Here is a 55,708-nt window from a genome sequence, read left to right as displayed (position 1 = left end):
GGCCACAGCACCGTGCGCAGCCCGTCGTTGGCGCAGATCTCCACCAGGCAGGCGAAGGGCTCCTGGCCGCGCTCCTCGGCGATGTCGCCGACCACCCGACCGGTCAGACCGGCGTTCGCCTCGCTGTAGGTGTCGCCGATGACGTACCGCCCGAAGTTCGCGAGCCGCCGGAAGACGCCCGCCTCCTTGGACCGGGCGCGGCGCAGCATCCCGTCCCGTACGTCCGGGTCGCGCAGCTTCTCGATCCGCTCGGGCACGGGGAGCCCGAGTATCGGCCCCCACCCTGGGATGAGGTTCAGCGCGCAGAAAGTCCCCAGCGACATGTTCATGGGCGTGAGGATCGGCATGGTGAGGGCCACGACCCGGCCGCCCGCCTTCCGCGCCTGCTCGCTCGCCAGGAGCTGCCGGGGCACCCGCTCGGGCACCGCCGCGTCGATGGTCAGGACGTTCCAGTTCAGCGGCCGCCCCGCCGCCGCGCTCATCTCCACGAACAGGTCGATCTCCGCGTCGCTGAACTGATCGAGACAGCCGGCGACTATCGCCTCGATCTGCGTGCCCTCGTGTTCCCCGATGGCCCGCGACAGCGCCAGCAGCTCGGCCGGCCCGGCGTGCCGGGAGGCGACCGGTTTCCCGTCGCCGTCGGAGTGGCTGGTCGACTGAGTGGTGGAGAAGCCCCAGGCCCCGGCGTCCATGGCCTCCCGCAACAGCCCGACCATGGCCGCCAGTTGCTCCCCGGTCGGCTGCCCGCCGACGGCCTCCGGCCCCATCACGTACCGTCGCAGCGCACAGTGCCCCACCATGAACCCGGCGTTGACGGCGATCCGCCCCTCCAGGGCGTCGAGATACTCCCCGAACCCGTGCCAGCTCCAGGGCGCCCCCTTCTCCAACGCCACCAGCGGCATGCCCTCGACCTTCGACATCATCCGCCGTGTGTAGTCGGCGTCCTCGGGACGGTCCGGGTTCAGCGGCGCGAGGGTGAACCCGCAGTTCCCCCCGGCGACGGTGGTGACCCCGTGGTTGAGGGAGGGCGTGGCGTAGGGATCCCAGAAGAGCTGGGCGTCGTAGTGGGTGTGGGGGTCGACGAAGCCGGGGGTGAGGACGAGCCCGTGCGCGTCCTCGCTCGTGCGCGCTTCCTGATCGACCTCACCTATGACGGCGATCCGCCCATCGCGGATACCGACGTCGGCGGTATAGGCGGGCGCACCGGTCCCGTCCACGACGGTCGCGCCCTGGATCACGTGATCGAGCATGGGGCTCACCTCCTGATGTGCGGTGGGACGGTCTCCTCAGGGGCGCGGGGAACTGCGCGACCAGCCACAGACCACCCGCACCCGCCAACGGCGATCAGACACCCCTCCGGAACCGCGAGGTCCGATGCACAGGATCCGTATCGATCTTGGGAATCACGTGCTCCCCGACCAGCCGAATCGTCTGCAGGGTCTCGTCCTTCGGCACCCCCACCGGCAGCCCGAAACTCAACTGGTCCGCCCCCGCCTGCTCCCACCGCTTGCACTGCGTGAGCACTTCGTCCGGATCCCCGCAGATCAGCAGCTCCTCCTCGATGAGGACCTCCACGAACTCCTCGGTGTACTCCGGCAGCGTCTCCGGCCACACCGGAAACCCCTCGGGCCGGGGAAACGTGTCGTGGTACCGGAAGACCAGCGACGGCAGATAGTGCAACTGCCCGTTCGCCGCGATCCGCACCGCCTCCTCGTGCGTCGGCGCGCAGATCGCCGTGGTCGTCACCATCACGTTGTCGTTGACGAAGTCCCCGACCGGCTCGGCGTCGACGATCGCCGTCTTGTACTGCTCCAGCACCCACTCCATGTCGGAGACCTTCTGCACGCTGAAGCCGAGCACGCCGAGCCCCTTCTTGGCGGCCATGGCGTACGACGGCGGCGACCCGGCCGCGTACCACATCGCCGGGTGCGAGCCGCCGTACGGCTTCGGCAGGACCTTCCTCGGCGGCAGCGACCAGTGTTTGCCCTGGAAGCCGGCGTACTCGTCCTGGAGCCACATCTTGGGGAACTCGGCGATGGTCTCTTCCCAGATCTCCTTGGTGTGGTTCATGTCGGTCACACCCGGCATGAAGCCCAGGATCTCGTGCGAGCCGGCGCCCCGCCCGCTGCCGAACTCGAACCGCCCCTCGCTGAGATGGTCGAGCATGGCGACCTTCTCGGCGACCTTCACGGGATGATTGACCGGGGCGAGCGGGTTGAAGATGCCCGAGCCCAGGTGGATCCGCTCCGTGGCGTGCGCCAGGTACCCGAGGAAGACGTCGTTGGCGGACAGGTGCGAGTACTCATCCAGGAAGTGGTGCTCGGAGGCCCAGGCGTACTTGAAGCCCGACCTGTCCGCCTGGATGACGTACTCGGTCTCCTCCATCAGCGCCTTGTGCTCGGCGAGCGGGTCGGTCTCGGCCCGTTTGCCCACGTATCCCTGTACGAAGACCCCGAATTCCAAGGAGATTCACCGCCCCACGGTCATTTCTGACGCTTCGTCAGATAAGTGGTTCCGACTGTTCCACCACCCCCGGGGAGCGTCAATAGCTGACGGGCCGTCAGTCAGATGACGCCGACCCCCGCCAGCCACCCGCCGTCGATCACGAACGGCTGCCCGGTGATGTAGGAGGAGTCGTCGCACGACAGGAACAGGGCGAGCCGCGCCACCTCCTCCGGCTGCCCGGCCCGCCCCAGCGGCACGAGCTTGCGGTACAGCCGGTCGAGCCCCCTGGCCGCCTCCTCCGGGTCGGCGTCCGGGTCCAGCCGGGCCGGGTTGGACATCGCGGTGTCGATGGCGCCCGGGCAGACGGCGTTGACGCGTATCCCCCGCCCGGCCAGCTCCAGCGCTGCGACCCGGGTCAGTCCGACCACGGCGTGCTTGCTGGCCGCGTACGCGCCCACCGCCGCCATCCCGGTCAGGCCGGTGTACGAGGCGGTGTTGACGATCGTGCCCCCGTCGGCCATCTCGGGGGCGACGGCCCTGATGCCGAGGAAGCAGCCCACCTGGTTGACCTGGACGACCTGCATGAACTCGTCGAGGGGTGTGTCGAGGAGGGAGTTGAAGCGGAGGATGCCCGCGTTGTTGACGAGCCCGTCGACGTGGCCGTACGCGTCCCTGGCGGCGGTGACGGCCGCCTGCCAGTCGTCCTCCCGGCCGACGTCGAGATGGACGTACCGGGCGCCGATCTCCTTCGCGAGGGCCTCGCCCTGGTCGTCGAGGACGTCCGCCACGACCACCCGGGCACCCTCGGCCGCGAACAGCCTGGCCTCCCGCTCGCCCTGGCCGCGCGCGGCACCGGTGATGATGACGACCCGTCCGTCGAGCTTGCCCATGGCAGCCCCCTTCGCGCGGTGGACTCGGTGAACTCGGTGGACTCGGCATCGTACCGACATACCTGACGGAGCGTCAGATACAAGACCGGGACGTTGCTGAGGCGAATCTCACGTAACCCACAAGTAGGGATGTTTGACCCTGTCGGAGCCGGTCGGGAACTTCCAGGATCTGTCCCATGGCAAAGAGACGGCTGAAGAACAGAAAGATCAGGATCGTCGCGATCGGATCGGCCCTCGTGGCCGGCGGTGCCGTGGCCACGGTGCTGCTGCCGTCGGCGAACGCCGCCGACGAGAAGACGCCCGAGCAGATCATGACGATGTGCCAGCGGGCCGAGGTGCTCAACGGAAAGCAGCAGTCCATCTCCGATTTCGGCGGCCACCCCATCGCCGGACCGAGTTTCGCGTCCGACAACTGCGATTTCGTCGAGACGAAGTTCGAGACCTTCGACGGACCGGCCGAAAAGGCCTCCATCGACTTCCCGAACTGCGAACCGAACGCCACCGAACCGGCGAAGGTGTCGGTCTCCTGGCAGGCGACTACCGCACAGGGCCAGGGCAAGTACACCGTCACCCAACAGGGCGGCGGAGGAGGGCTCTTCGGGGCGCTGAGCGGATCCTGGCTCAAGCACAAGGGGACCCTCGACATGACCGTCAAGTCGGCGACCGCCGGGGACACGGAGCAGCGGGAAGTCCCGGTCGGCAAGGTGCTCCACATGGAGTTCACGCCGAAGATGCAGCGCATGACGGGCGAATGGCGGGTGCGAATCGACGCCCGTGAGGCGACGACCGTCACCAACGCCACTCCGGAGCAGAACTTCGTGGCCTCGGAGGTCGTCGAGGGCCCGGTCGTGCTGCCGGGCGCGGCCGGCGCCCCGGGTGTCGTGGACGGCACCTCCAAGGCCGTGCTGACCGACTGCTGACCGGCCGCCCCGCTCCCCTTCCCCCACAGGAGAACCCCATGACACGCACCGGCCGCACGAGAAGCCACCGGAGCAAGAAGAAGCGCATCACCCTCGCCCTGGCCCCGGTGGCGGCCGTCGCGGTGGCTGTACCGCTGATGAACCCCGCGGGTGCCGCCACCCCCTCGGAGGTGACCGCCGACTGTTCGGCGGACTCCGACAGGCTGGAGAACTGCGAGTTCGTCGACGTCCAGTTCAAGCGGAACAACCTCGGGCCCAACCAGCGCGTCTCCGCGGTGACCGACAACTGCGGATCGACGGGCACCGCCTCGAAGACGTTCAACGTGAGCACGTCCGTCACCAGGACCATTCAGCTGGAGGACGGATTCACCGCGGCCGCCGACACGAAACTCGGCAATTCCTTCTTCGAGATCGGCGTGAAGTTCAGCACGTCCGAGATCGACATCACGCGTGACGACAAGACGACCACCTTGCAGTTCAGCAGGACGGACACCGTGCAGCCCGACAGCGTCGGGTTCTTCATGTGGTCCGCGAAGCGCACCGACGTGAGCGGCTACCTCAAGGCCACGTACAAGGAGGCGCAGGACGGCGGCAAGGTCTTCTTCTCCCCGAGCGAGGGCGCCACGAGCGTGCACGTCTTCTATCCGCAGATCCTGAAGAACGGCACCCCCGACGGGCGTCTGTGGCTGCGCAACGTGAAGTGCGGAACGCCGGAGGCGTCGGGCCTGAAGAATTCCACGCGCGCCCTGAGGTCCGAGCCGGGATTCGGTGAGGGCGGCGAGAACGTCACCGACGTCGAGATTCCGCTGACGGAGATTCCGGCGCGGTAGACAAAGAGCTTCCGAGGTTCTCAGATGCGAAGCACGGGCGCGGCTCCCAGCCACCTCAGGACCGCGTCCGTGCTGCCGCGCGCGTCCAGCTTGGCGTAGATGTTGCTGAGGTTGTTGCGGACGGTCTTCTCGCTCAGCCGTAGGCGCAGCCCGATCTCCTGCGCGCCCAGCCCCGTCGACAACAGCTCCATGATCTGCCGCTCGCGCGGTGAGAGCTGCCCGCGCAGCCGCTCCAGCGCCGTGTCCTGCGTGGACGCCCGCCGGGCCCCCTCGCGCAGGGCCGCGCAGGCCGCCGGGGAGAGGTAGGTGTGCCCGATGGTGGCTCCGACGACGGCCGAGGAGAGCATGCAGGTGCAGTAGTCGCCCTCGACCAGGTACCCGGCGCCGCCCCGGAACACCTGCACGATGGTCTCGGCGTCCCGGTACGGACCGACCACGATCACCGGCACGCCGTCGGCCCGCAACTCCCGCAGGCCGTCCACCGGTTCGGCGCAGCGCAGGACGACGACGTCCACCCCGGCCGGGACGCGGAAGGGCGGGGGCGGGCGCAGGGTCACCACCCGCTCGACGTACGGGTCGTCCGGGGCCGGCCAGTCGGGGTGCGGCCAGGTGCCCTCGGGGCAGGCGAGGGCGACGGAGAGTTTCCGGGAAGTGCGCACGTCATTGTGTCCTTCCGCCGAAGCCGTACGTGTCCGTACGTCCGTACATACGGAGACCGGCGGGGACATGTTCAAGCTTTCAAGGAACGCGCTCACGGCAGCAGCGGCGCGACCTCCTCCCCGAACTGCTCGATCTGCCCGACGAGTTCGTCCCGGCTCCGGCTGCGGAACCGCACCTGGACCTGGTCCACCCCCATAGCGCGATAGGCCCGCAACGACTCGGCGATCGCGTCGGCGGGCCCGCTGAGCGTCCGCCGCCCGACGTCCCAGCCCGCCGTCCCGACGTACAGGGGCTCGGCGATGGCGCCGACGGTGAACGACCCCTCGATCCCGGCCTCTTCCCTGAGCCGCCGTATCCGCGCGATGCGGTCCGGCAGCAGGTCCCTCGGGTCTCCCTGCGGCAGCCAGCCGTCGCCCTTGAGCGCGGCCCGTCGTACAGCGGCGGGCGAGGATCCGCCGACCCACAGGGGGACACGGTCCTGCGCCGGGCGGGGCCGCTGCCCGAGCCCCTCGAAGTCGTACAGCTTGCCGTGGTGTTCGGGGAACTCGTCCGCCCCGAGAGCGGCGCGCAGGGCGTCGATCGACTCGTCCAGCACGGCCCCGCGCCGCTCGAAGTCGGCGCCCAGCGCCTCGAACTCCTCCCGGACATGCCCGGCCCCGACCCCGAGGGTCAGCCGGCCGCCCGACAGATGGTCGAGGGTCGCGTACTGCTTGGCGCCGAGCAGCGGATGCCGCAGTCCCACCACGGCGACGTGACTGAGCAGCCGGGCCCGCTCGGTGGCCGCCGCGAGGAAGGCGAGGGTGGCGACCGGGTCGTACCAGACCGTACTCATCGCGGACGCGAGCCGGCGGGGGATGGCGACGTGGTCGCAGCTCGCCAGGTAGGCGAAGCCGGCGCGGTCGGCGGCGCGGGCCACGGCGAGCAGATCCTCGGGCCCGGCGGCGGCTTCCCAGGGTTCGGCGTAGAGGGTGCTCTGGGACTGGACCGGGAGCTGGATCCCGTACGCCAGGCTCACCGCGTCCCGCCCCAGAGGCCGTCGTCGGTCAGCCCCAGCAGCTCGATCGCGTTCCGCCGCACGATCCGCTCCACCACCTCCGGATCCAGGTGCCCCATCTGCGCCTCGCCGACCTCGCGGGACTTGGGCCAGGTGCTGTCGGAGTGGGGGTAGTCGGTCTCGTAGAGGACGTTGTTCAAGCCGATCGCGTCCAGGTTGCGCAGCCCGAAGGCGTCGTCGAAGAAGCAGCCGTAGACGTGCTCGGCGAACAGCTCGGACGGCGGCCGGTGCACCTTGTCGGCGACCCCGCCCCAGCCGCGGTTCTCCTCCCACACCACGTCGGCGCGCTCCAGGATGTAGGGGATCCAGCCGATCTGCCCCTCGGCGTACATGACCTTGAGGTTCGGGAACTGCTCGAACTTGCCGCTCATCAGCCAGTCGACCATCGAGAAGCAGCAGTTGGCGAAGGTGATGGTGGAGCCGACGGCGGGCGGGGCGTCCGCGGAGGTGGAGGGCATCCGGCTGCTGCTGCCGATGTGCATGGCGACGACCGTGCCGGTCTCGTCGCACGCGGCGAGGAAGGGGTCCCAGTCGTCGGTGTGGATGGAGGGGAGCCCGAGGTACGGCGGTATCTCGGAGAAGGCGACGGCACGGACACCGCGTGCGGCGTTCCGCCGGACCTCCTCGGCGGCCAACTCGGGGTCCCAGAGGGGGATCAGGGTGAGCGGGATGAGCCGCCCGTGCGCCTCGGGACCGCACCACTCCTCCACCATCCAGTCGTTGTAGGCACGGACGCAGAGCAGCCCCAGCTCGTGGTCCTTCGCCTCGGTGAAGGTCTGGCCGCAGAAGCGCGGGAACGTCGGGAAGCAGAGGGCGGACTGGACGTGGTTGACGTCCATGTCGGCGAGCCGGGCCGGGACGTCGTAGGAACCGGGACGCATCTGCTCGTAGGTGATGACCTCCAGGCGTATCTCGTCCCTGTCGTACCCGACGGCGGTGTCGAGGCGGGTCAGGGGCCGGCGGAGGTCCTCGTAGACCCACCAGTCACCGACGGGACCGTCGTCGCCGGGCGCGCCCATGACGGGCTTGAAGCGCCCGCCGAGGAACGTCATCTCCTTCACGGGCGCACGGACGATCCGGGGTCCGGCGCCGCGGTACTTCTCCGGGAGCCGGTCCTGCCAGACGGTCGCGGGCTCCACCGTGTGGTCGTCCACGGAGATGATCAGCGGAAACGTGCTCTCGTGGGTGTCCATGGCGCTCACGGTAGCGCCGATCTGACGACCCGTCAGCTATGCGATCCGCATGGATCCCCCGGTCGCATGCTCCTGGGCCGTGAAGCGCGGCAGGCTGCGAACCTCGGGGTACTGAAGGACCTGGGTGAAGCGGGAGACATCCCACGTGCGGAAAGACCGCGGGACTGATCACGCTCGGCGACTGCAACACCGCGACGGCGCGCAAGCTGATCACCGCGTTGTGGGGAACCGGCCGGACGGAGGGGTCCATGCTGCTGGATCTCGACCTGGTCGCTGCGCCCGAGGTCGTACCCGAGCTGCGTCGCACGCTGCGCGCGTGCCTGGGTGCGCCCTGCGCCGACGTACAGCTGTGCGTCACGGAGCTGATCGGCAACGTCATCCGGCACGTCGGCGAGGGTGCCCCGGTGAGGGTGCGCGTATCACGCTCCGGCGGCCGGACCCGCGTCGAGGTCAGCGACCCGGACCCCCGCGCCCTGCCCGTCCTCCGGCACGCCACGGCCGATGACGAGACCGGTCGCGGCCTGCCCCTTCTCGACGCGGTGGCCTCGCGGTGGAGCGTCGAGCAGGGTGATGCGGGCAAGACGGTCTGGTGCGAACTGGCGTGGGACGAGCAGCACGGGCGTTCTGATGCGCGGGTTCTGGACATGCTTCGGCCGCGACGGCTCCCCCTCCGCGCCGCCGCGGCCGAACCCCGTGTGGAGATGGCTTACTTCGTCGGCTTGAAAGGCTCCGACGTGGCGTGCATGTCCTTCGTGGTCATGGGCTCACCGGTGGCGTGCATGTCCTGGGTGGTCACGTCACCGTCGGCGGTCTGCGCGTCGTTCACGGCGGCTTCCGTGTCCGTCGTGCCGGTGGCGTGCATGTCCTGCGGCTTGATGACCGGCTCGTCGCTCATGTCCTGGCTCCCGTTGATGTGTTTGTCAGTGGGTCGGCGAAGCCCGTCCGGTCACTCCCCCGCGGGTGGCCGGACGGGCCGTCCTGGGCCGCTCACCCTAGTTCGTCAGGCAAGGCCCTCATCAGTGACCCGTCTGCCCCCCGACGCGACGGATCGACTGGTACAAGAATGGCGTCCGGCGATAAACGAATGATGAACGCCCCGCAGGCAGTCACGCCGCCCGCACGGGGGTCAGCAGTTCCCGCACGGCCATTGCCTCGGGGGACCCCAGCTCCTCGTAGATGCGAAGAGCTTCCCGCCAGCACGCCTGCGCTCGATCCGTCTGTCCGATACCCGTGAGCGCGCGCCCCAGCACCGTGAGGACGTTGCCGCGCCGCCATTCACCACCGATGCCGCGCAGCACCGTCAAGGCGAGTTCGGCGTTGGTCGCCGCTTGGGCGTTGCGCCGTGCGGCGATGTCGACTTCGGCAAGGCGGAACAGGGTCATGCCCTCCCAGAGTCGCTGCCGGCTGTCACGGAAGACCTCCAACGCCTCATGGAGCCTGTCCGCCGCCGCCGTGAGCCCGCCGCTCTGGGTGAGTGCCATTCCCAGCGCGTAGCGGCCGTTGGCGCTCCGCATGGAGTTGCCCATGGCGTCGTAGATCTCGATGCCCTGCTGGGCCAGTGCCACCGCGCTCTGGGTCCGCCCCGCCGCGAGGTGGATTCGGGAGAGGTTGCACAGTGCGCTGGCCTCTCCCGGACGGTCGCCCAGTGTGCGGAAGTGCTGGATGGCATGGGAGAGGTGATCTTCCCCGTCCGCGTTGCGGTTCTGGTACAGCGCGATGATGCCGCGGGCGTTGCGCCCCCAGCACACGGGCAGGAGGTCGTTCGCCTGCCGGGCGAGGCGTATCACCCGCTCGGCTTCCTGGTCCGCCATGTCGAAGCGCCCGCCGTCGACGTGCGCATGAGCCAGGGTCATCAGTGCGCGGGCTTCCACTTGGGGAACGCCCACCTCCCGTGCCGCCTCCAGCAGTGCTTTTGCCGTCGCTTCGTACTCCCTCGGATGTGCGCCGGACTCGGAGAGGTCGAGTGCGGCCCACAGGAGGTCGATGGCCCGTGGGAGGCTCTGGGGACGGCTCGCCGACTGGCGGGCGAAGGCCAACAGGCAGTTCGCCTCGGTGTAGAGCCAGTCCCGCGCGGCTCTCCGGTCAGGAAACACCAGCCCCGGATACGCCGTGACCGCCAGATGGTCCACCAGCCGGTCCCCCGGCCGCTCGATCGCGTACACCCCGGCCGCGGACGCCAGATAGAAGTCCAGCAGCCGCGACAGCGCCGCCCCGCGCTCACTCGGCGGCAGCTCGTCCCGTTCGGCGCACGCACGCGCGTAGAGCCGCACCAGATCGTGGAAGCGATAGCGGCCGGGAGCCGCCGACTCCAGCAGGGAGGTGTCCACGAGGGACTCCAGCAGGTCCTCCGTGTCCTCCACGGGGAGATCCAGGATCGCCGCCGCGGCCGGGAGGGACATGTCCGGGCCGTCGGCCAGACCCAGCAGCCGGAAGGCGCGGGCCTGGGCGGGCTCCAGCTGGCCGTAGCCCAGCTCGAAGGTGGCCTTCACCGCCAAGTCGCCGGCCTGGAGTTCGTCCAGGCGGCGGCGTTCGTCGGCGAGCTTCGCCGCGAGGACCGACACCGTCCAGGTACGGCGGGCCGCCAGGCGGGACGCCGCGATGCGGATCGCCAGCGGCAGGAAGCCGCAGGCCGCCACCACGTCCAGGGCGGCCTTCCGCTCGGACGCCACCCGCTCCTCGCCCACGATCTTCGTGAACAGCGCCAGGGCCTCGTCCGGCGACATCACGTCCAGGTCGACCAGGTGGGCGCCCGCCAGGTCCACCATCCGCACACGGGAGGTGACCAGCGCGGCGCAGCCGTCGGTGCCGGGCAGCAGGGGGCGTACCTGGGCGGCGTCGCGGGCGTTGTCCAGCAGGACCAGGACGCGGCGGCCGGCCAGGACCGAGCGGTACAGCGCCGCGCGCTCCTCCAGGGAGTCGGGGATCGCCGTGTCGGCCGTGCCGAGGGCGCGCAGGAAGGACCCCAGGACCGTCTCCGGCTCCGCCGCCCGGGCGCCCGCCCCCTGGAGGTCGACGTACAGCTGTCCGTCCGGGAACGCCCCGCGCGCCTGGTGGGCCACGTGCACGGCGAGGGTCGTCTTGCCCACGCCGCCGATGCCGGCCAGGGCCGAGACCGCCATGACACGGCCCTCGGCGGCGGTCAGGATGTCGCCGAGCTCGCGCACGAAACCGGAGCGGCCGGTGAAGTCCGGCACCGTCGCGGGCAGCTGCGCCGGACGGACCGGGACGGCGGCCGGCTCGGGGGCCGGGGAGGAGGGCTCCGCGAGACCCGGGTCCGCCTGGAGGATCCGCTGCTGCAGTTCGCTCAGGCCGGGGCGCGGGTCCACGCCGAGTTCGTCGGCGAGCAGGCGCCGGGTGTCGGCGTACACCGCGAGGGCCTCGGCCTGGCGGCCGCTGCGGTACAGCGCCAGCATCAGCAGCTCGCGCAGCCGCTCGCGCAGGGGATGGGCCGCGGTGAGGGCGGTGAGCTCCGAGACCGCCTCCGCGTGGCAGCCCTGCTCCAGGTCCATGTCCAGCCGGGATTCGAGGAGCTGGAGCCGCCATTCCTCCAGGCGGACGCGCTGTGCCTCCGCGTACGGGCCCGGCACACCGGCCAGCGTCTCCCCGTCCCACAGGGCGAGGGCGCGCCGCAGCACGTCACGTGCGTGGCAGAGGTCGCCGGCCGACCGCGCCTTCTCCGCCTCGGTCGCCAAGTCCTGTGCGACGGCGAGGTCCAGGGCGCCGTCGCCGAGACCCCGTACCGCGTAGCCGCCGGACTCGCTGACCAGGACGCCCGGGTCCAGGACCTTGCGCAGGCGGGAAGCGTACGTCCGTAGGGCCGCCAGGGCCTGCGAGGGCGGTTCCTCACCCCACAGGGCGTCGATCAGCTCCGCGGCCGTGGCCGTACGGCCCTCGCGCAGCAGCAGGGCGGCGAGCAGGGCCCGTTGCTGGGGGGAACCGGTAGTGATCGGCGCTTCGCCGCGCGAGGCGCGCACCGGTCCGAGCACGCTGAAGCGCAGCGCCGCGGACTCCGCCGGCTTCGCGGACCCAGCCGATGTGCCGAACTCAGCCCCGTGAGCCGACTCCGGCGGCTCCGGCGAGGAGTCGGAACGCCGCTGCTCCGGTACGCGCGGCACACCGTCCGGTACACCGTCCATGCAGTCCCCCTAGACATCCTGAGCAACCACGCCAGTTTGCCTTGTGCACGGCGAATACGTCAGCCGTGGGGGGCACCGATCACAGGGCAACACACGGCGGTCCACGAGGTCTGCACACTGTCTCCGCACTGCTGTTGGAACTGGAGCAACTGGACCGAGGCCGGGGCGGGCGGGTTCAGGCAGGGAGCCTGACCGACTCGGCGGCAGCGCCCGAACTCTCAGGTCGGTGGTGGGTGTCTGTCCCGACGTGGGCTGCGGCCGCGCGCCATAGTGGGTCCGTCAGATCAGCAGTCGGCTCTACCGGAGGTGGCGGCATGCCCGGCGAGCAACCGCAGTTGTACGAGACGCTCGACGAGCGGTTCCGGACCGACCGGTGTCAGGCGGGGGACTCGAAGCTGGAGACGCTGTTCGAGGGGTGCCGGTGGGCCGAGGGGCCGGTGTATGTGCCGGCCGGGCGGTATCTGCTGTGGAGCGACATCCCGAACGACCGGCTGCTCCGCTGGGACGAGACCACCGGGTCCGTCGGGGTCTTCCGCTCACCCGCCGGGTACCCGAACGGCAACACCCTGGACGGCCAGGGCCGTCTCGTCACCTGCGAGCAGGGCAACCGGCGGGTGACCCGGACCGAGCACGACGGTTCGGTCACCGTGGTCGCCGAGCGGTTCAAGGGGAAGCGGCTCAACAGCCCGAACGACGCCGTCGTGCGGTCAGACGGGTCGGTGTGGTTCTCCGATCCCGAGTTCGGGATCGCGACCGACTACGAGGGGCACCGCGGGGAGAGCGAGATCGGGGCCCGGAACGTGTACCGGGTGGATCCCGGCAGCGGCGAGGTGCGCGTGGCCGCCGAGGGCTTCCAGGGCCCCAACGGACTGGTGTTCTCCCCCGACGAGCGCAAGCTGTACGTGTCGGACAGCGTGGCCAACCACATCCGTGTCTTCGACGTCCGGCCGAACGGCACCCTGTCCGGCGGCGACGTCTTCGCCGAGTGCCGGAACGGCAACTTCGACAACATCCGGTTCGACGACGAGGGACGTCTGTGGGCCGCCGCCCTGCACGGCGGTGTGCACTGTTACGACCCCGACGGCACGCTCCTCGGCCGCGTCCTGGTGCCCGGCACCGTCGCCAACATCCGGTTCGGCGGCGCCCGTCGCAACCGGCTGTTCATCGCCGCCGACAGCACCCTCTACTCCCTCGTCATGTCCGTCACCGGGACCCCGCCGCTGCCCCCGGTCAGCCGCTGAGCAGGCCGTCCCGCAGCGCCCCCTTCACGACCTTTCCGCTCGCGTTGCGGGGCAGTTCCGCCACGAACTCCACCGTCCTCGGGACCTTGTAGTTCGCCATCTCCCTGCGCGACCAGGCGATCAGGTCGTCCGCCGTCACGAGAGCGCCCGGCCGCCGTACGACGTAGGCCCGGCCGACCTCCCCCAGCCGGGCGTCGGGGACGCCGATCACCGCCACGTCCGCCACGTCCGGGTGGAGGCCCAGGAGTCGCTCTATCTCGGCGGGGTAGGCGTTGAAGCCGCCGACGACGAACATGTCCTTGAGGCGGTCGGTGATGCGCAGGTTGCCCGCCGCGTCCAGGACGCCGACGTCGCCCGTGCGCAGCCAGCCGTCCGCCGACAGCACCTCGGCGGTGGCCGCCTCGTCCTCGTAGTAGCCGGTCATGACGTTGAAGCCGCGGACCAGGACCTCGCCCGGCGTGCCGGGTTCCAGGGGCTCGCCCCGGGAGTTCACGACCCGCACCTCGGTGCCGGGGATCGCTCGGCCCGACGTCGACGCGATCACCGTCGGGTCGTCGCCGCGCCGGCACATCGTGACGACGCCGCCGGCTTCGGAGAGGCCGTAGGCCGTCAGGACCGTGCCGATGCCGAGTTCCCCACGCAGCCGCTCGACGAGTCCCAGCGGCACCACCGCCGCTCCCGTCACCACCAGGCGCAGTGCCGACAGGTCGTGCGCGTCCCGTGCCGGGTGGTCCAGGAGGGACTGGAGGAGGGTCGGGGGGCCCGGGAGCACCGAGACCCGTTCCGCCGCGATGTTGGCCAGGACCGTGCTCACGTTGAACACCGGCTGGGGAATCATCGTCACGCCCCGGATCAGGCAGGCGATCACGCCGGCCTTGTAGCCGAAGGCGTGGAAGAACGGGTTGACGATCAGATAACGGTCGCCCCGGGTCAGGCCCGCCAGGTCGCTCCAGATGTCGTACGCCCGCAGCGTCTGCGCGTGGGTGACGACCGCGCCCTTCGGGCGGCCCGTCGTGCCCGAGGTGAAGATGAGGTCCGAGGGCCGGGAGCCGTCGACCGCGTCGGCCGTCGCACGCACCTGTGCCGTCCCGACCGCCTCTCCGCTCGCCAGGAAGTCCTTCCAGGTGAGGAAGTCCGCCGGGGCGTCCTCCGAGAGGACCACCACGTGCTCCAGGGCCGGCAGGCCGGGCAGCGGGCCGGGGCCCGGGCCCTGACCCGCGGCTCTGCGCAGCGACGCCACGTACGACGTGCCGAGGAACGTGCCCGTCACGAACAGCAGCCGCACCCCGCTGCGCCGCAGGACGTCCGCCGCCTCCGCGCCCTTGAACCGGGTGTTCAACGGCACGAGCACCGCACCCGCCGAGACCGCGCCCAGGGCGCTGACGATCCAGTCGAGCGTGTTCGGCGCCCAGACGCCGACCCGGTCGCCCGGCCGGATGCCGTTCGCCAGGCAGGCCGCCGCCGCGCGCTCCACGCGGGCGCCCAGCTCCGCGTAGGTGATCCGGGTGCGGCCCTCGACGACCGCCTCGACGTCCGCGTACCGCTCGGCGGCCGTCCGCACCAGGCCCGGGATGCTTCCCCACTCCGTATCCGCTCGCACCGCAAGCCTCCCCAGCAGTACCGGCACAGGAGCTGACTAACCGTCAGGTTAGCTGTAATCTGACGACCTGTCAGCGAACCGTTCGGGCCGGAGGTGGGCGCAGCATGGCAGCAGGATCGGGAGGCCTCAAGGACGCCACCGCCATCGTCGGCACCGGCCAGACGCCCTTCGCCAAGCGACTCCCCGAGGACGAGCGCACCCTCGCCTGCCGTGCCGTCCTGGCCGCCCTCGACGACGCCGGGATCGCGCCCGGCGAGGTCGACGCCCTCGCCTCCTACACCATGGAGGAGACGGACGAGGTGGAGCTGGCGAAGGCCTGCGGCTTCGGGGACCTCACCTTCTTCAGCAAGGTCGGCTACGGAGGCGGCGGTTCGTGTGCCACCGTCGCCCACCTCGCCGCCGCCGTCGCCACCGGGCAGGCGAACGTCGGGGTCGCCTGGCGGTCGCGCAAGCGGGGCAGCGGGCCCCGGCCCTGGACGAACACCGTCGTCCAACTGCCCACCCCGGCCCAGTGGACCCGGCCGTTCGGGCTGCTCAGGCCGGTCGACGAGATCGCCATGCTCGCCCGTCGCTACATGCACGAGTACGGAGCCACCCGGGACCACCTGTTCAACGTCGCCCTGGCCTGCCGCAACCGCGCCAACCAGAACCCCGCCGCGATCATGTACGACCGACCCCTCACCCGCGAGATGTACATGACGTCCCGGTGGATCAGCGAACCCCTGTGCCTCTTCGACAACTGCCTGGAGACGGACGGGGCGCTGGCCTGTGTCGTCGTCTCCGCCGAGCGCGCCCGGGACTGCCGCAGGAAACCCGTCTACGTCCACGCCGCCGCCCAGTCGCTCCCCGCCCAGCACCACGGCATGGTCAACTACTGGAACGACGACCCCCTCACCGGACCGGCCTGGACCGCCGCCCGGCACCTGTGGAAGCACTCCGACCTGACACCTCAGGACGTGGACGTCGCGCAGATCTACGACGCCTTCACGCCCCTGGTCCTGCTCTCACTGGAGGGCTACGGCTTCTGCGGGCGGGGCGAGGGCGGGGCGTTCACCGAGGGCGGGGCGCTGGAGATCGGCGGGTCGCTGCCCGTGAACACCGGCGGGGGCGGGCTCTCCGAGGCCTACGTCCACGGCTTCAACCTCGTCAACGAAGGGGTGAAGCAACTGCGCGGGACCAGCACCGCGCAGGTGCCGGGTGCCTCGTCCTGTCTGGTCACCGCGGGCGAGGGCGTCCCGACCTCCGCTCTGCTGCTGAGGAGTTGACATGCTGCGTCCCGTCACCGACACCGACGGCGCCCCCTTCTGGGAGTACGCCGCCCGGGGCGAGCTCCGTGTCCAGGCCTGTGCCGGCTGCGGTGAGCTCCGTTTCCCGCCCCGGCCCTGCTGCCCGCACTGCCAGTCCTTCGAGGCCGAGTGGCGCCGGGTGTCCGGGCGGGGCCGCGTCTGGTCGTACGTCGTTCCGCATCCGCCGCTGCTGCCCGGCTATGCCGAGCTGGCTCCGTACAACGTGGTCGTCGTCGAGCTCGACGAGGCGCCGCGCATCCGGCTCGTCGGCAACCTCGTCGCCGGGCCCGGGGAGCCGCTCGACTCCCTTGCGGCGGACCGTATCCGGATCGGTGCCCGGGTGCGGACCGTCTTCGACGACGGGCTTCCCCGGTGGGTTCCGGAGCGGTCATGAGCGGTGTGCTGGTCAGTGCCGACACGGACAGCGGGGTCGCCGTCGTCACCCTGAACCGGCCGGACCGGCTCAATGCCGTCGATCTGGAGATGGCCGGTGAACTCGCCCGGGTCTGGCGGGAGTTGCGGTTCGACGACTCCGTGCGGGCCGTCGTCCTCACTGGCGCCGGCGAACGCGCCTTCTGTACCGGCATCGACCGGGACGCCGTCGTGCCGCAGCCGAGCTCGCCGTACGCGCAGGACGATCCGCTGCTCGGCATCGGGCCGAAGGCGAACGACCTGTGGAAGCCGGTCGTCGCCGCCGTGCGCGGGATGGCCTGCGGAGGTGCCTTCTACCTGCTCGGGGAGGCGGAGTTCCTGATCGCCGACACCACCGCCGCCTTCTTCGACCCGCACACCACCTACGGCATGGTCAGCGCCTACGAGTCCGTCCTGATGGCGCAGCGCATGCCGTACGGGGAGGTCGCGCGGATGGCGTTGATGGGGACGGCCGAGCGGATCTCCGCACGGCGGGCCTACGAGGTCGGACTGGTGTCGGAACTCGTGGCGGAAGGGGAGGCGTTGGGGGCGGCGCGTGCGTGCGCCGCCGTCATCGCCGGGTATCCGACCGAGGCCGTGCAGGGGACCGTGCGGGCGCTGTGGGCCGCGAGCGAGGCGGGGCGGTCCGGGGGCATCGCACAGGCACCGCATCTGATCGCGCTCGGGAACGCGGCGGGTGAGCGGCAGGCCCGGCTGTTCGCGGCGCGGCGGCGCGAGTACCGGCTGCGCTGACGCCGGTTGCACTGACGCCGGTTGCGCTGACGTACGGGCTGCGCCAGGAATCGTTTACCCATACACGCGTATGCTCGACGGGTGGTTGAGCATCGAATGATCGACGTGAACGGCATACGACTGCACATCGCCGAGCAGGGCGAGGGCCCGCTCGTGGTGCTGCTGCACGGGTTCCCGGAGTCCTGGCACTCCTGGCGGCACCAGATCGGGCCGCTGGCCGAGGCCGGCTTTCGGGTGGTCGCGCCCGACCAGCGCGGATACGGGCGCAGCGATCACCCCGAGGACGTGACCGCGTACAGCATCCTCCACCTGGTGGGCGACGTGGTCGGGCTGGTCCACGCGCTGGGTGAGGAGCGGGCGTTCGTCGTCGGGCACGACTGGGGAGCGCCGGTGGCCTGGCACACCGCGCTGCTGCGGCCGGACGTGGTGCGCGGGGTGGCGGGGCTGAGCGTGCCGCCGCCGTTCCGTGGCGGACAGCCGCCGCTCACCACCATGCGGGAACGGTTCGGCGGGCGCTTCTACTGGAACTACTTCGAGCAGCCCGGGGTCGCCGAGGCCGAGTTCACCGCCGACACCCGCACCACCCTGCGCAAGCTGCTGTACTCCGCCTCCGGTGACGCCCCGGGCGCCGGACGCCCCGAGCAGGCCCTGGTCGACCCGGAGCGCGGCTGGCTGGCGGACGCGCCCGACCCCGAGGTGCTGCCCGGGTGGCTGACCGAGGAGGACCTCGACGCCCTCACCGACAGCTACGCGCGGGGCTTCACCGGCGCGCTCAACTGGTACCGCAACCTGGACCGCAACTGGGAGCTCACCGCCCCCTGGCAGGGAGCGGTGGTGTCCCCGCCCGCGCTGTACGTGTACGGCGACCGGGACTTGGTCCCGGCCTTTCCGGGGACGCCCGAACTGATCGAGAAGCTGCCCGAGTTGATGCCCGACCTGCGCCGGAAGCCGCTCGTGCTGCCCGGCTGCGGCCACTGGACGCAGCAGGAGCGGCCCGCCGAGGTGAACGAGGCACTGCTGGACTTCCTGACGGAGCTGCGGGACTGACGCGGGACGTCGGTCGCCGAGTCAGTCGTCGACGAGGGCCTGCCGGTCGACCTCGCAGTGGTCGACCGAATCCACCAGGCCCGAGCCGCCGACCCGGACGTCGACGGTGGCCGAGCCGCTCGCGGGGACCGTGACGTCCCCGTGGCGGGCGACGACGGTGATGTCCTGGGCGTCCTTGAAAGTGACCGACACGGAGAAGACGGCCTCGCGGCCGTTGGGGTTCCTGACCTCGACGGTCGCGTACGGCGAGGCCGGGGTCGCGCAGCTGACCAGTTTCGCCGTGCCGTCCCTCAAGGGCCTGCCGCTGCCTTTGGACGAGGAAGTCGGGGTGGAGCCGTAGCCGGGCCTGCGGGTGTAGGAACTGCCGCCGCCGCTCCCGTAGGAGTCGTCGTCGGAGCCGTAGGAGCCGCCCGAGCCGTACGAGCCCGACGAGCTGCCGCCCGACGTCGACGAGCTCGAACTGTCGTGGTCCTGGCTGGAGCTGCTGCACCCGCCCCCGCCGCTGCCGCCGTGACCGTGGCTGCCGCCGCGGCCCCGGCCCGTCGAGAAGCCGGTCAGTGCCAGGACCACCAGGACCACCACAGCTGTGAACTTGAACCCGCGCCCCCGTGTCTGCATGGCGGACAGCCTAGTGATCACCTGTCACGGTCATGTCACCGCGTGACGACCGGCGCGTACCCGACGTGGTCGGGCGCGCGGCCGTCCCGGGCGCGTCACACGCTGCGCGCCGTCCCCGTGCCCTTCTCCGCGTCCAGCGCGTACACGCAGCGGTCCTTGCTGCACGCGTACACCACTCCGTCCTGGACGACCGGCGAGCCGGTGATCTCGCCGCCGGTGGCGAGCTTCCAGCGGAGCCGGCCGTCGTCGGCCTTCAGGGTGTAGAGCAGGTGGTCGGTGGAGCCGAAGTGGATACGGCCCTCGGCCACCGAGGGTGCGCCCACGATGTCGCCGCCCGCCTGGAAGCGCCACTTGGGTGTGCCGGTGACCGCGTCGAGGGTGTAGAGACCCTTGCCGCTGCCCACGTGGACATGGCCGGCGGCGACCAGGACCGGGTCGACGGACGCCCGGGACTCCGTGGCGATGCGCCACCGGTCACGGCCGTCGGTGGCGTCGAGGGCGTAGACCGTGCCGAGGTAGTCGGCCAGGTAGATGCCGCCGCCGGTGACGGCCGGTCCGGGGACGAAGGTGGGCGGGGAGAGGAAGACGGCCGGGGCCTCGAAGTGCCATTTGACGTGCCCGGCGGCCACGTCGAGGGCGAGGACGCGGGTGCCGGCGCTGACGTAGACGTAGCCGTCGTTCGCCTGGGCGATCCGGACCGGGACGCCGCCGCAGGAGGCCGCGTCGCCGATGGGGTACGACCAGCGCTCGTCGCCGGTGCGGGCGTCCAGGGCACGCAGCCGGGCGTCCTGCCACACGTAGACCGTGCCGTCGTGCAGGGCGGGTCCGGCCTCGGGGGACTCGAAGTCGCTCTGGCAGCCGGTGACCTCCCAGAGCTTCTGGCCGTTCGAGGCCTCCCAGCCCTGGACACCGCCGCCCCGGGTGCCGGTGACGACGGTGCCGCGGCCGGCCTTGAGCGAGTAGACCCAGGCGTCCGTCTGGAGGCGCCACAGGTCGGCGCCCTCACGGGCGTCGAGGGCGAACAGCGTGGGCCCGTCGGAGGCGTGGATACGGCCGTCCGCGACCGCCATGGACCAGGCGACGTCCCGGGTCTTGAAGCGGCGGCGGCCGGTGGCCACGTCCAGCGCGTGCACCTCGAAGGAGGTGACGTAGACCAGGTCGCCGTCGACGGACGGGGTGCCCCAGACGTCGTTCGACATGCGGAAACGCCAGGGCCGCCAGCCGCTCGCCTGCTCGGGCGGCGCGGCCGGGGCCGGGGGCGCGGCGACGGCAGGGCCCACGGCGGGGTCTGTGCCGTTGACGCCGGGGCGGGGCTTGGACCAGGAGGCGGCGAGGGCGGTCTCCGGAGGGGGTGCCTTGACGGCGGCGGCACGGACGTCGGCGACGCGCGGGCCCGGGCCGATGGGCACCTGGGCGCCGGCCAGCCGGACGGGGCCGGTGTCGGGGCCGCCGACCGGCGCCGGCACGGGCGCGGGCGCCGGGACGACGGGGTCGTGCGAGGGCGGGGGCGGGATCGGCGCGGGGCCCGGGGCCGGGCCGGGGGCGGGGCGTCCGCCGCCGCTGCGCCCGGCGCCGGAGGCGGGCTTGCCGGCCGGGCGGCCGTTGCGGCGGGTCTCGATCAGGCCGACGGCCCGCTCGGGCAGCCACGCCGAGGCCGTGCCGCTGTCGTCGGAGCCGGAGCCGAAGAGGTGGGGGGCCAGCTGGGCCTGGAGGTCGGCCGGGTTGGGGCGGGCCGTCGGGTCCATCTGCATACAGGACTCGATGAGCGGACGCAGCTCGTCCGGGAGGCCCTCCAGGTCCGGGCCCTCGCGCAGCAGCATGAAGACGGTCTCGACCGGGTTGGCGCCGTGGAAGGGCGGGTGTCCGGTGGCGGCGAAGACCAGCATGGAGCCGAGGGAGAAGACGTCGCTCGCGCCCGTGACGCTGCGGGAGTCCTTCGCCTGCTCGGGGGACATGTAGGCGGGCGTACCGACGGCGACGTTCGTCATCGTCAAACGTGTGTTCGAAACGCCCGACGCGATACCGAAGTCGATCACCCGGGGGCCGTCCTCGACGACGAGGACGTTCGACGGCTTGAGGTCCCGGTGCACCAGCCCGGCGCCGTGGATGGACTGGAGCGCCTCGGCCACGCCCGCCGCCAGCCAGCGCACCGCCTGGGCCGGCAGCGGCCCGCAGTCGTTCACTATCTCTTCGAGAGAGGGCGCGGGAACGTACGCGGTGGCGAGCCACGGCACGGCGGCGCGCGGGTCGGCGTCCACGACGGCGGCCGTGTAGAAGCCGGAGACGGCGCGGGCCGCCTCCACCTCACGCGTGAAGCGGACCCGGAACAGCTGGTCCTCGGCCAGCTCCGTCCGGACGGTCTTGATCGCCACGCGCCGGCCGGACGCCGAGCGCGCGAGATAGACCAGCCCCATGCCGCCGGCACCCAGCCGTCCCAGCACCTCGAACGGCCCGATCCGCCGCGGATCGTGCTGCGTCAGCTGATCCACCACTTGCCTGCCACCTCCCCGTACGAGCCGCGCCAAGCCACATGTTCCACGCGACCCCGTGCAGCGTCTCACCACCGCACCGCCATGGCGGCACGCACCCCGATTCTTCCTGGCCGGAGCCCTGGTTGCGAACCCGGTGACAATTGGGATGTCTCCGTACACAGGCGATCAAATGCTGACCAAACAATGCCTGCTCAGCCCTGCTCAGCGGTGCAGCAGCGCGAAGGACGCCCCCTGATTGTCCGTGACGACGGCGACCGTGCCGTACGAGGTCCGGAAAGGCGGGGCCTGGATCCGGCCGCCGAGCCGGGTGACGTCCTCCAGTGCGGCCGGTACGTCCTCGACGGCGAAGTGGACGAGGAAGTGGGGCGGCATCTCGGCCGGGTACACGTCGGACACGGGGGCGCGGCCGAAGTCCGGCTCGGCGTCCGGCCCGAACAGGGCCTCCTGGAAGAGATCGCCGTAGAAGGCGTTGGCCGCCTCGGTGTCCCGCGCGTACAGCTCGGCCCAGGCGAAGGTGCCCGGCTCGTGGCGCCTGCCGAAGCCGGGGTGCTCGTCCGGCTGCCACAGGGCGAAGACGGCCCCCTCCGAGTCGGTGACGAGGGCGGTGACACCCAGCTCGCCGGCCGGCACCGGCGCCGAGACGACCTGCCCGCCGGCCACCCGGATGCGCCGGACCAGGGCCGCCGCGTCCGGGGTCGCGAAGTACACCGTCCAGACGGTGGGCAGCCGGCCGTCCACCTTGCGGACCAGCGCGGCCACGGGTTCACCGTCCTTCAGCGCCTGCGCGAAGGGGCCGAACCAGTCCTCGAAGGTCCATCCGAAAAGTTCACCGTAGAACCGCTTGCCCGCCTCGACGTCGGGAAGCTGCGCGTCCACCCAGCAGGGAACGCCCTCTGCGTACACCGATGCCCTGTTTTCGGCCATGCCGACAACGTAACCGCGACTGCCGCACCCCGCAGACCAGGCACACCAGCCTCCGCACTCCCTTACACCCCATTTGCAGTCGGCCGAATCGCGCCCCGATCACGCCTCGGTAAGCTGACGGCATGACAGGACAAGTGCGTACCGTCGACGGCCGCGTGGCCGGCCGGCGTGGGCAGGCGACCCGGCAGAAGCTGCTCGACTGCCTCAGCGAGATGCTCAGCTCCTCCCCGTACCGGGACGTCAAAGTCATCGATGTCGCCCGGAAGGCGGGCACTTCGCCCGCCACCTTCTACCAGTACTTCCCGGACGTCGAGGGCGCCGTCCTGGAGATCGCCGAGCAAATGGCGACCGAGGGCGCCGCGTTGGCCGAGCTCTTGGACGGCCGCTCCTGGGCCGGCAAGGCCGGCTGGCAGACGGCGCAGGAACTCGTCGACGGGTTCCTGGAGTTCTGGCGCAAGAACGACGCGATCCTCCGGGTCGTCGATCTCGGCGCCGCCGAGGGCGACAAGCGCTTCTACAAACTCCGGATGAAGATCCTCAACTCGGTGAACAACTCCCTCGCGGACGCCGTCGCCGAGCTCCGGGCCAAGGGCAGGGTCGACAAGGACGTGAACCCGGCGGCCGTCGCCGGCTCACTGGTCGCGATGCTCGCGGCCGTCGCCTCCCACCAGAAGGGCTTCTCCTCCTGGGGCGTGAAGCAGGCCGAACTGAAGCCGAACCTCGCGCTGTTGGTACACCTGGGCGTCACGGGCAGGAAGCCGACGAAGTAGCCCCCGCCCCGGCGATCCCGGCCTTTTCCCGCACCCAAGTCCTGTCTGGCAGGCGGCGGTCCACCCGAGTGGACCGCCGCCTGTTGCGCTTTCTGCGCTTTCTACTTTCGTACGATCCTGAACAACCGGATCTCCCGCTCCACCCGCGCCTGGTACGCCGCGTACGGCGGCCAGAACGCCAGCACCGCCTGCCATGCCGCCGCCCGCTCCGCCCCCTCCAGCAGCCGGGCCGTGACCGGGAGGTCCTGGCCCTTCCAGCTGATGCGGGCGTCGGGACGCGCGAGCAGATTGTGGCTCCAGGCGGGATGCCCCGGCCGCCCGAAGTTGGACCCGACCAGAAGCCAGCTGCTCCCGCCGTCCTCCGGAACGCAGGCCAGCGGCGTACGACGGGGCAGGCCGCTCTTCGCCCCGGTCGAGGTCAGCACCACCCCGGGCAGGAGCTGCGCGCTGAGCAGCACTTTCCCGCGGGTGAGCCGGTGCACGGCCCGGTCGAGGGACGGGAAGACGTACGGTGCCACGCGCGCGAACCCCCGGGTGGAGGACACCTTCTGCACGAACCGCACGCCCCTCATCGGCCGGCCTCCTCGAAGACGTGCGCCACGTCGGCGGCGTGGGCCCGCAGCCGGTGCACCGGCCCGAACAGCAGCTCGTCGCCCGCGGCACGCTTGAAGTACGGGTGGACCTCGTACTCCCAGGTGAAACCGATGCCGCCGTGCAGCTGGATCCCCTCGGCGGCGGCGCGGCGCAGGGCCTGGAGCGCCTGGGCCAGGGCGAGGCCGCCGACGGCCTCCCCGTGGGCGGCGGCCCAGGCCGCGTAGTACGCCGCCGAGCGGGCCGCCTGCACCTGGACGTACACGTCGGCCAGCCGGTGCTTGACCGCCTGGAAGGAGCCGATCGGCCGCCCGAACTGCTCACGCTGCCCCACGTACCGGACGGTTCGCTCCAGCACCTGGTCGGCGGCCCCCACGGCCTCGGCGGCGAGACAGGCGGCGGCGGTGTCGCCGAGCCGGGCGAGGGCGGTGAGGACGTCGGCGGCTTCGCTGCCCAGCAACTCGGCGGGTGTGTGCCGCAGTTGGATACGGGCTTGCGGACGGGTGGCATCCAGCGCGGTCCGGCGTACGCGGGTGAGGCCGGTGGCGTCACCGCGCACGAGGAAGAGCAGCACGCGGGAGCGGGCGAACCCACCGGTGTGGGCGGCGACCACGAGCAACCGGGCACTGTGCCCGTCGAGGACCTGGTCGGCCTGCCCGTACAGCCGCCAGCCACCGTCGGCCTGCCGGGCCTGCACGCCCCCGGCCCGCCCGCCGCCGGCCCACTCCCCGCGCCGGTCGTGGCCGGTGAGTCCGAGGGCGGTGCCGAGGGCGGGACCCGGCACCGCGAGAGCGGCGGTGAGCCCGCCGGAGGTGATACGCGGGAGCAGGTCCGCCCGCTGGGCGTCGGTGCCGAGGGCGAGCAGCAGCGGCGCCGTGAGGACGGCCGTCGCGAGCAGCGGGGAGCCGGCGAGCGCCCGGCCCGTCTCTTCGCAGGCCAGGGCCAGCTCGGTGACCGAGCAGCCGACACCGCCGTAGGCCTCGGGGAGGGCCAGTCCGGGCAGCCCGAGCTGTTCGGCGAGGGCGGCCCACAGAGCCGGGTCGTACCCGGCCGGGGTGTCGACGGCGGCCCGCAGCTCCTCGGGGCCGCACCGCTTGTGGAGCAGTTCGCGCAGGGTGCGGCGGATCTCGTCCTGTTCGGCGGTGAAGCGGGCGTCCATGGGGATACCACCTCCGCATCTGACGGTGCGTCATATTAGGGCGGTGAGGCGGGGATGCCCAGAGCCCCGACGCTCCCGCCGGCGCGATATCTGATGTACCGTCAGATTTATGGTTGCCCGGAGGAAAGTGGCCGTCGTCGGTGTCGCTCTCTCGGACTGCGGCCGCGTGGACGACGCGACCCCGTACGCCCTGCACGCCCAGGCGGCCCGCCGCGCCCTGGCCGACGCGGGCCTGGACCGCTCGCTGGTCGACGGCTTCGCCTCGGCGGGCCTGGGCACCCTGGCCCCCGTCGAGGTCGCCGAGTATCTGGGACTGCGCCCCACCTGGGTCGACTCGACCTCCGTCGGCGGCTCCACCTGGGAGGTCATGGCGGCCCACTCGGCGGACGCGATCGCGGCCGGGCACGCGCGCGTGGTGCTGCTCGCCTACGGTTCGACGGCCCGCGCGGACGTCAGGGCGGGCCGCCGCACGGGGACGCTGTCCTTCGGCACGCGCGGACCCCTGCAGTTCGAAGTCCCCTACGGCCACACCCTGATCGCCAAGTACGCCATGGCGGCCCGCCGCCACATGATCGACTACGGCACGACGATCGAGCAGTTGGCGGAGGTGGCGGTCCAGGCCCGGGCCAACGCGGCCCTGAACCCGGAGGCGATGTTCCGCACCCCGGTCACGGTGGACGAGGTCCTGGCCGGCCCGGTGATCGCCGACCCCTTCACCAAGCTGCACTGCTGCGTCCGTTCCGACGGCGGGGCGGCGGTGCTGCTGGCGGCGGAGGAGTACGTACGGGACTGCCGTACGTCCCCGGTGTGGGTGCTGGGCAGCGGGGAGCACGTCTCGCACGCCGCGATGTCCGAGTGGGCGGACTTCACGGTGTCCCCGGCGGCGGTGAGCGGACGACTGGCCTTCGAGCGGGCGGGCGTACGGCCGGACGAGATGGACTTCGCGGAGATCTACGACGCGTTCACCTACATGACCCTGGTGACGCTGGAGGACCTCGGCTTCTGCGGGAAGGGCGAGGGCGGGGCGTTCGTGGAGAAGGGCCGGCTGCGGGTCGAGGGCGGGGGGCTGCCGGTGAACACCGACGGGGGTGGGCTGTCGGCTCAGCATCCGGGGATGCGGGGGTTGTTCCTGCTGGTGGAGGCGGTACGGCAGTTGCGGGGGGAGGGCGGGGAGCGGCAGGTGCGGCGGCGCGGCGACGGGGGGCCGCCGCGGCTGGGGGTGGCGTCCGGGACGGGTGGGTGGTTCTGCTCTTCGGGGACGGTGGTGTTGGGGGCGGGGTGAGGGTCTGCCTCCGGCCCCTCGGAACCCCCCGGGCCCCGCACGGCGTCTCGGCTTTCATCGCTACCGAGCCGCATGGAGGTCACGCCAGGTCATGGCACACGACGGAGACCAGCCGGTCGGCGGTGTCGGTGAGGCACTCGGCGCCGTCAGGCGCTACCGCCGCGCGCTGTACGGCTTCACCCTCCGCGTGTCCGTCCTGACAGCCGTGGTCGGCTGCGCGATCGTGGCCGGCGGATTCGCGGCGACGTGGGACACCTTCGAGGCCGTCCGGGACTACGCGGACTCCAACATCGCCAACGAGGACTCCTACGTGGCCTACGCCGACGGCGGCATGCCCCCGTTGGTCCGGGCCGGTGCCGTGGTGGCGCTTCTGCTGCTCGTCCTGGCCCTCCTCGTCCTCTCCGTCCTGCACACCGCGTACGCCGTCGGCGACTCGCACGCCAGGCGCGACGGCGGACCGCTGACCACCCGCGAGTTGTGGCGGCGCACCCGCGGACGCCTCCCCGCCGCCCTCGTGGTCAACGCGCTGACCGGACTGGCCGTGGGCGCCGCAGTGGGGGCGGCCTTGGTGTGGTGGGACCTCGTCGAGCGCGGCAAGGTGCCAGGCGTCGAGCCCACGCCCCTGCACGGAACCGCGACCCCGCAGTACACGCTCGTGGGCTGGGTGCTGCCGATCGCCGTCGGGTGCCTCGGCCCGCTGCTGTACTTCCGCCTCTCGGTGGCCACGGCCGAGACGGTGCTGGAGGGCCGTTCCCCCTTCGTGGCGCTGTACCGCTCCTGGGTGCTGACCCGCCTCGCACGCCGGCGCGTCCTCGGCCTGGGCACGCTGGTCACCGCGGTCGCGGTGCTCGTCTTCGGACTGGCCCGGTACGCGGCCGCTCCCCTGGCCCACTTCGCCGGCCTCGGCATGCTGTGGCTCAGCGACGACAACGTGTGGATCACCGGCGTACTGGTGCTGATCCTGCCCACAGCCGTGGCCCTCCTCCTGCTGCCTCCGCTGGTCATGCCGCTGGTGTGCGCGGGGTTCGCCCGTCTCCACGGGGAACTGCGCGCGCGGGAGGCGGCGGGGCGGGTTGCCGGCGTGTCTTGAGGGCCGTCCGCTGTCCGCTGTCCGCGTGTCAGCGGTGCCTCATCCCGATGTGCTGATGGCGTGGTTGATCGCGGAGGCGACGTCGTCAGCGATATGAGTGGGCCGGTAGGAGTCCTCGGTCCAGACCCGTCCGTCCGTCACCCATACGCTCCGAAGACCTAGCGTGTCGGCGCCCGCGATGTCGGCGTGCGGTGAATCGCCGATGACCCACGCGCCCGGCAGGGGGAGGCTGACGAGAGAGGCTGCCGCCTGGAAGATCTCCGGTTCCGGCTTCTTGTGGCCGACGTCTTCGGAGATGACCCAGCCCTGGACGAACCGATCGAGTCCGGTATTCCGGATCTTCGCTTCCTGCTGGACAGTGCGCCCATTGGTGACGATGACGCAAGCCCAGCCGTCCGCCTGCGCGTTGCCCAGCGCATCGCGCGCTCTCTGCGCCAGGACGACGCGATCGGCGGCGCCGGTGTCGAGCAGAGCACGGATGGCGGTGGTCGGCACCACGTCGCCGTAGCGGCCGGTCAGGGCCGTGGCGACTTCGTGACGTGCGGTGTAGCCGCTGGCGTCGGTGGCCATCACCCAAGTGAGGTCGGAGGCGGGCAGACCGTGCTCGGCGAGGAAGTCGACGACGGCGGAGCGGAAGGCCGCATCGCGGTCGACGAGTGTGTTGTCCAGGTCCAGCAGCAACAACGGCATGACCGGCAGTAGATCACTTCTTCGGAAGTCGAAGCCCCGCCGGTCGTGGAGAAGGCATGCGCCTTCTCCACGACCGGTGCGCTGTGCTGCGTCCCTGCGGAAGCAGCGGCAGGAACTCCCGCATCCACACGTGGTAGTACGGCCGGCGGAAACCGTGACGACTCCGGTTGCATGAGATCACCCGCAACTGCGTGCGCGCCTTCCAGTAACACCGCCGGGCGGCCTCCAGGGCTTGTTGCCTGCGCCGTATCTGACGTACCGTCAGATACGGTGTCGGGCGGCAATGCGGGAGCATGGGCATGGACACGATCTGGCTCACCGGAGCGGAATGGCTGGCCGTGCTGCGGATCGGGCTCGGGCTGTGGTGGCTGGAGAGCTGGAGGCACAAGGACCGCCAGGCCTGGTTCGAACGGGGCACCGGCATCACGTGGGCGGCCGGGATCGCCGCCAAGCACCGCTGGAGCGCCGTACGTTCGGGCTTCGACAGGGTCGTCACGCCCCACCCGCGCGCGATGGCGCACGTCGTCGTCTACGCCGAACTCGCCCTCGGGCTGGGCCTGATCACCGGCTTCCTCACCCCGATCGCCCTGGCCGGTGGATTGCTCCTCAACGCCCTCTACTTCACCCTCATGATCCACGAGGTCGCCGAGCAGGGGCAGAACTCCATGATGGCGCTGATGTCGGTCGTCGGCCTGTTCGGGATGTCCTGGCAGACCTGGTCGCTGGACAGCGCGCTGGGGCTGTTCTGATGGCCGGGCGGTTCGACCTGCCCGAGCCGGACGCCTTCACCCGGATGTACTGGGACGCGGCCGCCGAGGGCCGGCTGCTGATCCGCCGCTGCCGGGCCTGCGGCCGGGCCCACCACTACCCGCGCGAGTTCTGCCCCCACTGCTGGAGCGAGGACGTCGCCTGGGAGCCCGCGAGCGGCCGCGCCACCCTCTACACCTGGTCCGTCGTCCACCGCAACGACCTGCCGCCCTTCGCGGAACGCACGCCGTACGTCGCCGCCGTGGTCGATCTCGCCGAGGGGCCGCGGATGATGACGGAGGTCGTGGGGGCGGGAGAACCGTCGACGGGGGAACCGTCGGCTCGGGAGCTGTCCGCCGGGGCGGAACTGGAGGTCGCGTTCCGGGACGGGATCCCCGTGTTCCGGGTCGTGCCGGGCCCGGCCGACGGGTGAACGGCGCCGCCCCACGCGCTTGAATGGCCCCATGGCCCCCATACGCGACCGGTCCCTGACCGGCCCCCTCCCGGAAATCCACGGCCGCGGCCTCCATCTCCGCCCCTGGGACGCCGCGTCCGGCGCCGACGTCGAGACATGGCTGCGCGGCATGCGGGACCCGGAGTTCCGGCGCTGGAACACCCCCCTGAGGCTGGTCACGGACCGGACGAGCGCCCGGGAGTCGCTGCTCGCGCGGGCCCAGAGTGCGGCGGAGGGCACGTCCATGTCGTTCCGGATCGCGGACGCCCGTAGCGGCACCGCCCTGGGTCACATCGGCGTCAACGAGATCAAGTACCACCTGAAGGTCGCCCGCGTCGGCTACTGGGTGCTTCCCGAGGCCCGCGGCGAGGGCGTCGCCACCCGGGCCCTCCTGCTCGCCGCCCACTGGGCCCTCACCGAACTCGGCCTGCACCGCCTGGAACTGGACCACGCCGTCGGCCACGACGCCTCGTGCCGGATCGCCGAGCGGTGCGGATTCGCGTACGAGGGGACCCTGCGCGGGGCGATCTTCGAGGAGGGCCGGCACGACGCGTTCCGGGATGCCCACCTGCACGCACGGCTGGCGACGGATCCGGAACCAGGTGGGGCTCCGGATCCGGATGCGGGCCGAGAGCCCGGGGCGTAATTCGGAGGTGCCGGCCCCGGCGGGGGCGGCACCATGGGGCATGCGCACCGACGACTGGCACCTCACCCAGGGCCTCGACGCCTTCCTGACCCGGGCCGGCGCCTTCCTCCACTCCCAACCGGCTCTGCATACCGTCCCGTTGACCGTCACGGACAACCTGCGCACGCGCGGCCCGCACATCTACGGCGACGGAGTGCCGGAGTTCGGCGTGCTGGAACAGGACGGCGCGGTCCGTGCGACGTTCTTCCGCACACCACCGCACCGACTGAACCTCACCGCCCTGACAGCCGAGGAGGCCGATGCGCTGGCCGCACGGCTGGCCGCCCTCGGGCAACGCCTGCCCGGCGTGCACGCCGACCGCGGCACCGCCACCGCCTTCGCCGAGGCCTGGCAGCGGCACACGGGCGCCAGGGCCACGCTCCAGCAGCGCCAGCGGCTCTACCGGCTCGGCACCCTGACCGTGCCCCGTCCCGTACCGCCCGGCGAATCCCGCATCGCCGGTACGGCGGACCGCGAGCAACTCATCCGCTGGCACGAGGAGTTCTCCGAAGCCGTCGGCGCGGGCACCGTCCGGGACGCCGCCGAGTGGGCGGACGCCCGCATCGAGCAGGGCGGCATCACGTTCTGGGAGACTCCCGACGGCACCCCCGCCGCCATGGCCGGCACGACCCCCCAGGTCGCCGGCCAGATCCGCGTCGCCCCGGTCTACGCCCCAGCCCACCTCCGCGGCCGCGGCTACGCGGGAGCCGCCACGGCCGAGGTCAGCCGCGCCGCCCTGGCCGCCGGAGCGCAGGAGGTACTCCTCTTCACGGACCTGTCGAACCCGACCAGCAACGGCCTGTACCAGCGGATCGGGTACCGGCCGGTGACGGACTTCGCGGTGTACGACTTCACGTAGCCCTTCTGGTTCATCGCGCGGCGGCAAGAACGAGAGACGCGGTGGCCAGAGCCAGGTAGCCGCCAGGAAACACGATGTTGTGGTAGACGCGAGCACGGACGTGTGCGGCGACCGCACCGATGAAGAAGATGACGAGTCCCGCCGCGGCGGCGACGCCGATGACCGTGAGACTCGTGAGCCCGAGTAAGAGGCCAGCGGCTCCTGCGGCCTTGAGCGCGGCGAGCCACGGCAGCCAGTTCTGCGGTAGACCCACTTCCGTCGAATTGGCGACGACGAACTCGGCCTGCAAGAAGTCCGCGATGGCGATTCCGGCGTTGGCCAGGATGGTGGTAACGGTGATGACGACGTAGGCGGTGAACATGTTTCTCTCGCCTTTCTGCCCGAGCGCATCGGAGGTTGGCGAGCCCTGCGTGCCCACCGCAACGAGCCTTCCCGAACGCCGGAGTGACGTCCAATACCTGCGTCTATAACCTGGCGGCATGGACGTGGACACTCGGCTCCTGCGCTGCTTCGTCGCCGTGGCGGAGGAGGGGACCCTCACCCGCGCCGCGGAGCGACTGTTCGTGTCCCAGCCGGCGCTCACCAAGCAGATCAAGCAACTGGAGGCCCAGCTGGGAGTGCGACTCTTCACGCGGTCCCGCACCGGCATGGCTCTTACCGAACCGGGCCGGGTCCTGGAAGAGCGGGTGCCCGCCCTGCTGGCCGAGTGGGACCGGGTGCGGCGGGAGACCAGGAGCGCGGCAGGCCGCGCGGCCTGCGTGCTGCGGGTCGGCTTCATGGCCAGTGCCGCCAACGAGGCGACTCCGCGCATCATCGCGGAGTTCACCCGACGCCGACCCGGCTGGCGGGCGGACATGCGGCAGGCCGCCTGGTCGAACCCGAGCGCCGGGCTCGACGACGGGGACGTCGACGTCGCCCTGCTGCGCCTGCCCTTCCCCGGCCAGGACGCTCTGCGGGCGGTGGTGTTGTTCACCGAGCCCCGCTGGGTCGCCCTCCCCGCCGGACACCCTCTCGCCACCTGCGAGGTGATCCCGTTCCGGGACCTGTGGGACGAGCCGTTCGTGGCTGCCCCACCTGAAGCAGGCCGGTGGCGCGAGTACTGGCTGGCCACCGACGAACGCGAGGGCCACCCGGTCCGCATCGGCGCTGTCACCGACCAGCCGGACGACTGGCTCAGTGCGATCGCCAATGGCTACGGCATGGCCCTGGCCCCCGCATCCGCCGCCCGCTTCTACGCCCGCCCAGGCATCACCTATCGCCCCGTCAGCGGCGTCAGCCCCAGTCAGGTCGGCGTCGCGTGGGCCCGCTCCGACGACACGGATCCCGTCGTCCAGGACTTCGTCCGCTGCTGCCTGGACAACAGACCGCGGCCGGAGGAGACCACCACCTGATCACAGGGTCCGTGTCCGCTTGACCTTGACACAGTGACAAGGCCTTCACTGGGGCCAGGAGGTGGTCCGGATGACCCTGCCGGAACAGGACGCGGATACGGTGCGAGGTCTCCAGGGGCTGGAGGACAGCAGCTCGTCCGTGCGGCTGCGGGCGGCGCTGGCGGTCGGCACGTCCCCTGACCCGCGGTTCGTCGGCAAGCTCATCGAACGATGCGCGATCGAGCCGGAGTTCTACGTCCGCGAAATGCTCACGTGGGCGCTCACCCGCCACCCGGCATCGATGACGGTCCCGGAGCTGCTCAAGGAACTCCGCTCGGAGCGTGCGCAGGCACGGAGCCAGGCGTTGCACACCCTGTCCAAGGCCGGGGACCGGCAGGCGTGGCCGGCGATCACACGGGCGCTGCTGACCGACGCCGACGACGAGGTGGCGCGGAGCGCCTGGCGCGCAGCGGTCGTACTCGTGCCCGGAGGTGAAGAGCCGGAATTGGCCGGAGTGTTGGTGACACAGCTCGGGCGCGGCGAGCGGGAGACGCAGTTGAGCCTCAGCCGGGCGCTGATCGCGCTCGGTGAGGCGATCATGCCGACCCTGCGCACCGCGATGACAGATCTCGACCCTGGCGTGCGTGCGCACGCGATCGCCACGGAACGGCTGTGGCGCGACCCGGATGCCGGATTCGAGTTCGCGATCGAGGAGGCGAAGCGCGTCGTGGCCCTCGGCACGACCCGCCAGGAGAGGTGACAGGCAGTGTTGATCGGTGATGTGGCACGACGGTCCGGGGTCAGCGCCCGCATGCTCAGGCATTACGACTCGCTCGGCCTGGTGCGGCCGACGGGTCGTACCGATGCCGGCTATCGCGAGTACTCCAGCGAGGACATCCGGCGGATCTTCCATATCGAGAGCCTGCGGTCACTGGGGCTGTCGCTGCGTGAAGTCGGGCACGCGCTCGATGATCCCGGCTTCACGCCCTCAGAGCTCGTCGCCGACCTCATCCGCCGGACGCGAGAACGCATCGCAGCCGAGACGGAGCTGCTCGCGCGACTCTGCCGGATCGGTGCCGCGGAACCCGCCGGCTGGGAGGACGTCCTCCAGACCGTCGCACTCCTCCAGGCGCTGGGGTCGAAGAACGCCGGGACGCGCCAACGCGCGGCCCTGTCCTCGGTCGACGAGGTGCCGGTGCCGGTGGAAGCACTGGTCGAGGCAGCGCTGAGCGAGACGGACCCGAACGTCGCCGGAGCCCTTCGATGGGCCTTGGCGCACTCGGGTGACGACGGCCTGGCGCTGCTGGCGGAGGGCCTCGGCTCACCGGCGGCCGAGGTGCGCAAGCGTGCCGTCCAGTGCATCGCCGAGATGCCGAGCGGCAAAGCGACGGCACTGCTGCGGGACGCCCTCGCGGGCCCCGACCTCGTGGTCCGCAGGTATGCGGCTCTGGCGCTCGGAGCACGTGGGGTGGCCGACGCGGTCCCGACGCTCATCGGCATGATCGTCGAGGAGACGAACGACGTCGACGCAGCCGATGCGCTGAGCGTGCTGGCGCGTCGTCCCGAGCTGGCGGATCAGATCGCCGCCGGGCTCGCCGACTGCCTCGCCGACGGCACCGTCGAATCGTCCGCACGCCGACGGCTGGCACAGGCGTTCGCGGACATTCCGGGAAGCGCGGCGTCACGTGCCCTCACGGATCTGTCGCAGGACGAGGACCGTGCCGTTGCGCTTACCGCGGCATACATTCTCCGGATACGCAACGCCCGATAGCCCCAGGACCGCTCACGGCCACAGCAGTTCCCGCGTCCACCCTTCCTCCGTGCTCCGATAGCGGAGCCGTACGTGCCGCCGCGCCGCGTCTCCCTGGAAGAACTCCACCTCCTCCGGCCGCAGCCGGTACAGGGTCCAGGACGGTACGGGAGCCTCCGGCTCACTCCGGGCCCGTTCCCACGCCGACTCCGAAGCCCGTGCCAACTCCTCCACGGACCCCAGGATCTCGCTCTGGCGGCCGGTCAGTGCCGCGGCCAGCGCGCCCGTCGAGCGGGCGTGGAGGTCACCCTGGGCATCCTCGGACGGGGCCGCCGACACCGGCCCGCGGACCCGTACCTGCCGGCCCAGGACCGGCCAGTAGAAGCCGAGCGCGGCGTACGGGCGGGCGGTGAGGTGGCGGCCCTTGCGGCTGCCGGCGTGGGACGCGAAGGACCAGCCGGTCTCGTCGGCGCCGTGCAGCATGACGATCCGTACGTCGGGCAGTCCGGACTCGTCGGAGGTCGCCAGCGACATGGTGTGCGGCTCGGTCTGCCCGGCCGCCACCGCCGCCGCGAACCACTCGGTGAAGAGTGGCAGCGGGGCGGCAGGGGCGGTCGTCGGGTCGAAGGGGGGCAGTTGAGTGACCTGCGGGTCCCAGACCCGCAGGGACCTCAGCAGCTCGTGAAGATCCGTTGCCATGCCCCGATTGTCGCCCCCGGAGGGCTCCTCACACCTGCCCGAGGTCCGACGACACCCACCGCTCCGGCCGCATCCGCAGCACCAGCTGTTCTCCGTGGTTCTTCCAGGAGAAGTCGACGTAGCCGTCGACCTTGTCGGCCGGCAGGTAGCGCGCCGATATCTCGCGGAGCTGGTCGAGGGTGGCGGGGGCCGTGTCGACGACCGGGCCCTCGACCGACACGTACCGGATCGTCGGCTCCAGCCGGTCCACCATCAGCGAGAACCGGCCCGCCGCGCTGATCAGCTCGTTCTTGCGGGAGTCGAGGGCGGTCATGATCCAGATGTCGCCGCCGGGCTCGTACTGGTACCAGATCGGCACGGTCAACGGTGCCCGGCCCGGCCCCGCGTCGACCGCGAGTGCGGCGATGTGCGGCTCGGCCAGGAACTGTTCGCGTTCTTCACGGGTAAGGGCCATTCCGGTCTCCTTCGCAGGGCCAATCCGGTCTCCATCGGTGCCACGTCAACACCCGTTCCACGGCCGGGTGTTCCCGTGTCGGCAGCCACCTGTGAGTCCCCCGTCAGGAAGGGTTCGACAGAAATGATCACCGGCCCGCCACAACCAGGCCCGCTATGCCACCGGCTCCACCCCGTCCTCCTACAGTCGTGATCAATCCGAAACCAATTCCGGTCTTGACCGAGACCCATCAAGCGGGCCCGTGGCTACGCTCCCGCTCATGGCCGACTCCACACCCCCCACACACTCCTCCGCGCACGCCCCACCCGACCGCCCCGTCTACGTCATCGGCGGCGGCCCCGGCGGACTCTCCGCCGCGTACGCGCTGCGGGCCCGGGGCATACGGGCCGTGGTCCTGGAGAAGTCCGACCGCGTCGGTTCGTCCTGGCGCGGCCACTACGACCGGCTGCACCTGCACACCACCCGCCGTCTGTCGTCCCTGCCCGGGCTGCCGATGCCACGCCGGTTCGGGCGGTGGGTGTCCCGGGACAACGTGGTGCGGTACCTGGAGAAGTACGCCGAGCACCACCGGCTCGAGATCGTCACCGGCGTCGAGGTGTCCCGTGTCGAGTGCGCGCCCGACGGCACGGGCTGGCTGCTGCACGCCACCGGGGGCCGGGAGCTGACCGGCGCGGCGGTCGTCGTCGCCACCGGCTACAACCACACGCCCCGCGTGCCCGACTGGCCCGGCCGCGACACGTACACCGGCGAGTTCCTGCACGCCTCCGCCTACCGTAACGCCGAGCCCTTCGCCGGCCGCGAGGTCCTCGTCGTGGGCGCCGGCAACACCGGCGCCGAGATCGCCGTGGACCTGGCGGACGGCGGCGCCCGCGTACGGCTGGCCATCCGCACCGTCCCGCACATCGTGCGCCGCTCGACCGCAGGCTGGGCCGCGCAGTACTCGGGCGTCATGGCACGGCACCTGCCGGTCGGCCTCGTCGACCTGATGGCCCGGCAGCTGGGCAGACTGAGCGTGCCCGATCTGTCCGCCCACGGCCTGCCGCGCCCCGACACCGGCCTCTACACCCGGGCCACCGAGGGCGCCGTGCCCGTCCAGGACGTCGGTCTGATCGACGCCGTGCGCAAGGGCAGGGTGGAGGTCGTGGCGGCCGTGGAGGGCTTCGAGGACGGCAAGGTCCTGCTCGCCGACGGCACCCGCCTCTCCCCGGACGCCGTCGTCGCGGCCACCGGCTACACCCGGGCCCTGGAGGGCCTCGTCGGCCACCTCGACGTACTGGACACGCGCGGCAGGCCCATCGCCCAGGGCCACCGCAGCCCGCGGACCGCGCCCGGCCTGTACTTCACCGGCTTCACCAACCCGATCAGCGGCATGTTCCGCGAGATGGCGATCGACGCGGTGAAGATCGCGAAGGCCATCGCGCGGGACGGTTCGGGGAAGGTGTCGCGGTTGCCGGTCTCACACCAGGGATGAGACCAGAGGCGAGACACAGCGGTGAGCCCGGCACTGAAGCCCAGGACTGAGGTTCAGGACTGAGGTTCAGGACTGAGACCCGGGGCTGAGAGCAGGGGTGCCGCAAGTTGCTGCCTGCACAGCCGTTCCTGACCTCGCGTCAGTTCAGTAATCTGACAGAGCGTCAGTTAGCGGCTGTCTCACAGGAGCGGGCGGAACGATGCTTGGATCGACCCACGGCACTCTCACCACCGACTCCCGCCGGGCCCGGGCCATCGCCTGTGGCGAACGGTCCGGGCCCGTCGTGCACGGCAGACCGGCCCAACTGGGAGACCTCGATGTCAGCGGGCGTCCGCTGCACGCCGACGTACCCGACCTGGACCGCTTCTTCCGCCCGCAGTCCGTCGCCGTGATCGGCGCGTCCGATGCCGAGGGGCGCCCCCACACCGGCGTCACACGGCAACTGGCCGACTGGGCCGAGCGGGTCGGGGCCCGGCTGTATCCGGTGCACCCGAGCCGGCCGTCCGTCTTCGGCATGCCCTGCCGCCCATCCGTCGCCGGCCTGCCCGAGCAGGTCGACCTGGCCGTGGTGCTGGTCGGCGATCCCCTCCCGGTGGTCGAGGAACTGGCCGAGGCCAAGGCACGGTTCGCGGTCGTCTTCGCCTCCGGGTTCGCGGAGACCGGGCCGGAGGGCGAGGCCGCCCAGCGGCGACTGGCCGCCGCCGTCGAGCGGTCCGGGATGCGGCTGCTGGGCCCCAACACCAACCTCAACGCCTTCGAGCGGTTCCGCGACGACCTGGAGGGGCCGGCGATCGCGTTGATCACCCAGTCCGGCCATCAGGGCCGCCCCGTCTTCGCCCTCCAGGAACTCGGCATCCGGCTCTCCCACTGGGCGCCCACCGGCAACGAGGCCGACCTGGAGACCGCCGACTTCCTCTCCTACTTCGCCGAGCAGCCCGAGGTCGGCGCCATCGCCTGTTATCTGGAGGGGCTGAAGGACGGCCGCTCCTTCCTCCTCGCCGCCGACCGGGCCGCCCGGCGCGGCGTGCCGGTCGTCGCGGTCAAGGTGGGCCGCACCGAGGCCGGCGCCCGCACGGCCGCCTCCCACACCGGCAAGCTGACCGGCGCGGACGCGGTGGTGGACGCGGCGCTACGGCAGTACGGCGTGATCCGTGTCGACGGGCTCGACGAACTCCAGGACACCGCCGCCCTGTTGGCCCGGGCCCGCCCGCCGCGCGCCGACGGGGTCGTCGTCTACTCGATCTCCGGTGGCACGGGCGCGCACGTCGCCGACCTGGCGACCGAGGCGGGCCTGCGGCTGCCGGTGCTGTCGGAAGCCAAACAGGCCGAACTGCACCAGTGGATACCCGAGTACCTGAGGGTCGCCAACCCGGTCGACAACGGCGGTCACCCGGTCGGCGACCGGCGCGGTCGGAAGATCATCGACGCGATCCTCGACGACCCCGAGGTGGGCGTGCTCGTCTGCCCGATCACCGGGCCGTTCCCCCCGCTCAGCGACCGGCTCGTAGCCGACCTGGTGGACGCGGCCGAGCAGACGGACAAACTGGTGTGCGTGGTGTGGGGTTCGCCGGTCGGCACCGAGCCGGCCTACCGCGAGGTCCTGCTCGGCTCCTCCCGCGTGGCCACCTTCCGCACGGTCGGCAACTGTCTCACCGCCGTCCGCGCCTACCTCGGCCACCACCGCTTCACGACCGGCTACCGCTCCCCCTTCGACGACGCCCCGAGCACCCCCTCGCCGTCCTGCCGCAAGGCCCAGGCGCTCATGCGACCCGGCGAGCAGCTGAGCGAGCACGCGGCGAAGCAACTGCTGCGGGCGTACGGCATCCGCGTACCGCGCGAGCAGTTGGTGACCAGCGCGGCGGCGGCCGTACGGGCGGCGGGGCTGGTCGGCTACCCGGTGGTGATGAAGGCCTCGGGCGCCCGGATCGCCCACAAGACCGACCTGGGACTCGTGAAGGTCGGCCTGACCTCGGCGAGCCAGGTCCGCGACGCCTACCGGGAGCTGACCGACATCGCCCGCTACGAGGATGTCCCGCTGGACGGCGTCCTGGTCTGCCAGATGGTCGAGCAGGGCGTCGAGATGGTCGTCGGAGTCACGCACGACGACGTGTTCGGGCCGACCGTGACCGTCGGACTCGGCGGCGTACTCGTGGAAGTCCTGCGCGACACCGCCGTAGGTGTGCCGCCGTTCGGTGAGGAGCAGGCGCGGGACATGCTCGCCGGGCTGCGGGGGAGGGCGCTGCTCGACGGGGTCCGGGGGCGGCCGCCGGCGGACCTGGACGCGCTGGTCGAGGTCGTCCTGCGCGCGCAGCGCATGGCACTGGAACTCGGGGGCCGGCTCGCCGAGTTGGACATCAACCCGCTCATGGTCCTGCCCCAGGGACAGGGCGCGGTGGCCCTGGACGCGCTGGCGGTGTGCAGCCGATGACGGAACCCGCCGTTCTGCACACGACGGGCGACCACGTCCTGTCCGTCACCCTCAACCGTCCCGAGACCCTCAACGCCCTCACGCCCGACCAGCGGGTCGAGATCGTCCGGCTGCTGTCCGAGGCGTCCGCGTCGCCGGAGGTACGAGCGATCGTGCTCACGGGAACGGGACGCGGCTTCTGCGCCGGCGCGGACCTCCGAGGCACCGCCGCAACGACCGGCGAACGCGTCGCCGGAGATGTCGCACGCACGCTCCGCACCGGTGCCCAGCGCCTGATCGCCGCCGTCCTGGACTGCGAGAAGCCGGTGATCGCGGCGGTCAACGGCACGGCAGCGGGCCTCGGAGCGCATCTGGCGTTCGCCTGCGACTTGGTCCTCGCGGCCGAATCCGCCCGTTTCATCGAGGTGTTCGTACGCCGCGGCCTGGTCCCCGACGGCGGCGGCACCTACCTCCTCCCCCGCCTCATCGGCCCGCAGCGCGCCAAGGAGCTGATGTTCTTCGGCGACGTGCTCACGGCGGCCGACGCGGAGCGGATGGGGCTGGTGAACCGGGTCGTCCCGGACGGCGACCTGGACAAGACGGCCCGCGCATGGGCCGAACGCCTCGCCACCGGCCCGACCCGCGCCCTCGCCCTGACCAAGCAGCTCGTCAACGCCTCCCTCGACGCCGACCGCGCCACCGCCTTCGCCGCCGAGGCCGCCGCGCAGGAGATCAACATGACGACGGCGGACGCGCAGGAGGGCGTACGGAGCTTCGTGGAACGGCGGAGCCCCGCCTACAAAGGCCACTGACCCCCTTCCCATCTGACGAACCGTCAGCTTGAATGCCAGGTGTGATGGGACAAGCAGGAATGGCCGAAGCCGCCGTCCGCTACCTCAGGTCGGTCCGCACACCCGCCCCGGAGCCCGTCGAAGCGCTGCCGCGCCCCGAGTTGCGGTGCGTCGGCGCGGACGAGCGCGCTCCCCTGGACCCGGCGGAGTTCCGCCGCGTCCTCGGACACTTCGCGACGGCCGTGGCCGTGATCACGGCACCCCCCGCCACCACCGGCGACTCGCCCGCCGGCTTCGCCTGCCAGTCCTTCACGTCCCTCTCCCTCGACCCGCCGCTGGTCGCCTTCATGGTCGGCCGCAGGTCGACGACCTGGCCGCGTATCGCCGGGGCCGGGGTGTTCTGCGTGAACGTCCTGGCCGCCGACCAGACCGAGCTGTGCCGCGCCTTCGCGGTGAGCGGCGCGGACAAGTTCGCGGGGGTGGCGTACGACGCGGCGCCGGTGTCCGGCTCGCCACGCCTGTCGGGTGCCGTCGCCTGGATCGACTGCGCGATCCAGGCCGTCCACACCGGCGGCGACCACCTCATCGTGGTCGGCCGGGTGGACGCCCTCGGCACGGCCGCCGACGATCCGGACGGACCACTGCTCTTCCACCGAGGGCGCTTCGCGCGACTGTCGGACTGAGTCGGCGTGCACCACACCCAGCGTGCACCAAGAACGTCAGGGACGGGACCTGGAACGTCACCGACATCTTCGAGAGCCGCTCCGCCAGCCGCTCCTCCGGTCGGCACGGATCAGGGGACGGCCAGCCGCCAAAGTGACGTGACCTCGGCGGCCCGTGCGGCATGCAGCGGATCGTCCGTGTCCCGCACGCGCGCGTGGCGCGGGCGCGTGTCCAGACGGTCGACGATCCGTAGCCCCGCCACCTCTATGGCGGTCAGCAGCTCGGCCCGGGTGCGCAGCCCGAGGCGCTCCGCCAGGTCGGACAGGACGAGCCAGCCCTCACCGCCTGGTTCCAGCCGGCCGGCGAGTCCGTCGAGGAAGCTGTGGAGCATGCCGCCGCCCGCGTCGTAGACGCCGAGGTCGAGGTCGGAGGCGGGACGGGCGGGAATCCAGGGCGGGTTGCAGACGACGAGGTGCGCGCGCCCCCGCCGCCGAATCACCAACGCCATCAACGCCACCACCGCACACAACGCCCCCGACGCGTACCAGACCACGTCGTACGACCCGAACGTGTCGCGGACGACGCCGCCGAGGAAGGCGGCCAGGGCCGCACCGACCTGGTGGGAGGCGAGGACCCAGCCGAAGACGATCGCGCTGTCCTCGCCGTACTGCTCGCGGCACAGGGCGAGGGCGGGCGGGACGGTGGCGACGCAGTCGAGGCCGTAGAAGACGATGAAGGAGATCATCGGCGGCTGGACGTCGGGCGTCACCAGCAACAGTGGGAGGAAGAGGAGGGAGACGCCCCGCAGGGAGTAGGAGACGGCGAGCAGGCGCCGGGCTTCGAAGCGGTCGGTGAACCAGCCGGAGGCCATCGTGCCGACGACGATGCGCCAGCAGCTCCCGGCGGCGCTCGGTGTCACACCCACCGCCTACCGGCGGACCTTCCAGACCGGAAGAGACAAGGCGGCGACCGTCAGAAAGTGAGCACCCCGCGCGCCACCCGCCCCGCCTCCGCGTCCGCCGCCGCCTTCTCGAAGTCCTCGACCGGGTAGGTCCGGGTGACGAGTTCGTCGAGCAGCAGCCGGTCCTGGCGATACAGCTGCGCGTACAGGGCGATGTCCCGCTGGGGGCGGGAGGAGCCGTAGCGGCAGCCCAGGATGGACTTGTCGAGGTACATCGACGAGACGCGGAAGGACGCCTCGGCCGCGGCCGGCGGCACGCCGAGGAGGATCGCCTGGCCGTGCCGGTCCAGTGCGTCGATCGCCTGGCGGATCAGCTCCACACGGCCGACGCACTCGAAGGCGTGGTCCGCGCCCGTGGGCAGGATGTCCCGCACGCCCTCCGTCGAGGTGAGGAAGTCCGTCGCACCGAAGCGGCGTGCCACCTCCTCCTTCGCCGGGTTGGCGTCGACGGCCACGACCCGCAGGGCACCCGCGAGCCGCGCCCCCTGCAGCACGTTCAGGCCGATGCCGCCCGTCCCGATCACCAGGACACTGTCGCCGCGGTCGACCCGCGCCCGGTTCAGCACGGCGCCCACCCCCGTCAGCACCCCGCACCCGATGAGGGCCGCCGACGCCATGGGGATGTCCTCGGGGATCCGGACCGCCTGTACGGCCTTCACGACCGTGCGCTCCGCGAAGGCCGAGTTCGCGGCGAACTGGTGGACCGGCAGTCCGTCACGGCTGAACGGCCGGCCCGGACGCCCGATCGCCTGCCGGCACATCGTCGGGCGCCCCCGGTCGCACTCCGCACACGCACCGCAGTTCGCCAGCGTGGACAGCGCCACATGGTCACCGGACGCGACATGGGTGACGCCCCCACCCACGGCCTCCACGACCCCGGCCCCCTCATGGCCCAGCACCACAGGAACCGGGAAGGGTATGGTCCCGTTCACCACGGACAGATCGCTGTGGCACAGCCCGGCCGCCGAGATCGCGACCCGCACCTCACCCGGCCCCGGCTCCCGCACCTCCAGATCCGTGACGACCCGGACCTGTTTCCCGTCGAAGATCACGCCTCGCATCACGCGGCTCCCTTGGGCTCCCTGGGCAGGCCGAGCACACGCTCGGCGATGATCGTGCGCTGGATCTGGTCCGAGCCGCCGTAGATGGTGTCGGCCCGCGAGAAGAGGAAGATGTGCTGTGCCGCGTCCAGTTCGTACGGCGACGAGACCGACCAGTCCGCCGGACCGACGCTCGCCACCGCGCCTCGCACCAGCACCGCCAGCTCCCCGAGCCGCTGGTGCCAGCCGGCCCATAGCAGCTTCGCCACGCTCGGGGCACCCGCGTCGCCCGAACCGCCCAGTGTGCGCAGGGCGTTCCAGCGCATGGTGCGCAGCTCGGCCCACTGCCGGACGAGCCGTTCCCGTATGACGAGATCCCCCACCGCACCCGACTCCACGGCCGCCCGCACCACGCTGCCCAGCTCCTCGGCGAACCCGATCTGCTGCGCCAGCGTGGAGACGCCCCGCTCGAAACCGAGGAGGCTCATGGCGACACGCCAGCCGTTGCCCTCACCACCGACGACCTGCTCCGCGTGCGCGCCGTCGAAGAAGACCTCGTTGAAGTCGCTGGTGCCCGTCATCTGCCGGATGGGGCGGACCTCGATACGGCCCGGCTGGTCCATGGGGACGAGGAGGAAGGACAGTCCGTGGTGCCGCTGCGACCCGGGCTCGGTGCGGGCGAGGACGAAGCACCAGTCGGCCTCGTGCGCGAGTGACGTCCAGATCTTCTGCCCGGTGACACGGTAGGTACGGCCGTCCGCCTCGCGCACGGCCGCGGTACGGACGCCGGCCAGGTCCGATCCGGCGCCGGGTTCGCTGTAGCCCTGGCACCAGAGTTCCTCGCCGGCGGCGACCGGCGGCAGGAAGCGGGACTTCTGCTCCTCGGTGCCGTGCGCGATGAGCGTGGGAGCCAGCAGGTTCTCACCGATGTGGCCGGAGCGCGGGGGCGCGGCCGACCGGGCGTACTCCTCGGCCCAGGCGACCTGTTGGGTGAGCGTGGCGGTGCGGTTGCCGTACCCGTCCGCGCCCCAGCCGAGCCCGATCCACCCGGCTGCCCCGAGGGTGCGCTCCCAGGAGCGGCGGTCGTTTGCCCCCTCGGCGTGCGCGGCGAGCCAGTCCCTGGCCTCGACCCGGAAGTCCTCGTCCTCTTGCGCGAACCCGAAATCCACGGTTGCCGCCTCATTTCGGTAACTGGGCTTGCGGTAAGGCCCTTGAGGGGCGCGGGGAACTGCGCGACCAGCCACAACCGACCCGCGGCCGCCGCGGCCCTCACGCGTTCGGCCGCTCCCCCTCCCGCGCCGCCCTCTCCATCTCCCGCACCCGCTCCAGCATCGGCATCGGATCCACCCCCACCGACCCCGGCAACACCTCCGCGATCCGCTCCGGCGTCCACGCACCGCCCTCGGCGTACACGGCCCGCAGCTCCCGCGGCTGCGCCCACACGGCGATCTTCGCCCCGGCGGCGGTGTACACCTGCCCGGTGATCCCCTGCCGGGAAGCCTGGTCGGACAGCAGATACACCACCAGCGCGGCGACATCCTCCGGCTCCCCGATCTCCGCCAGTTCCATCGGCACGCCCGCGGACATCCGCGTACGCGCGACCGGCGCCACCGCGTTCGCGGTCACCCCGTACTTGTGCAGCCCCAGCGCGGCGCTCCGCACGAGCGAGATGATCCCGCCCTTGGCCGCGCTGTAGTTGGCCTGCGACACGGACCCCTGATGGTTGCCGCTGGTGAAGCCGATCAGCGTGCCGGCGCGCTGCTTCCGCATCACCGCCGAGGCCGCCCGGAAGACCGTGAACGTGCCCTTCAGATGCGTCGCGACGACCGGATCCCACTCCTCCTCGGTCATGTTGAACAGCATCCGCTCGCGCAGGATCCCGGCCACGCAGACCACCCCGTCGAGCCGCCCGTACGACGACAGCGCCACGTCGACGACCCGCTGCCCGCCCGCCATCGTGGAGATGTCGTCGGCGGCGGCGACCGCGTCCCCGCCCGCCGCCTCGATCTCCTTGACCACGGCCTCGGCGACCGCACTGGTCGGGGAGGCACCGTCGACCGCCACGCCGTAGTCGTTGACGACGACCTTCGCTCCCTCGGCGGCCGCCGCGAGCGCGACCGCCCGGCCGATGCCCCGCCCGGCACCTGTGACGACGACGACCTTGCCTGCCAAGAAGTTCCTCACGCCCGGCCCCTTCCCGTCCCACGGTTTCTGACGGACCGTTAGATTTTGCACTCCAGATTCTACGACCCGTCAGATACGGGAACACAAGCCCCGGGGAGGACTCATGTCGCTGCCGGACGCGTTCCACGACATCGCCAAGCGCGTGAACAACTGGGGCCGTTGGGGAGCCACCGACGAACTCGGCACACTGAACCTGATCACCGACGAGGTCGTCCGGGAAGCCGCGGCGACGGTCCGCACCGGCCGCCGGATCCCGCTCGCGCTCCCCCTCCGGCGCGACGGCGTCCAGACGGGGATGATCCCGGGGCGGATCGACCCGCTGCACGTCATGGTGCAGATCAACCAGGAGCTCTTCGGCCCGGGCACCGTCGCGTGCAGCGACGACGCCGTGACCATGGGGCTCCAGGCGGCGACCCACTGGGACGCGCTGTCGCACGTCTCGCACTCGGGCAGGCTCTACAACGGCCGCCCGGCACACTCCATCACCCCGCACGGTGGCGCGGAGTTCAGCGGCATCGACAAGATCCCGCACGTCGTCTCGCGCGGAGTGCTGCTCGACGTCGCCCGCGCCCGGGGCACGGACCGGCTCGACGGCGGGTACGCCGTCACGCCCGAGGACCTGGACGCCGCCGAGGAGCTGGCCGGTACGCGCGTGCGGGCCGGGGACGTCGCGCTCGTACGGACCGGGCAGGTCCAGCTCTGCCTCGCCGGGGACCGGCACACGTACGCGTATCCGTCGCCGGGGCTGTCGATCCGGACGCCGGAGTGGTTCCACGCGCGGGATGTCGCGGCGGTCGCCAACGACACCCTCACCTTCGAGGTGTTCCCGCCCGAGGTGGAGGATCTGTGGCTGCCGGTGCACGCCCTCCATCTCGTCGAGATGGGGATGCCGCAGGGCCAGAACTGGAATTTCGAAAAGTTGTCCACAGCCTGTGGAGAAACGGGCCGCTATGCGTTCCTGCTGGCGGCGACGCCCGAGCCGTTCACGGGAGCGACCGGCTCTCCGGCGGCCCCGGTCGCCGTCCTGTAGGCCCGGCACGCCAGGCCGGCCGCCTGCCAGTCCACCACCCCGCCGCCTGAAGCTGGATGGCGGCGCCGCGCTGCTCGCCCCGAGCACGGCAGCGCGCGCCGCCACCCGACTCCGGCGCTCCCACCCCGGCTCCCGTGGCCCTGACGGGGAGCCGACGCCGAATCACGACTCACACTCGCCGAGGGCCGCCGTCGTCGCAGCCCTCGCCGTCCCCTCACGGCGAATCGCTGCTCACCAGCGTGATCAAACGGTCACGACGCGTCAACACCCGTTCGGCGATTTGTTGCTTATGCGGCTTTTCCCTTGGGCGCGCACGGAAGCACATCCCGGCGCATCGCCGCATGCCATGACGAAAACGGCGGATCTGCCGTGCGACCGTGCCCCGGCACCGCCGCAACACCCCTCGGCATGTGCCGCCGTACACCGCGGCCCGCCCACCGCGCACCCGGCAGTCCCGGACAGGGCACCCCGAGCGCCCTGGCCTCACACCGCCTCGTACGCCAGCCCCTCGAAGGCCGCCCCGCCGCACGCCACCGCGCCGCCCCCGCACGCCGCCGGGACCTCAGGGGACTTCGAACACCGGTCCAGTTCGCACCAGATGCGCTTGCCGGTGCTCTCGACGCTCCAGCCCCAGCGGTCGGCGAGGCCGTCGACGAGGGCGAGACCCCGGCCGCCGGTCGCGTCGTCGCCGGCACACCGGGGCACGGGGGCCCGGCCGCTGCGGTCGGCGACCTCAAGACGGACGGTGGCCTCCTCCGTCACCGCGTGCGGCAGGGACAGCCGCAGTACGGCGGGCAGGCCGGTGTGCACCACGGCATTGGTGACCAGCTCGGAGACGAGCAGGATCAGGGTCTCGGCGAGCGGCTCGTCGGCCTGCACGCCCGACCCGGCCAGGCGGGAGCGGGCCCACCGCCGGGCCCGCCCCACCTCTGCGGGGTCGGGCCGGATTTCCAGCTGCACTTGAAGCACCTGCACCGCTCACACCATCCGAACCGGCGGACACTTAGGCTCGCGCCTCACGGGGGCCACGATCGTAGCCATTTTCTGCATGGCCAGAACAACGGCCGGGGCAAGGATCACGGAACGTGAATCCCTTGTGGGACAGCATGGTTGACGTACAGTCACCCCAACAAGCGCTTCGGGCATATTCCAGCGCGAAGGAGTACCCGTGCGGCATACTGTGCGACGCTCGCTGCGGGGAGTCGAACAGGCGGCGCGACTGGGTCGCACTGCGTTCAGAGCCACTCGCATCTCACACAAGGTACCCGAGCGAGCAGCCGACTCCGGGCCGTGACGAGTCACACAGAGGACACAAGCCGATATCAACGCTCCGTGATCACGGGATGCCACGATCCGCGACATCCCCGCGGGCATATTCGGCGACACCGCAGCCAGACGGCCTGTCAGGTCACCCCAGACCCCAGAGCAGCCGCCAGAAACTCCTCACTCTCGGTAACTCCCCCCGCACGTTGGGTTCGAACCCATGCGCGTTTCAGATGCAGATGGACCTCGGACTCCCAGGTGAAGCCCATGCCGCCGTGCACCTGGAGACAGTCCCGGGCGCCGCGCACGGCGGCCTCGTCGGAGAGCACACGGGCGGCGGCGATGTCGACCGGGTCGGCGGTGACGGCCGCCGCGTACACCGCCGCGCGGGCCGTCTCCGACCGGACCAGCATCCCCGCGCACAGGTGTGCCACCGCTTGGAAGGCCCCTATGGGCCGTCCGAACTGTTCGCGCGCCCGGGCGTGTTGCACCGCCAGTTCGCAGACGCGGACGGCCGTGCCGAGCTGCTCGGCGGCGGTGAGGAGGACGGCGACGGGGTCCGGGTCCGCTGGCGTGCCGCCGGGCACGCGGTGCAGCGGCGTCAGCGGGTCGAGGGAGCGCATCGGCACGGCTCCGGCGGCGTCGCCGCGTACGACGTCGGCCTCCGCCAGCCATTCCGCCAGCGAGCCGTCGACGGCCGCCACGACGGTCTCTCCGGTCGCCGCGCCCGGTACGGCACCGGCCGCGAGGTGGGTGGCGAGCAGCGGGCCGGGCAACAGCGCCCGCCCGGCCTCCTCGAACACCAACACCGCCTCGGCCGGACCCAGTCCGACACCGCCGTCCGCCTCCGGCACCCGCAACGCGAAGAACCCGGCGTCGCCCAGGGCCCGCCACAGCTCCCGGTCGAGCCGCCCGGGGCCCTCCGCGGTGGCCCGCAGGGCCTCCCCGTCGAAGCACCGCGCCAGCAGCCGCCGCATCCCGTCCCGCAACGCCCGCTGGTCGTCCGTCAACCGGAAGCGCACGGTCACCGTCCCTTCGGCAGGCCGAGGATCCGCTCGGCGATGATGCTGTGCTGGATCTGCGAGGTGCCGGCCGCGATGGTGTACGACAGGGAGGAGAGGCGGGCCGGCGTCCAGGGGCGGTCCAGGTCGAGGCAGTCGGCGCCCAGTACCTCGGCGGCGGCGTCGTAGAGCTCCTGGCGGGCATGTGAGTACCGCAGCTTGAAGACCGAGCCTCCGGCGCCGGGCACTCCGCCCGACGCCTCCGCCGCGCTCACGTTCCACTGCGTCAGTCGCCACAGCCCCCGGAACTCGGCGTTGAGCCTGCCCAGCCGGCGCCGCAGCGCCGGGTCGTCCCAGCGGCCGTTCTCGCGGGCCTCGGCAGCCAGTTCGCCGAGGACGCGACGGCAGGCCACGACCTCACCGGCGAAGGCCGTGCCGCGTTCGAAGGACAGCGTCACCATGGTCACCCGCCAGCCGTCGTTCTCGTTCCCGACCCGGTTCCCCACCGGCACGCGCACCTCGTCGAGGAAGACCTCGGCGAACTCGGCCGACCCGGCGATCGTGCGCAGCGGCCGTACGGTGACGCCGGGCGCGTCCATGGGCATGGCCAGCCAGGTGATGCCCCGGTGCCTGGGCGCCTCGGGATCGGTGCGGACCAGCAGCTCGCACCAGTCGGCGACTTCCGCGTGGGAGGTCCAGATCTTGGAGCCGGTCACCACGTAGTCGTCGCCGTCGCGCCACGCGCGTGTGCGCAGGGCCGCGAGGTCCGAGCCGGCGTCCGGTTCGCTGAAGCCCTGGCACCAGACCTCCTCGCCGCGCAGGATCGGCGGCAGCCAGCGCGCCCGTTGTCCGTCCGTGCCCTCGGCGGCGATCGTCGGCCCGGCGTGCAGCAGCCCCACGAAGTTGGCCCCCACGTAAGGAGCGCCCGCCTTCTCGGTCTCCTCCAGGAAGATCAGCCGGGTGGTCGGGGAGGCGTCCCAGTGGACGTCGGCGTATCCGGCGTCGTGGAGCCTGCGCTGCCAGGCGAGGTCGTAGGCCCGCCGCCGGGGCCAGTCGTCGGGGGACGGCTCGGGCGGGAGGCCGGGGAGCGTCTTCGCGAGCCACTCCCGCAGCCGGGCCCGGTACTCCTCCTCCCCGGGCGTGTCCGACAGGTCCATCAGCGGTCGAGGTCCAGGTCCAGCATCCGGATGGCGTTGCCGCGCATCAGCTTGTGGACCGTCTCGTCGTCGAGGCCCTTCACATGGTCGAGGGCGACCTCCTTGGTGTGCGGGAAGGTCGAGTCGACGTGCGGGTAGTCCGTCTCGAAGGTGGCGTTGTCGCGGCCCACCACGTCCAGGGACGCCACTCCGTGCTTGTCGCGGAAGAAGCAGCAGAAGATCTGCCGGTAGTAGTACGTGGACGGCGGCTCGGGGACCGTGTCGCGGACGCCGCCCCAGGCGCGGTGCTCCTCCCAGACGTCGTCGGCGCGCTCCAGGGCGTACGGAACCCAGCCCATCTGCCCTTCGCTGTAGGCGAGTTTGAGGCGCGGGAACTTCACCAGCACCCCGCTGAAGAGGAAGTCCATCATCGAGGCCATCGCGTTGTTGAAGCTGAGCGAGGCCTGGACGGCGGGCGGGGCGTCCGGGGAGGCGGTCGGCATCTGGGACGAGGACCCGATGTGCATGTTGACGACCGTCCCGGTCTCCTGGCAGACCGCGAAGAACGGGTCCCAGTAGCCGGAGTGGATGGACGGCAGCCCGAGGTGGGTGGGAATCTCGGAGAAGGTCACCGCCTTCACCCCGCGCGCGGCGTTGCGCCGGATCTCGGCGACCGCCAGCTCGACGTCCCACAGCGGGATCAGGCACAGCGGGATGAGCCGCCCACCGCTGTCCCCGCACCACTCCTCCACCATCCAGTCGTTGTAGGCGCGCACGCAGGCGAGGGCGACCTCCTTGTCGTGCGCCTCGGCGAAGGTCTGGCCGCAGAACCGCGGGAAGCTCGGGAAGCACAGGCTGGCCTCGACATGATTGAGGTCCATGTCCTTCAGGCGCTCCTTCGGGTCCCAGCAGCCGGGCCGCATCTCCTGGCGGGTGATGCCCTCCAGGGTCATCTCGTCCCGGTCGAAGCCGACGGCGGCGATGTTGCGCTTGTACGGGAACTTCAGGTCCTCGTAGATCCACCAGTCGGTGGGCTGGCCGTCCGGGTCCATCGTGATCCGGTACTTGCCGCCGACGTAGGCGAGTTCACCGATCCCGGCGGTCAGCGCCTTGGGGCCGCGGTCGCGGTACTTGGCCGGCAGCCACGTCTCGAAGAGGTGGGCCGGCTCGATCACGTGGTCGTCGACGCTGATGATGCGGGGCAGTTCGGTCGCCATGGGTCCCCTCCGCCGGACGGTACTTATCTGATGCTGCGTCAGATAGCATCCCACCTGACGATCCGTCAGCCAAGGAGTAGGGGGCAGACGTGAACGAGACCCCGCATGCCCTGAGTTCGTCCCGCACTCTGTGGGAGCTGGTCACCCGGCGCGCCGCCCTCACCTCAGACCGCCCGCTCTTCCTCCAGGACGACCGCACGCTCACCTTCGGCGCCCTGCGCGCGCGTGCCGAGCGGGTCGCGGCCGGCCTGTACGGCATGGGCGTGCGCCCCGGCACGGTGGTCGCCTGGCAGCTGCCCACCCGCATCGAGACGGCCCTGCTCTCCTTCGCGCTGGCCCGCCTCGGCGCCGTGCAGACCCCGGTCATCCCCTTCTACCGGGACCGCGAGGTCGGCTTCGCGCTGCGCGAGTCCAAGGCGGAGTTCTTCGCGGTCCCGGGCGAATGGCGCGGCTTCGGCCACACGGAGATGGCCCGGCGGCTGGGCGCGAAGGGCGTCTTCGAGGCCTACGACGACCTGCCCGACGGAGATCCGTCCCTGCTGCCTCCCCCGCCCTCCGACGGCACCGCGGTCCGCTGGATCTACTGGACGTCCGGCACCACCTCCGCCCCCAAGGGCGTGCTGCACACGGACCGTTCCCTGATCGCGGGCGGCTCCTGCCTCGCCCACGCCCTGCGGCCGTCGGCGGACGACGTGGGATCGATCGCCTTCCCCTACGCCCACATAGGCGGACCCGACTACACGGTGATGCTCCTGCTGTACGGCTTTCCGGCGGTGCTGTTCGAGCAGTTCGCGCTGCCGGACGCGTTGGAGGCCTACCGGCGGCACGGGGTGACGGTGGCGGGCGGGTCGACGGCGTTCTACTCGATGTTCCTGGCGGAGCAGCGGAAGCAGCCGGGGACTCCGGTCGTCCCCTCACTGCGGCTGCTGGCGGGGGGCGGGGCGCCCAAGCCCCCGGAGCTCTACCACGCCGTCGTACGCGAGATGGGCGTGCGGCTCACCCACGGCTACGGCATGACCGAGGTGCCGATGATCACCATGGGGGCACCGGACGACACCCCCGAGCTGCTGGCGACGACCGAGGGTCGGCCGCCGGAGGGGATGGAGATACGGATCGTGGACGGGGAGGTGCGGTTGCGCGGGGAGGCCGTGTGCCGGGGGTATCTGGATCCGGCGCAGACGGCGGAGGCCTTCGACGAGGACGGGTTCCTGCGCACCGGCGACCTCGGGCGGCTGACCGGGACCGGGCACCTGGTCCTCACCGGCCGGCTGAAGGACGTGATCATCCGCAAGGGCGAGAACATCTCGGCCCAGGAGATCGAGGACCTGCTGCACCGGCACCCGGCGGTCGGGGACGTGGCGGTGGTCGGACTGCCGGACGCGGCGCGCGGGGAGCTGGTGTGCGCGGTGGTGGAACAGCCCCCGGGAGCCGAGACCTTGACACTCGCGGCCGCGACCGCCTTCCTGCGCGCCGAGGGGCTGTCCGTGCACAAACTGCCGGAGCGGCTGGAGGTGGTGGACGCCCTTCCGCGGGGCGAGACCCTGCGGAAGGTGCTGAAGTACAAACTGCGCGAGCGTTATTCGGGCACGTGAGGCTATTCGGGCACGGTGAAGTAGCGGGCGAAGGCGGGCACGACCTCGGCCTCGCCGACCTTGCCGTCACCGTCCGCGTCGAGCGTGGCGGCGGCCGCGCCGGCGACGTCCTCGGGGACGCCGAGGCACTGCAGGACGCGGGCGGCCTCCTCGACCGTCGCCGCGCCGTCACCGTCGGTGTCGGCGACGTCCAGGGCCGCGTGCAGGAAGGGGCGGGCGATCTCGGCGAAGCGGTCGGGGTTGTCGCGCAGGCGCTTGACCGCGCCGCTCACGAACTCCTCGCGCGTGATGCGCTGGTCACCGTCACGGTCCGCTATCCCGGCCATGCCCTGCCAGAAGCCCTCGGCGCCGACGTACAGCGCCTGCCCCTTGTCGGACCGGGCCGCTACGGCGAACTCCGTGAGCAGCGCCTTGGCCGCGCCGTAGAAATCCTCGCGGTCGATGTAGCCGTTGCCGTCCTGGTCGAAGGTGGCGAACCGGGCGGCGATCCTGCGCTCGTACTCGCTGGTGACCATGTCTCTTTCGGGCCGCCTTACGTCAGGTGGGGTGCGTCTCGCTCGGAGCGTACGACGGAGGGGGCCGTTCGGGCGCGGGAAAACGTCACTTGCGCCAAGACCGGAGGAATTCCGGGACAACGGCGTGTCGGAACGGCAACACTCGCCCTGCCGTGCGTCGACGGCCCCTCACGCGGAGAGGGGTTCGCCCTCGTCAGCCAGGGCCGCGTCCAGATCGCCGTACACGTCGAACAGCCTGCGCACGCCCAGCGCGCCGAGGACCCGGTTGACATGGGACCCGTCGGCCGCGCCCCGGGCGGGCAGCACCAACCGCAGCCGGCCCTGGCAGGAGCGGATCAGACGGCGGGCGGCGATGAGCACGCCGACGCCGCTGGAATCGCAGAAGAACACCTCGGACAGGTCGAGGACAAGACAGTGGTACCCCTCGGCCACCGCGTCGTGCACCCGCTGACGCAGCACCGGCGACGTCACCAGATCCAGCTCGCCCGACACCTGGAGCACGGCCCATTCGCCCTGCTCGCCGCTGGTCACTTTGAAGGTCACCACCACGCCCTTCGATCGCCAAACCGGAAGCAGTCCCTACGCTTCCTTTCAGCGCGGCTGCCCAGCGGCCGTTCCCTGAAACACAACCCGAAAAACGGATCCCCGCGAGATGAGGCTTGTTTTAGTCGACTTCGATCCTGTTCGATCCTCTTCAGTCAGGTCTGATCGGAGAACCGATGGGTAGGCACGGCCTGACGGCACCCGGCACGAGCGCCGGTGGCCCCTACCACCTGCGGCCGGTCAGGGGGCGCACATTGCCACAAAGGGGCGTGCGCTACCGGACGTGCCGACTAGATTCGGGGAGACGTCGGACACAGGCTGGACCAGGGCACGGGCGCGGGACACGAGCAGGGGTGAGGGGGCCGCATGGCGAAAAAGGACGTACCGCCTCGCTGGGACCGCAAGATGCAGCAGCGACTCGCCCGTGGGGAGGCCGCCGCCCTCGGTGAGTTCTACGACCGGTTCGCCTCTCTCGTGTACGGCCTCGCCCACCGCGTACTCGGCGACGAGCGCGCCGCCGACGGCATCACGCGCGAGGTCTTCATCCACGTCTGGGAGCATCCGGACACCTACGACCCCAAACAGGGCCCTTTGCGCACCTGGGTCGCCGCACTGACCCACCATCTGGCCGTCCAGCGCCTGCGCGCCACCGAGACCGCCGCCTTCGCCCGCGAGGGCTCGGGTACCACGGAGGAACTGGAGTACAAGGTGCGCCGGGCCTCGGTCGCCGCCCGCGCCGACTACATCGTCCAGTCCATGCCGGTCCCGCTGCGCTCGGCCCTGGAGCGGGCCTACTTCCAGCGCCGCGACTACCGCCAGACCGCCACCGACCTCGGCATCACCGAGGACGAGGCCCGCCGCCGCCTCCGCCTGGGGCTGCAACTCCTGTCCACCGCCCACGATTCCGAGGCACCCGGCGCACCGCCCGGATACGGGGGTGCGGTGTGAACGGGCCGGACCGGTTCGAGGCGTACGACGGCGCGGAGGATGACGGGCACGAGGAGAAGGACAACACCCGGAACGAAAGCGGCACGGGCCCTTCCGGTAGGCCGGGCCGGCCCGGCGGGTTCGAGCACGGCGACGGGCAGGAGCCCGGGCGTCCGCCGCGGATCCCCATGCCCCGGGCCTCCGTCGAGGACAGCGGGCTGCCGTTGCCCGCGCTGGAGGAACCGGGCGACGCGGCATCGCCGCCGCCCGTGCGGCCCGTGTTCGAGCACCCCGTGCTGAAGGCCCTGCTCGGTGCCTGGGCGCTGGCCGCGTGCTCGGCGGAGGAGGCCACGGCCGTCGAGGAGCACCTCGGCGAGTGCGGCGCGTGTGCCGACGAGGCGCGGCGGCTGCGCGAGGCGGTCGGGCTGCTGCAACGCCCTGACAGCCTCGACCTGGACCCGCGTTTGCGCACGCGGGTCCTGGGGTCCTGCCTGGAGCGCCGCCCGCCGCGCATCCCGGTGCCGGACTGGGCCGCCGCCTACGACGCCGAGACCGCGCGTCTGGACGCCCTGCTCCAGGACTTCGGCGACGCCGAGTGGCACGCGCCGGTACGGCTGCGCTGGTTCCGGGCCGACAAGGCCACGAGTCGCCGTACCACCGTCGCCGGCGTCATCGCGCATCTGCTCAGCGTGGACGGGCTGGTGGCGGTCGCGCTGGGCCTCGACGACCCGCTGGGCGACGTCACGTCCCGGCGCCCGACCCCGGCGGCCCGCACGGAGGCCTACTGGAGTGCCTCCCACTTCCCGCCCACCCGTGCCGTGCGGGCGCCCTGGCGGGAGCAGAGCCACGACCTCGTCCGCGCGGTGTCCTTCACGGGCGGCGGCGTCGGCAGGATGCCGGTGCCGTACGGCGGCTTCGAGCTGCCCCTGCACGACGCGATGCTCGACCGGGCCTTCGAGTGCTGGGTGCACGCGGAGGACATCGCGGACGCGGTCGACTACCCGTACGACCCGCCCTTGCCGCGCCATCTGCACCGCATGATCGACCTGGCCGCCCGCATGCTGCCGAACGCCCTGGCCCACCGCCGCCGCAACGGCCTGGCCGCACCCGCCCACCACCGCCACCTCGTCACAGCGGGCGAACCGGGCCGCAGCCTCCGCCTGGAGATCGAGGGCTCGGGCGGCGGCGAGTGGCTGATCCCCCTCGACTCCCCCGCCGCGAAGGGCTCCGCCGATCACGAGGTGGCCCACGTGGCCCTGGACGGCGTCGAGTTCTGCCGCCTGGCCGCCGGCCACGTACCCCCACAGGAGGCGGCAGCGGGCCAGGTGGGAGACAGAGAGGCGATCAGGGATGTCCTGTTCGCGGCCGCGTCGCTGAGCAGGATGTAGAACCCGACCGCAGGGGCACGTACTGAGGGGCGCGGGGAACCGCGGAGCTCCTAGGAGCTGTCCGGGCGATCACGGGTTCCGTTAGGGTGACTTGGCGGAGGGACCTGATGAGTGCTGTGGAGTTGAGTCGCGCGGATGCCGTCGCGCTCGTGCAGCGGATCATGCAAGCGGACTACGCCTCAGACGACGAGGTGGATGGCTGGCTGGACAGGCTCGACAGAGCCCTGGCATGTCCGTCCGGTCATGTCAGCGACTTGATCTTCTGGCCGCCGAGGCGGGAGCTTTCGGCTGATGAGGTGGTCGATCAGGCCCTGGCATATCGGCCAATCGCTTTGTGAAGTCGGGACTCAGCTGCGAAGCCAGATGAGCAGAGCTGCGGTGGTCGCGGTGCCGAGGAAGATGTAGCCGCGCTTGTCATAGCGAGTGGCCACAGCCCGGGACTGCTTCAGCCTGTTGATCGCTCGTTCGACGGTGTTGCG

At 71.6% G+C, this 55,708-nt stretch carries 53 protein-coding genes and 2 pseudogenes (1 of these 55 cut by a window edge); 27 read left to right on the top strand and 28 right to left on the bottom strand.

Annotation, left to right across the window (positions count from 1 at the left end; all coding sequences use genetic code 11):
• The 3 genes from ACZ6TU_RS24410 to ACZ6TU_RS24400 all read right to left on the bottom strand — a co-directional run.
• A protein-coding gene (locus tag ACZ6TU_RS24410; protein WP_467672939.1) for an N-acyl-D-amino-acid deacylase family protein crosses the window boundary here: on the bottom strand, positions 1-1,250 show its 5' portion. Its footprint begins 481 nt before the window's first position; the window shows 1,250 of its 1,731 coding nt (coding positions 1-1,250); its start codon is at positions 1,248-1,250; its stop codon lies off the left edge, out of view.
• A 94-nt stretch (positions 1,251-1,344) separates the two neighbouring features.
• On the bottom strand, positions 1,345-2,463 hold the full coding sequence (locus ACZ6TU_RS24405) for an LLM class flavin-dependent oxidoreductase (protein ID WP_467672937.1): 1,119 nt from the start codon (positions 2,461-2,463) through the stop codon (positions 1,345-1,347).
• 101 nt (positions 2,464-2,564) lie between these two features.
• The gene (locus ACZ6TU_RS24400) at positions 2,565-3,335 is read right to left on the bottom strand and encodes an SDR family NAD(P)-dependent oxidoreductase (RefSeq protein WP_467672935.1); all 771 of its coding nucleotides are present in this window, start codon (positions 3,333-3,335) and stop codon (positions 2,565-2,567) included.
• A gap of 176 nt (positions 3,336-3,511) precedes the next feature.
• Between ACZ6TU_RS24400 and ACZ6TU_RS24395 the strand changes: the two genes are divergently transcribed.
• Entirely contained in the window at positions 3,512-4,255 is a 744-nt protein-coding gene (locus ACZ6TU_RS24395; RefSeq protein ID WP_467672933.1) for a hypothetical protein, read from the top strand.
• Positions 4,256-4,293: 38 nt separating this feature from the next.
• On the top strand, positions 4,294-5,085 hold the full coding sequence (locus ACZ6TU_RS24390) for a hypothetical protein (RefSeq protein ID WP_467672931.1): 792 nt from the start codon (positions 4,294-4,296) through the stop codon (positions 5,083-5,085).
• A gap of 20 nt (positions 5,086-5,105) precedes the next feature.
• On the opposite strand, the gene ACZ6TU_RS24385 is transcribed toward ACZ6TU_RS24390, so the two are convergent.
• The 3 genes from ACZ6TU_RS24385 to ACZ6TU_RS24375 form a co-directional block, all read right to left on the bottom strand.
• Positions 5,106-5,744 carry a LuxR C-terminal-related transcriptional regulator gene (locus ACZ6TU_RS24385; protein WP_467672929.1) on the bottom strand — a complete coding sequence of 213 codons (639 nt, stop codon included), beginning with the start codon at positions 5,742-5,744 and terminating at the stop codon, positions 5,106-5,108.
• Between the two features lie 92 nt (positions 5,745-5,836).
• A complete protein-coding gene (locus ACZ6TU_RS24380; RefSeq protein ID WP_469551384.1) occupies positions 5,837-6,754 on the bottom strand; it encodes a TIGR03619 family F420-dependent LLM class oxidoreductase in 918 nt (305 codons plus the stop codon).
• Positions 6,755-6,756: 2 nt separating this feature from the next.
• Positions 6,757-7,992, bottom strand: a complete 1,236-nt coding sequence (locus tag ACZ6TU_RS24375) for an amidohydrolase family protein (protein WP_467672927.1) — start codon at positions 7,990-7,992, stop codon at positions 6,757-6,759.
• A 248-nt stretch (positions 7,993-8,240) separates the two neighbouring features.
• Here ACZ6TU_RS24375 and ACZ6TU_RS24370 point away from each other — a divergent pair.
• Positions 8,241-8,522: pseudogene (locus ACZ6TU_RS24370) on the top strand (ATP-binding protein); the annotation flags it as partial.
• Positions 8,523-8,698: 176 nt separating this feature from the next.
• Here ACZ6TU_RS24370 and ACZ6TU_RS24365 read toward each other — a convergent pair.
• Both ACZ6TU_RS24365 and afsR read right to left on the bottom strand, forming a co-directional pair.
• Complete coding sequence (locus tag ACZ6TU_RS24365; protein WP_467672923.1) at positions 8,699-8,887, bottom strand: hypothetical protein; 189 nt, start codon at positions 8,885-8,887, stop codon at positions 8,699-8,701.
• 211 nt (positions 8,888-9,098) lie between these two features.
• On the bottom strand, positions 9,099-12,128 hold the full coding sequence (gene afsR / locus ACZ6TU_RS24360) for an SARP-family global regulator AfsR (protein ID WP_467672921.1): 3,030 nt from the start codon (positions 12,126-12,128) through the stop codon (positions 9,099-9,101).
• 314 nt (positions 12,129-12,442) lie between these two features.
• Between afsR and ACZ6TU_RS24355 the strand changes: the two genes are divergently transcribed.
• Positions 12,443-13,369, top strand: a complete 927-nt coding sequence (locus ACZ6TU_RS24355) for an SMP-30/gluconolactonase/LRE family protein (protein WP_469550977.1) — start codon at positions 12,443-12,445, stop codon at positions 13,367-13,369.
• On the opposite strand, the gene ACZ6TU_RS24350 is transcribed toward ACZ6TU_RS24355, so the two are convergent.
• On the bottom strand, positions 13,359-14,969 hold the full coding sequence (locus tag ACZ6TU_RS24350) for a FadD3 family acyl-CoA ligase (protein WP_469550974.1): 1,611 nt from the start codon (positions 14,967-14,969) through the stop codon (positions 13,359-13,361). The genes ACZ6TU_RS24355 and ACZ6TU_RS24350 overlap by 11 nt on opposite strands.
• 104 nt (positions 14,970-15,073) lie before the next feature.
• Here ACZ6TU_RS24350 and ACZ6TU_RS24345 point away from each other — a divergent pair, with 104 nt between their 5' ends.
• The 4 genes from ACZ6TU_RS24345 to ACZ6TU_RS24330 all read left to right on the top strand — a co-directional run bounded on the left by ACZ6TU_RS24345 (position 15,074) and on the right by ACZ6TU_RS24330 (position 18,466).
• A complete protein-coding gene (locus ACZ6TU_RS24345; protein WP_467672917.1) occupies positions 15,074-16,234 on the top strand; it encodes a lipid-transfer protein in 1,161 nt (386 codons plus the stop codon).
• A gap of 1 nt (position 16,235) precedes the next feature.
• Positions 16,236-16,649, top strand: a complete 414-nt coding sequence (locus ACZ6TU_RS24340; protein ID WP_469550971.1) for a Zn-ribbon domain-containing OB-fold protein — start codon at positions 16,236-16,238, stop codon at positions 16,647-16,649.
• Positions 16,646-17,419: an enoyl-CoA hydratase/isomerase family protein gene (locus tag ACZ6TU_RS24335; RefSeq protein WP_469550968.1), complete on the top strand. Its 774-nt coding sequence runs from the start codon at positions 16,646-16,648 to the stop codon at positions 17,417-17,419. The genes ACZ6TU_RS24340 and ACZ6TU_RS24335 overlap by 4 nt, the downstream gene beginning before the upstream one ends.
• Before the next feature lie 96 nt (positions 17,420-17,515).
• Complete coding sequence (locus ACZ6TU_RS24330) at positions 17,516-18,466, top strand: alpha/beta fold hydrolase (protein ID WP_469551381.1); 951 nt, start codon at positions 17,516-17,518, stop codon at positions 18,464-18,466.
• Positions 18,467-18,487: 21 nt separating this feature from the next.
• Here the strand turns inward: ACZ6TU_RS24330 and ACZ6TU_RS24325 are convergent, their stop codons facing one another.
• From ACZ6TU_RS24325 to kbpA, 3 genes are all read right to left on the bottom strand, one after another.
• Positions 18,488-19,084 carry a hypothetical protein gene (locus ACZ6TU_RS24325; RefSeq protein WP_467672911.1) on the bottom strand — a complete coding sequence of 199 codons (597 nt, stop codon included), beginning with the start codon at positions 19,082-19,084 and terminating at the stop codon, positions 18,488-18,490.
• A 95-nt stretch (positions 19,085-19,179) separates the two neighbouring features.
• Entirely contained in the window at positions 19,180-21,576 is a 2,397-nt protein-coding gene (afsK, locus tag ACZ6TU_RS24320) for a protein serine/threonine kinase AfsK (RefSeq protein ID WP_467672909.1), read from the bottom strand.
• 201 nt (positions 21,577-21,777) lie between these two features.
• Positions 21,778-22,500 carry an AfsK-binding protein KbpA gene (kbpA, locus tag ACZ6TU_RS24315; protein ID WP_467672907.1) on the bottom strand — a complete coding sequence of 241 codons (723 nt, stop codon included), beginning with the start codon at positions 22,498-22,500 and terminating at the stop codon, positions 21,778-21,780.
• Between the two features lie 134 nt (positions 22,501-22,634).
• Between kbpA and ACZ6TU_RS24310 the strand changes: the two genes are divergently transcribed.
• A complete protein-coding gene (locus ACZ6TU_RS24310) occupies positions 22,635-23,270 on the top strand; it encodes a TetR family transcriptional regulator (protein WP_467673511.1) in 636 nt (211 codons plus the stop codon).
• Positions 23,271-23,371: 101 nt separating this feature from the next.
• Here ACZ6TU_RS24310 and ACZ6TU_RS24305 read toward each other — a convergent pair whose 3' ends face one another.
• Both ACZ6TU_RS24305 and ACZ6TU_RS24300 read right to left on the bottom strand, forming a co-directional pair.
• A complete protein-coding gene (locus tag ACZ6TU_RS24305; RefSeq protein ID WP_467672905.1) occupies positions 23,372-23,842 on the bottom strand; it encodes a nitroreductase family deazaflavin-dependent oxidoreductase in 471 nt (156 codons plus the stop codon).
• Positions 23,839-25,020: an acyl-CoA dehydrogenase family protein gene (locus ACZ6TU_RS24300; protein WP_469550962.1), complete on the bottom strand. Its 1,182-nt coding sequence runs from the start codon at positions 25,018-25,020 to the stop codon at positions 23,839-23,841. The genes ACZ6TU_RS24305 and ACZ6TU_RS24300 overlap by 4 nt, the downstream gene beginning before the upstream one ends.
• A gap of 109 nt (positions 25,021-25,129) precedes the next feature.
• Between ACZ6TU_RS24300 and ACZ6TU_RS24295 the strand changes: the two genes are divergently transcribed.
• The gene (locus ACZ6TU_RS24295; RefSeq protein ID WP_467672901.1) at positions 25,130-26,302 is read left to right on the top strand and encodes a thiolase C-terminal domain-containing protein; all 1,173 of its coding nucleotides are present in this window, start codon (positions 25,130-25,132) and stop codon (positions 26,300-26,302) included.
• Positions 26,303-26,393: 91 nt separating this feature from the next.
• Positions 26,394-27,392, top strand: coding sequence for a hypothetical protein (locus tag ACZ6TU_RS24290; protein ID WP_469550959.1), 999 nt, complete (start codon positions 26,394-26,396; stop codon positions 27,390-27,392).
• Positions 27,393-27,431: 39 nt separating this feature from the next.
• Here the strand turns inward: ACZ6TU_RS24290 and ACZ6TU_RS24285 are convergent, their stop codons facing one another.
• Entirely contained in the window at positions 27,432-28,082 is a 651-nt protein-coding gene (locus ACZ6TU_RS24285) for an HAD family hydrolase (RefSeq protein ID WP_467672897.1), read from the bottom strand.
• Between the two features lie 299 nt (positions 28,083-28,381).
• Between ACZ6TU_RS24285 and ACZ6TU_RS24280 the strand changes: the two genes are divergently transcribed.
• The 4 genes from ACZ6TU_RS24280 to ACZ6TU_RS24265 are packed head-to-tail and all read left to right on the top strand — an operon-like array spanning position 28,382 to position 30,827.
• Positions 28,382-28,831 carry a DoxX family protein gene (locus ACZ6TU_RS24280; protein ID WP_467672895.1) on the top strand — a complete coding sequence of 150 codons (450 nt, stop codon included), beginning with the start codon at positions 28,382-28,384 and terminating at the stop codon, positions 28,829-28,831.
• A complete protein-coding gene (locus tag ACZ6TU_RS24275; protein ID WP_467672894.1) occupies positions 28,831-29,262 on the top strand; it encodes a Zn-ribbon domain-containing OB-fold protein in 432 nt (143 codons plus the stop codon). The genes ACZ6TU_RS24280 and ACZ6TU_RS24275 overlap by 1 nt, the downstream gene beginning before the upstream one ends.
• A 31-nt stretch (positions 29,263-29,293) precedes the next feature.
• Positions 29,294-29,929, top strand: a complete 636-nt coding sequence (locus tag ACZ6TU_RS24270) for a GNAT family N-acetyltransferase (protein WP_469550955.1) — start codon at positions 29,294-29,296, stop codon at positions 29,927-29,929.
• Between the two features lie 40 nt (positions 29,930-29,969).
• Positions 29,970-30,827: a GNAT family N-acetyltransferase gene (locus ACZ6TU_RS24265; RefSeq protein WP_469550952.1), complete on the top strand. Its 858-nt coding sequence runs from the start codon at positions 29,970-29,972 to the stop codon at positions 30,825-30,827.
• A 10-nt stretch (positions 30,828-30,837) separates the two neighbouring features.
• Here ACZ6TU_RS24265 and ACZ6TU_RS24260 read toward each other — a convergent pair whose 3' ends face one another.
• Positions 30,838-31,188 (bottom strand): DoxX family protein, encoded by a 351-nt coding sequence (locus ACZ6TU_RS24260; protein WP_467673509.1) that lies wholly within the window; start codon positions 31,186-31,188, stop codon positions 30,838-30,840.
• Between the two features lie 118 nt (positions 31,189-31,306).
• On the opposite strand from ACZ6TU_RS24260, the gene ACZ6TU_RS24255 reads away from it, so the two are divergent.
• The 3 genes from ACZ6TU_RS24255 (at position 31,307) to ACZ6TU_RS24245 (ending at position 33,968) form a co-directional block, all read left to right on the top strand.
• Positions 31,307-32,218: a LysR family transcriptional regulator gene (locus ACZ6TU_RS24255; protein ID WP_467672888.1), complete on the top strand. Its 912-nt coding sequence runs from the start codon at positions 31,307-31,309 to the stop codon at positions 32,216-32,218.
• 70 nt (positions 32,219-32,288) lie between these two features.
• The gene (locus ACZ6TU_RS24250) at positions 32,289-32,957 is read left to right on the top strand and encodes a HEAT repeat domain-containing protein (protein ID WP_469550948.1); all 669 of its coding nucleotides are present in this window, start codon (positions 32,289-32,291) and stop codon (positions 32,955-32,957) included.
• Between the two features lie 6 nt (positions 32,958-32,963).
• Complete coding sequence (locus tag ACZ6TU_RS24245; protein ID WP_469550945.1) at positions 32,964-33,968, top strand: HEAT repeat domain-containing protein; 1,005 nt, start codon at positions 32,964-32,966, stop codon at positions 33,966-33,968.
• 12 nt (positions 33,969-33,980) lie between these two features.
• Here the strand turns inward: ACZ6TU_RS24245 and ACZ6TU_RS24240 are convergent, their stop codons facing one another.
• On the bottom strand, positions 33,981-34,646 hold the full coding sequence (locus ACZ6TU_RS24240; protein ID WP_467672882.1) for a pyridoxine/pyridoxamine 5'-phosphate oxidase: 666 nt from the start codon (positions 34,644-34,646) through the stop codon (positions 33,981-33,983).
• Between the two features lie 28 nt (positions 34,647-34,674).
• A complete protein-coding gene (locus tag ACZ6TU_RS24235) occupies positions 34,675-35,100 on the bottom strand; it encodes a pyridoxamine 5'-phosphate oxidase family protein (protein WP_467672880.1) in 426 nt (141 codons plus the stop codon).
• 259 nt (positions 35,101-35,359) lie between these two features.
• On the opposite strand from ACZ6TU_RS24235, the gene ACZ6TU_RS24230 reads away from it, so the two are divergent.
• From ACZ6TU_RS24230 to ACZ6TU_RS24215, 4 genes are all read left to right on the top strand, one after another.
• Positions 35,360-36,571 carry a flavin-containing monooxygenase gene (locus ACZ6TU_RS24230; protein ID WP_469550942.1) on the top strand — a complete coding sequence of 404 codons (1,212 nt, stop codon included), beginning with the start codon at positions 35,360-35,362 and terminating at the stop codon, positions 36,569-36,571.
• A gap of 199 nt (positions 36,572-36,770) precedes the next feature.
• Positions 36,771-38,999 (top strand): acetate--CoA ligase family protein, encoded by a 2,229-nt coding sequence (locus ACZ6TU_RS24225; RefSeq protein WP_469550939.1) that lies wholly within the window; start codon positions 36,771-36,773, stop codon positions 38,997-38,999.
• Positions 38,996-39,790, top strand: coding sequence for an enoyl-CoA hydratase/isomerase family protein (locus ACZ6TU_RS24220; RefSeq protein ID WP_467672874.1), 795 nt, complete (start codon positions 38,996-38,998; stop codon positions 39,788-39,790). The genes ACZ6TU_RS24225 and ACZ6TU_RS24220 overlap by 4 nt, the downstream gene beginning before the upstream one ends.
• Positions 39,791-39,849: 59 nt before the next feature.
• A complete protein-coding gene (locus ACZ6TU_RS24215; protein WP_469550936.1) occupies positions 39,850-40,452 on the top strand; it encodes a flavin reductase family protein in 603 nt (200 codons plus the stop codon).
• Between the two features lie 461 nt (positions 40,453-40,913).
• Here ACZ6TU_RS24215 and ACZ6TU_RS24210 read toward each other — a convergent pair.
• The 4 genes and pseudogenes from ACZ6TU_RS24210 to ACZ6TU_RS24195 form a co-directional block, all read right to left on the bottom strand.
• Positions 40,914-41,315: pseudogene (locus tag ACZ6TU_RS24210) on the bottom strand (MFS transporter); the annotation flags it as partial.
• 89 nt (positions 41,316-41,404) lie between these two features.
• Complete coding sequence (locus ACZ6TU_RS24205) at positions 41,405-42,454, bottom strand: alcohol dehydrogenase catalytic domain-containing protein (protein WP_467672870.1); 1,050 nt, start codon at positions 42,452-42,454, stop codon at positions 41,405-41,407.
• Entirely contained in the window at positions 42,454-43,602 is a 1,149-nt protein-coding gene (locus tag ACZ6TU_RS24200) for an acyl-CoA dehydrogenase family protein (protein WP_467672868.1), read from the bottom strand. The genes ACZ6TU_RS24205 and ACZ6TU_RS24200 overlap by 1 nt, the downstream gene beginning before the upstream one ends.
• Before the next feature lie 100 nt (positions 43,603-43,702).
• Complete coding sequence (locus ACZ6TU_RS24195) at positions 43,703-44,617, bottom strand: SDR family NAD(P)-dependent oxidoreductase (protein ID WP_467672866.1); 915 nt, start codon at positions 44,615-44,617, stop codon at positions 43,703-43,705.
• 103 nt (positions 44,618-44,720) lie between these two features.
• On the opposite strand from ACZ6TU_RS24195, the gene ACZ6TU_RS24190 reads away from it, so the two are divergent.
• On the top strand, positions 44,721-45,647 hold the full coding sequence (locus tag ACZ6TU_RS24190) for a cyclase family protein (RefSeq protein ID WP_467672864.1): 927 nt from the start codon (positions 44,721-44,723) through the stop codon (positions 45,645-45,647).
• Between the two features lie 483 nt (positions 45,648-46,130).
• On the opposite strand, the gene ACZ6TU_RS24185 is transcribed toward ACZ6TU_RS24190, so the two are convergent.
• The 4 genes from ACZ6TU_RS24185 to ACZ6TU_RS24170 all read right to left on the bottom strand — a co-directional run bounded on the left by ACZ6TU_RS24185 (position 46,131) and on the right by ACZ6TU_RS24170 (position 50,264).
• Positions 46,131-46,607: an ATP-binding protein gene (locus ACZ6TU_RS24185; protein WP_467672862.1), complete on the bottom strand. Its 477-nt coding sequence runs from the start codon at positions 46,605-46,607 to the stop codon at positions 46,131-46,133.
• 443 nt (positions 46,608-47,050) lie between these two features.
• Positions 47,051-47,932, bottom strand: coding sequence for an acyl-CoA dehydrogenase family protein (locus tag ACZ6TU_RS24180; protein ID WP_467672860.1), 882 nt, complete (start codon positions 47,930-47,932; stop codon positions 47,051-47,053).
• Between the two features lie 2 nt (positions 47,933-47,934).
• Complete coding sequence (locus ACZ6TU_RS24175; RefSeq protein ID WP_469550930.1) at positions 47,935-49,068, bottom strand: acyl-CoA dehydrogenase family protein; 1,134 nt, start codon at positions 49,066-49,068, stop codon at positions 47,935-47,937.
• Positions 49,068-50,264, bottom strand: a complete 1,197-nt coding sequence (locus ACZ6TU_RS24170) for an amidohydrolase family protein (protein ID WP_467672856.1) — start codon at positions 50,262-50,264, stop codon at positions 49,068-49,070. The genes ACZ6TU_RS24175 and ACZ6TU_RS24170 overlap by 1 nt, the downstream gene beginning before the upstream one ends.
• Positions 50,265-50,353: 89 nt before the next feature.
• Here ACZ6TU_RS24170 and ACZ6TU_RS24165 point away from each other — a divergent pair, with 89 nt between their 5' ends.
• The gene (locus ACZ6TU_RS24165; RefSeq protein WP_469550926.1) at positions 50,354-51,856 is read left to right on the top strand and encodes a class I adenylate-forming enzyme family protein; all 1,503 of its coding nucleotides are present in this window, start codon (positions 50,354-50,356) and stop codon (positions 51,854-51,856) included.
• Positions 51,857-51,858: 2 nt separating this feature from the next.
• Here the strand turns inward: ACZ6TU_RS24165 and ACZ6TU_RS24160 are convergent, their stop codons facing one another.
• Both ACZ6TU_RS24160 and ACZ6TU_RS24155 read right to left on the bottom strand, forming a co-directional pair.
• Complete coding sequence (locus tag ACZ6TU_RS24160) at positions 51,859-52,371, bottom strand: EF-hand domain-containing protein (protein WP_467672852.1); 513 nt, start codon at positions 52,369-52,371, stop codon at positions 51,859-51,861.
• 168 nt (positions 52,372-52,539) lie between these two features.
• The gene (locus ACZ6TU_RS24155) at positions 52,540-52,920 is read right to left on the bottom strand and encodes an STAS domain-containing protein (protein WP_467672850.1); all 381 of its coding nucleotides are present in this window, start codon (positions 52,918-52,920) and stop codon (positions 52,540-52,542) included.
• 360 nt (positions 52,921-53,280) lie between these two features.
• Here ACZ6TU_RS24155 and ACZ6TU_RS24150 point away from each other — a divergent pair, with 360 nt between their 5' ends.
• From ACZ6TU_RS24150 to ACZ6TU_RS24140, 3 genes are all read left to right on the top strand, one after another.
• Positions 53,281-53,862 (top strand): sigma-70 family RNA polymerase sigma factor, encoded by a 582-nt coding sequence (locus ACZ6TU_RS24150; protein ID WP_467672849.1) that lies wholly within the window; start codon positions 53,281-53,283, stop codon positions 53,860-53,862.
• On the top strand, positions 53,859-55,229 hold the full coding sequence (locus tag ACZ6TU_RS24145; protein WP_467672847.1) for a maleylpyruvate isomerase N-terminal domain-containing protein: 1,371 nt from the start codon (positions 53,859-53,861) through the stop codon (positions 55,227-55,229). The genes ACZ6TU_RS24150 and ACZ6TU_RS24145 overlap by 4 nt, the downstream gene beginning before the upstream one ends.
• 107 nt (positions 55,230-55,336) lie before the next feature.
• On the top strand, positions 55,337-55,567 hold the full coding sequence (locus ACZ6TU_RS24140; protein ID WP_467682378.1) for an e9imm peptide: 231 nt from the start codon (positions 55,337-55,339) through the stop codon (positions 55,565-55,567).
• Positions 55,568-55,708: the final 141 nt, after the last annotated feature.

It is taken from the genome of Streptomyces sp. NPDC052064 (genome assembly GCF_055585925.1).
Note: the sequence above shows the minus strand (reverse complement) of the source record. Positions and strands in the feature narration are given on the sequence as shown.

Coding starts and splice junctions, on each gene's coding strand:
- ACZ6TU_RS24285 (WP_467672897.1), bottom strand. CDS start 28,082: ATGCCGTTGTTGCTGCTGGACCTGGACAACACACTCGTCGACCGCGAT.
- afsR (WP_467672921.1), bottom strand. CDS start 12,128: ATGGACGGTGTACCGGACGGTGTGCCGCGCGTACCGGAGCAGCGGCGT.
- ACZ6TU_RS24235 (WP_467672880.1), bottom strand. CDS start 35,100: ATGGCCCTTACCCGTGAAGAACGCGAACAGTTCCTGGCCGAGCCGCAC.
- ACZ6TU_RS24395 (WP_467672933.1), top strand. CDS start 3,512: ATGGCAAAGAGACGGCTGAAGAACAGAAAGATCAGGATCGTCGCGATC.
- ACZ6TU_RS24150 (WP_467672849.1), top strand. CDS start 53,281: ATGGCGAAAAAGGACGTACCGCCTCGCTGGGACCGCAAGATGCAGCAG.
- ACZ6TU_RS24225 (WP_469550939.1), top strand. CDS start 36,771: ATGCTTGGATCGACCCACGGCACTCTCACCACCGACTCCCGCCGGGCC.
- ACZ6TU_RS24175 (WP_469550930.1), bottom strand. CDS start 49,068: ATGGACCTGTCGGACACGCCCGGGGAGGAGGAGTACCGGGCCCGGCTG.
- ACZ6TU_RS24400 (WP_467672935.1), bottom strand. CDS start 3,335: ATGGGCAAGCTCGACGGACGGGTCGTCATCATCACCGGTGCCGCGCGC.
- ACZ6TU_RS24215 (WP_469550936.1), top strand. CDS start 39,850: ATGGCCGAAGCCGCCGTCCGCTACCTCAGGTCGGTCCGCACACCCGCC.
- ACZ6TU_RS24300 (WP_469550962.1), bottom strand. CDS start 25,020: ATGGACGCCCGCTTCACCGCCGAACAGGACGAGATCCGCCGCACCCTG.
- ACZ6TU_RS24375 (WP_467672927.1), bottom strand. CDS start 7,992: ATGGACACCCACGAGAGCACGTTTCCGCTGATCATCTCCGTGGACGAC.
- ACZ6TU_RS24355 (WP_469550977.1), top strand. CDS start 12,443: ATGCCCGGCGAGCAACCGCAGTTGTACGAGACGCTCGACGAGCGGTTC.
- ACZ6TU_RS24265 (WP_469550952.1), top strand. CDS start 29,970: ATGCGCACCGACGACTGGCACCTCACCCAGGGCCTCGACGCCTTCCTG.
- ACZ6TU_RS24220 (WP_467672874.1), top strand. CDS start 38,996: ATGACGGAACCCGCCGTTCTGCACACGACGGGCGACCACGTCCTGTCC.
- ACZ6TU_RS24330 (WP_469551381.1), top strand. CDS start 17,516: ATGATCGACGTGAACGGCATACGACTGCACATCGCCGAGCAGGGCGAG.
- ACZ6TU_RS24160 (WP_467672852.1), bottom strand. CDS start 52,371: ATGGTCACCAGCGAGTACGAGCGCAGGATCGCCGCCCGGTTCGCCACC.
- ACZ6TU_RS24335 (WP_469550968.1), top strand. CDS start 16,646: ATGAGCGGTGTGCTGGTCAGTGCCGACACGGACAGCGGGGTCGCCGTC.
- ACZ6TU_RS24365 (WP_467672923.1), bottom strand. CDS start 8,887: ATGAGCGACGAGCCGGTCATCAAGCCGCAGGACATGCACGCCACCGGC.
- ACZ6TU_RS24325 (WP_467672911.1), bottom strand. CDS start 19,084: ATGCAGACACGGGGGCGCGGGTTCAAGTTCACAGCTGTGGTGGTCCTG.
- ACZ6TU_RS24295 (WP_467672901.1), top strand. CDS start 25,130: ATGGTTGCCCGGAGGAAAGTGGCCGTCGTCGGTGTCGCTCTCTCGGAC.
- ACZ6TU_RS24345 (WP_467672917.1), top strand. CDS start 15,074: ATGGCAGCAGGATCGGGAGGCCTCAAGGACGCCACCGCCATCGTCGGC.
- ACZ6TU_RS24290 (WP_469550959.1), top strand. CDS start 26,394: ATGGCACACGACGGAGACCAGCCGGTCGGCGGTGTCGGTGAGGCACTC.
- kbpA (WP_467672907.1), bottom strand. CDS start 22,500: ATGGCCGAAAACAGGGCATCGGTGTACGCAGAGGGCGTTCCCTGCTGG.
- ACZ6TU_RS24240 (WP_467672882.1), bottom strand. CDS start 34,646: ATGGCAACGGATCTTCACGAGCTGCTGAGGTCCCTGCGGGTCTGGGAC.
- ACZ6TU_RS24280 (WP_467672895.1), top strand. CDS start 28,382: ATGGACACGATCTGGCTCACCGGAGCGGAATGGCTGGCCGTGCTGCGG.
- ACZ6TU_RS24190 (WP_467672864.1), top strand. CDS start 44,721: ATGTCGCTGCCGGACGCGTTCCACGACATCGCCAAGCGCGTGAACAAC.
- ACZ6TU_RS24260 (WP_467673509.1), bottom strand. CDS start 31,188: ATGTTCACCGCCTACGTCGTCATCACCGTTACCACCATCCTGGCCAAC.
- ACZ6TU_RS24140 (WP_467682378.1), top strand. CDS start 55,337: ATGAGTGCTGTGGAGTTGAGTCGCGCGGATGCCGTCGCGCTCGTGCAG.
- ACZ6TU_RS24255 (WP_467672888.1), top strand. CDS start 31,307: ATGGACGTGGACACTCGGCTCCTGCGCTGCTTCGTCGCCGTGGCGGAG.
- ACZ6TU_RS24250 (WP_469550948.1), top strand. CDS start 32,289: ATGACCCTGCCGGAACAGGACGCGGATACGGTGCGAGGTCTCCAGGGG.
- ACZ6TU_RS24230 (WP_469550942.1), top strand. CDS start 35,360: ATGGCCGACTCCACACCCCCCACACACTCCTCCGCGCACGCCCCACCC.
- ACZ6TU_RS24170 (WP_467672856.1), bottom strand. CDS start 50,264: ATGGCGACCGAACTGCCCCGCATCATCAGCGTCGACGACCACGTGATC.
- ACZ6TU_RS24205 (WP_467672870.1), bottom strand. CDS start 42,454: ATGCGAGGCGTGATCTTCGACGGGAAACAGGTCCGGGTCGTCACGGAT.
- ACZ6TU_RS24270 (WP_469550955.1), top strand. CDS start 29,294: ATGGCCCCCATACGCGACCGGTCCCTGACCGGCCCCCTCCCGGAAATC.
- ACZ6TU_RS24340 (WP_469550971.1), top strand. CDS start 16,236: ATGCTGCGTCCCGTCACCGACACCGACGGCGCCCCCTTCTGGGAGTAC.
- ACZ6TU_RS24275 (WP_467672894.1), top strand. CDS start 28,831: ATGGCCGGGCGGTTCGACCTGCCCGAGCCGGACGCCTTCACCCGGATG.
- ACZ6TU_RS24390 (WP_467672931.1), top strand. CDS start 4,294: ATGACACGCACCGGCCGCACGAGAAGCCACCGGAGCAAGAAGAAGCGC.
- ACZ6TU_RS24305 (WP_467672905.1), bottom strand. CDS start 23,842: ATGAGGGGCGTGCGGTTCGTGCAGAAGGTGTCCTCCACCCGGGGGTTC.